The organism is Ketobacter alkanivorans, from assembly GCF_002863865.1.
GTDB classification, from domain to species: Bacteria; Pseudomonadota; Gammaproteobacteria; order Pseudomonadales; family Ketobacteraceae; genus Ketobacter; species Ketobacter alkanivorans.
Genome location: NZ_CP022684.1, coordinates 1,632,843 through 1,690,513 on the forward strand (window position 1 = coordinate 1,632,843; position 57,671 = coordinate 1,690,513).

Here is a 57,671-nt window from a genome sequence, read left to right on the forward strand (position 1 = left end):
ATGACCTTCACTGTCACGGGTAAGGATCTCGGCCAGCAAACTGCCATCATGGGGCACGCCATTCGTGTATCGCTCCCCTGCGTCCTTGAACAGAAACAGGATCTTATCTGTTACATCCAAGCGTTCTGGCGTGCCCGCCATCGGCACATCCCAGCCATCAAAATACACCGCGCCGCCAATATTGTACTGATCGATTTGGAAGGGAATCGGCTCCATAGAGCCGTCAATCATAGCTGCCATGGATAATTCAGCCACAGGCAGCCCTATTGCGCCCTTAACATCCCCGCCATCCAGCGCGATTATTTTAAATGCATCAATCTGCTTTAAGGGTGGCGTAAGGGCAAAACAGTTCGCAGCCAAAAGGCCACTGAGCACCCACAACAACGGTTTCATGAGCTTCACAGCATCACCTCAAGTATATATATTTTTGTTATTTATTTATGGTAGCGAGGTAATGCCAGAGTAAAAGCGGCAAGAAAATCTAAAATATGGCGGTTGTGTGAATCTTTTAGCCAATCCAGCTATGCAGCGATAGTAAGCGATTGAGCGAAATTGCACCCCTAAGCTGGCTGTAAGGGTATATTTTTCAGAGCAGCTATATTATAACAACCCAACAATTCGATGACCGACTATAATGTAGCGATCACGCATTGTGTTTGACTTCTTCATTCTATATTCAGATTCGGGCAGCGCTTGACCATACAGGGAGTATATCCATGAGCAACAACTATTCCGCACCCAGTGCAACGCTAGTGAACAGCAACGACTCAGGGCAAACCGTACAGGACGCAATAGAAGGCAATTATTCTGTAGAGCTGGCAGACATCCTGTCTGAAGCCTGGCAAAAAACCAAAGGGATTAAGCGCTATATTCTGGGTGCTGGTGCCACTATGTACGCCATCGTATTTGTGGTTATCTTCGCGGTTACCATGCTTACTATAATGGTATCAGGAGCCGACCCGGAATCAGCAGGCCCGGCAGCAATACTGATACAATTCATCATCCAGATTGCTATGATGGCTATTATTCTGCCGTTCTCTGCCGGCATTTTTGTTATGTGCATGAAGCAGGTTCAGGGCGAGCAACCTGCATTCAGTGATGCTTTCTCCTGTTTTGGGAAAACAGGCACGCTACTGTTAACCATGATACTTATGTACATCATGATATTTATCGGATTCCTTCTGTTTATCATCCCTGGCATATATCTGAGCATTGCCTATGTCATGGCTATCCCGCTGATAGTGGATAAGGACATGGGCCCCTGGGAAGCATTAGAGGCCTCCCGCAAAGCAATTACAAAACACTGGTTTTCGATGTTTGTGTTTTTAATTGTGCTCTCGCTGATCATGTTCGTCAGTATGCTGCCCCTGTTTATCGGAATGATTTGGAGCATCCCGATGATGTCAGTGGCCATGGCAGTGCTGTATCGTGAGATTTTTGGTATCAGTAGTTATTAGTTTGATTTAAGGCATTGTCAAAAACAGTCAAGGGGTGATCATTCGATCACCCCTTTTTAATAATGAACACCACTTTTTGGAGTATAACTATCTAACACATCCAAATAGTTGGCTCGTTCATAGCCATTGGGATTGACAGCATTCTGGTAGCTCAAACTACCTTTCAACTGCTGTATAGATTCGTATTCCTTCTCCTCCATCCATTGTGTCATGTCGCTTATAATGTGATGAATGGCATGTTCACCTTGTTGCAGCAGCACAGAGCACAGATGCACCACATCGCCACCTGCCAGCAATGCTTTCATCACATCCTCATAACGGTGAAAGCCACCCGTGGCAGCCAGGGTCATCCTGACTTGCGGACGTAACATTGCCAACCAACGTATACGCAGCAACGATTCGTTAGAGTCAGAAAGACTCAGTTGTGGGTTTATCTGCAAAGTTTCAAGATCGATATCAGGTTGATAAAACCGGTTAAACAGCGACACCCCTCTAACGCCTGCACTTTCAAGTTGTGAAACAAAATGGCCAAGGCCTGTCACCTGATTTGATAATTTAACAACGCAAGGCACTTTAATTGCTTCCACCATACGCCTAACAATGCTCAGATAAGCGTGCTCGATACTATCACTGCTATCATGTCGATCTGCGTTAATTCCATATAAATTCAGCTCAATAGCATCACACCCGGCAGACTCAAGATCTTTAGCATGCTCAATCCAGCCACTATCGGAAACTCCATTCAGGCTGGCAATCACAGGAATAGACAAAGAAGACTTGAAACGGCTTATATTCTCCAGCGCTTGATCCAACTTAGATGCATACTGATGTGATACCGGCAGAAAGCTATCGGCCTCATGGTGACCAATATCCTGCATGTCCATAAAGCGGTGCATGTGTTCTTGCTCATAAATCAGCTCCTCCTCAAAAAGTGAGGGTAAAATCAAAGCCGACGCGCCTGCATCTTCCAGACGACGCGCACTATCCAGATTGCGGGTTAAGGGGCTGGATGATGGCACCAACGGATTTTTTAACGTCAAACCACAATACGATGTCGTCAGATCCATCATTATTTTTGCTCCTTATTCCAATCAAGCGATGCGAGCTGTTGATACCGTTCAAAGCGCGTTTTGACTTCCTGACGCGCCTGGTTCAATAACGCATCCGCACGGTCAGGGCTGGTATTCCAAAGCATATTGAAACGGGTTTCACTTTTAACAAAATCTGCGTAATCGATTGAAGCTGGCTTTGAATCCAGCTTCAGCGGATTAACACCTTGTTCTGCCCTGCGCGGATCAAATCTGAATAGAGGCCAGTGGCCGGAATCCACCGCCAGATTCTGCTGCCGGTGATTATGGCTCATATCCACTCCATGAGCGATGCATGGCGCATAAGCTATGATGAGCGAAGGCCCGGGATAGGATTCTGCTTCAAGAAATGTATGTAGTGTATGTACATCTTTTGCACCATAGGCCACATGGGCAACGTACACGTTCTCATAAATCATCGCTATCCTGGCCAAATCTTTTTTAGCTGTGGCCTTACCACTGGCGGAAAACTTAGCAACCGCTCCGCGCGGCGTAGCTTTCGAAGTCTGACCACCGGTATTGGAATACACCTCTGTATCCAGTACCAGGATATTTACATCCCGGCCCGAAGCCAACACATGATCCAAGCCACCGAATCCAATATCATATGCCCAGCCATCTCCCCCTATAATCCAGACACTTTTCTTTACCAAGGCATCCAGAACCGACTCTAATTGACGAGCTGAAGGCTCATCGATTCGTGCTATCTGAGCACGTAACTGCTCGACACGTTCCCGTTGTTCATAAATGTCCGCTTCGCTTTCCTGCTTGCATGCCAAGATGCCACTCACTAAAGCTGGATCTAAACGCCCTTTCAAATTCAGCATGCAATCTTCAGCAATCAAACGCTGCTGATCATAACCTGCCCGAATCCCCAAGCCAAACTCTGCGTTATCTTCAAACAATGAGTTATTCCATGCCGGCCCTCTACCTTCTGCGTTTTTCGTCCACGGTGTTGTAGGCAAATTCCCCCCGTAAATAGAAGAGCACCCTGTGGCATTGGCCACCAGCATCCGATCACCAAACAGTTGGCTGGCCAACTTTATGTACGGCGTTTCACCACAGCCTGAGCATGCACCTGAAAACTCGAACAGTGTATCCAACAGCATAGAGCCCTTCATTGTGGACTCTTTTACCTCTGTTCGATCGATATTAGGTAACGAGAGAAAGTACTCCCAATTGAGCTTCTCTTGCTCTTTCAAAGGCCCTATCGGTGCCATATTGAGCGCTTTATGGCTTGCGTTACTCTTGTCACGAATTGGACAAATGTCCACACACAACGAACAACCAGTGCAATCCTCTGGTGCGACCTGATAACTGATATGAGTGCTTGCCTCATAATCCTTACCCAGAATCTGAACGTGCTTAAATGCCTCTGGAGCAGCTTTAAGCGCGCTTGCTGGAAACGCTTTGCTTCGGATCACTCCATGTGGACATACGAACGCACATTTACCACAGTGAGTACAGATTGACTCGTCCCACACCGGGATCTCCAAACCGATGTTACGTTTCTCTATTCTCGCCGTTCCTGTGGGATAGGTACCATCTACAGGCAACAGGCTAACGGGGATCAGATCACCCCGCCCGGCAATGATCTCTGCAGTCACATTTCTCAAAAAAGGATTGCTCTCCTGCGCACCAACCTCATGAAGCTCAATCAGAGAGCAGATCTCCTTGGGCACAATGACTTCTTGGATGGCTGCCAACGTATTATCAATGGCTTCAAAATTACGTTGCGTAATATGCCGTCCTTTGCGGCCATAGGTTTTTTCTACTGACGCTTTGATCTGTGCAATAGCATCTTCTTTTGGAAGCACTCCGGATATTGCAAAAAAGCAGGTTTGCATCACTGTATTGATCCTACGCCCCATACCGCTTTCCTGTGCCACAGCATAGGCATCAATGACATAGAACCTGATTTTCTTTTCAATAATGTTCTTCTGGGCTGAGCGTGGCAAAGACGCCCATACTTGCTGCTCTGACAATGCACTATTTAAAACAAACACTGCATTCATAGCAGCTTTCTTTAGCATGTCATACTTCTCAAGAAACACAGTTTGGTGACAACCAATATACTGCGCACTATTATCTGCAATCAGATAGGCTGAACGAATCGGCTGTTTACCAAACCGTAGGTGAGAAACGGTAACAGCGCCCGATTTTTTTGAGTCATAGACAAAGTATCCCTGAGCATGCAGGTCTGTACACTCGCCAATGATTTTGATGCTGTTCTTGTTAGCGCTGACAGTACCATCTGAGCCTAAGCCGTAAAACAAACATTCTATTGTATCTTGGTTAGCATTAACCCCTTTGCCCTCATCCCAAGGCAAACTATGATGACCAACGTCGTCATTGATGCCAACCGTGAACTGATTTTTAGGCTTGGCATTTTTTAAATTGTCAAATATCGAGCACACCATCCCTGGAGTAAACTCTTTAGAAGATAGACCAAATCGCCCGCCGACTATTTTAGGCATTGCGGCAAAAGGAAGTCTGTCATCGCATAATGCCTCCATGACTGCTGCGGCCACATCCTTGTACAATGGCTCACCCTCTGCTCCCGGCTCCTTGGTACGATCCAGTACAGCTATTGCTTTGGTTGTTATGGGTAACGCGGCCATTAAAGCCTCGCCATTAAAAGGCCGATACAAGCGCGGCTTAAGCACACCCACTTTTTCGCCGCCAGATGCCAGGTTGATCACGGTTTCGGCCACCGTTTCCGCCCCTGACCCCATGACGATAATCACCCTTTCAGCATCAGCAGCTCCCTCGTAATCAAACAACTGATATTGACGCCCAGTTAAATCCGCGAACTCGTTCATTGCCTGCTGCATTATCTGAGGGAACGCATCATAGTATGGGTTCACGGTTTCGCGAGCTTGAAAGAATACATCCGGGTTCTGCGATGTACCTCGAATTACCGGATGATCTGGGGAAAGTGCCCGCTTGCGATGCTGCTGGATTGCATCTCGATCTATCATCGCGTCAATTACTTCGTCACCAATCAAATCTATTTTGGCCACCTCATGGGAAGTGCGGAACCCATCAAAAAAATGCAACACCGGGATGCGACTACGCAAAGATACGGCCTGGGTGATCAACGCCATATCATGGGCTTCCTGCACCGAATTCGACGCGACAATGGCAAACCCTGTACCGCGCGCCGACATTACATCACTGTGATCAGCGAATATGGATAGTGCCTGCGCCGCGATCGAACGCGCGGCAATATGAAACACAGCCGGGGTCAATTCGCCCGCAATCTTGTACATATTAGGCAGCATTAACAGCAAGCCCTGGGATGCAGTAAACGTTGTGGCTAATGTCCCCGCTTGCAAGGCGCCATGTATTGCCCCTGCGGCCCCTGCTTCACTTTGCATTTCAATGATTTGCGGAACACTCCCAAATATATTGGGTTTTCCCTGGGCAGACCACGCATCAGCATGCTCACCCATTGCCGAAGCTGGTGTAATAGGATAAATCGCTATGACTTCGTTTGTTTTGTGAGCAATATAAGCAACCGCTTCGTTACCATCAATCGTCACCTTCTGCGCAGATTCCTGGGGCATTGCCACCTCTCCAATGTTCCTTGATAGAACTCTCACCACTTTTGCATGGAGCCTACAAAACGGAATTGATCTGGAACAATGGATATAGGGATTTTATGATGCTGTCTCATCAGGTACTCTTTCAAAGCAGTCCTATCGGGGTAGTTTATGCCTCCCAATTAGATAGAAGAACAAACTCAACAATAGGGAACTAACCCGACGCGCCGTATTGAAAGGGGCTCTTTTTGGTGGTGCCGTACCTGGCGCAATCACAGGCTTCTGGCAACAGCATCTTCGCGCCCCTCTTGGCAATGTCTTTTGGGCCGGCACAGAGACTTCTGATTACTGGGCAGGGTACATGGAGGGAGCTGTACGTTCAGGGCTAAGAGCCGCCAGGGAGGTGCTGGAAACCCGATAAGCGCCTGCTCCGCCCCCCCTAAGTAAGATCTATCGATCTGGTAGTAACCATGAACAACTTTAGGCTTCCACCAGGTCGAGATCGATTCCTTCTTGCTCCAATACCGATTGCAATAATGTTTCCATTATTTCTCTGGCCTCAGCAGTACGCATGTATATGTGGCGATGCAAATCTTCGCTGGCTTTGTCTTTGTTCTGACATTGAGCGCTGTATTGCTCGAACGCCACCAAACTCTTTATGAGTTCAGCCATGTGATGAGGGCACTCACAATCAATACTGGATGTGAGATTAGCCGCCTTGCTCAATGCAGTGTCGGTGAATTGTCGTGAAGGTGCCCGACGCATTGGCAGGATCTTGGCGCTCCTGTGCTGAGGATTTGCCAAGTCGCTCAGCATCGTATGCAACTCGATACGATCCAGAGGAGCCTTCAGCATTCTGACGCCCAACGTACGCAAATAACTAACATCCTGCTGGCGTGCAAAGCGATAAGATAAAACAACATTGCGTGCTGTCACTTTCTTTATACACGCACCGAGCGCTTTAGCCTCTACCGCACTAAAAGAGGGAACATCCAACATAAGCAAATCGTATTCAACACCGCTGTAGATGGATTCAAACTCTGACAACGTAGCATACCGCTCAATATCTTTAACGTTCAGGTATTGCTGAATGGTTTGTTCCAATGAAGGCAAAATTTCATTACCCACGAAGCACACCTTCAACGAAGGTTTGGCTGCCGCCACCTTTGATTCCAACTTGCCAAACTCTAACAGAGTGTCACGCAGCTCAGCGTCACTCATTCCTGCTACTGAGCTTATGGCTAATCCATTATCCACGCACGCCTTCAGCAGCTTCAAACGGTTTAGCGCCTCTTCACTGTAAACTCGGCGACCACTTTCGGTACGTTCGGTATGAACGGCACTGTGACGTTTTTCCCAGACCCGCAAATTATGTACAGACAACCCGGTTAATTTGGCAATAGCACCGATTCGATACTGTTTCATGGTTATCACTCCTCTTTAGCGCCTGCCCTGACAAAAACAACATATGGACAATATATGAATTTTATATGGACGCAGGCATATTTAGAGACATAACTGCCCACCTGTCAACAACAAAATGTAGACAACATGCAAACGCTACCTGGACAGCAATCAAGGGCAACAATTGAGGAAATCGCTATACTACTGATATAAAAGGCTTTTTTCGAAGGAAGGTCTAACAACTGTCAAATCTGTCAGACCTTTATTGATTGACGTAGCGATGACTATTCGAATGACCAGAATGCCATCGCATTGTACTTAACTGTGAAAACGCCTCGAGTTCTATTGTGGAAACTCGCCCTCTTGAGATGATAACCGTCGCGCAACATCCCCAGGTGAGCCGGTCTTACGCGCAAGCAGCTCGTATGCAACCGGCACCACAAACAATGTGAACACTGTTGCGGCAAGAGTTCCAGCCAACACCACCACCCCGATTACCATTCGAGTCTCAGAACCAGCGCCACTGGACATAATCAGCGGAATGGAGCCTGCAGCAGTGGTGATACCGGTGATCAATATAGGGCGAAATCGCACTTGCGTTGCCTCCAGTATCGCATCCTTAAACGGCATCCCCTGATCTCTCAGTTGATTGGCAAATTCCACAATCAAAATACCGTTCTTCGATGCCAGCCCAACCAGCATCATCAACCCAATTTGGGAATAGATATTCAAAGAGCCATTCGTAAGGTATAACCCCAGCAACCCACCACACATAGCCAGGGGTACCGTAAGCATGATAATGAAAGGATGCACATAGCTTTCAAACTGAGCCGCCAATACCAGATAGGTCACGATTACACCCAGGAAAAATATAAACATTATACTCTCACCTGCGAACTGGTAATCCCGTGATTGACCTTTGTAATCAATATTTACGCTCTCAGGTAGCTTTGCCCGAGCCAGATCCTCGAGGTAGGTTAAGGCGCTTCCTAGCGGAAGATCATCTGCCAAGTTTGCCTCTAACGTTATAGCACGCACCCTGTTATAACGATTTAAAGAGGTGGCCCCGGCAAACTCTTCCAGTTTTACCAAATTAGATAATGGGATCAACTGCCCTAAACGCCCTGACTTTACATAGATATTCTGCAGGCTAATAGGTGTGTTCTGATTACTTCTTTCTCCTTCCAATATCACATCATACTCTTCACCCTGATCTACATAATTAGTCACACGGCGTGAGCCCAGCATGGTCTCCAACGTACGGCCAATATCACCAACTGAAACACCCAAATCAGCTGCCCGGTTGTAGTCAATCACCACATTAAGCTGGGGCTGGGTTTCCTTATAATCCCAGTCGATGCCTAACAAACCAGGATTATTCTTATTAATTTCATTTGTCAGAATGTCGCGCCACTGAGAAAGCTGCTCATAAGTTCCGCCCCCTAGAACGAATTGCACAGGCTTTTGTGCTCGCGCACCAAACCCCTGTCGCATCACGGGAAATGCACGCACCCCAGGTAAATCCTGCAATTTCTCGCGCACTTCATTCATGATCTCAAACCCACTTCTGCGCTGCGCCCAATCACTCAATACATTGATAATGATACCTGAGTTAAAGTTCTCCAGGTTGCCAAATCCTCTAGGCGCTCTCACCAGCAAACGAGTGATCTCGCCCTGATCGACATATGGCATCATGCGGCGTTCAATTTCATCCATGTACTTTTCCATGTATTCGTAGGTGGCGCCTTCCGGGCCATTAACGATCAGGTAAAACACACCGCGATCCTCTTTCGGAGAATACTCCGACGGAATTTCTTTGAATAATAAATAACTCGCAAGGATAATTCCAACAAAAGCCACCACCACAAGCCAGGGGGCTCCCATACAGAAACGAATACTTTGACCATACCCAGCCTTTAACCAGTTAAATGCTTTATCCACAACATGGACCACCGGGCTATGATCATTCTGCTTTAGAATCTTCGATGCCAACATGGGAGAAAGAGTGAGTGCTATCAAAGTCGAGAAGCATACTGCCGCTGTCATGGTAAGGGCGAATTCAGAAAAAAGACGCCCCAGGTCACCCTGAAGAAAGGCAATTGGTACAAATACCGAAACCAAAACCAGCGTTGTTGCTATTACGGCAAAACCTACCTGTCGTACACCGCGGTAAGCAGCCAACAAAGGAGGCTCACCATAATCATGCATACGACGAACCACGTTTTCCAGCACCACAACGGCGTCATCCACCACCAGCCCGATCGCAAGCACCAGCGCCAACAACGTGAGCAAATTAACCGAAAAACCAAAGATCAATAATGCTATGAACGTAGCAATAATAGACACCGGCACCGTTACGGCAGGCACCAGCATCGCGCGCGCACTGCCAAGAAACAGATAAATCATCAGCACCACTAAACCAATCGCAATAGCCAAGGTGCTGTATACTTGAGCAACGGCATCTTCTACAAAAACAGACGAATCATAGCTTTGCTCCAGGCTCATGTTATCAGGCAGTGTGGCATTAATTCGTTCACGTTCACGCTTTGCAGCGCGTGCCACATCAATGGTGTTAGCAGTGGACTGTTTGATGATGCCTATACCTACCTGTGGTATACCATTGCCACGAAACAGAACGCGACTTTCTTCAGTGCCCTTCTCTACTCGCGCCACATCCCCCAAACGCACCAGATAGCCATTATCACCTCGCATTAAAACAAGATTGGCAAAGTCGTCGACTTTACTAAAGGTACGCTTTACCCGCACAGTTAACTGTCGAGTCTCACCTTCCACCGTTCCGGCAGGCAACTCCACGTTTTCAGCGCGCAAGGCAGCTTCCACATCATTGGCCGTTAACCCTCTTGCCGCCATCTGATTACGATCAAGCCACACTCTCATGGCATAGCGTTGCCCGCCACCTACTCGTACTCGAGCGACACCATTGAGCACTGAAAACCGATCCACCAAATAGCGATCGGCATAATCAGAAAGCTCAGGCACCGTCATCCCTTCACCCACAAGATTCAGCCAAACAATGACATCATCGTCGCCGCTTTGCTTCTGAATTTCCGGTGGATCTGCCTCCGGAGGAAGATCGTCTGAAATACCCGCCACGCGATCACGCACATCGTTAGCGGCAGAATCAATATCACGATCTATTTCAAACTCGATGGTGATACGAGAATTACCGTCACTACTCACGGATTCCACATAGCGAATCCCTTCAATACCCGCTATCCGCTCTTCAATTATCTGCGTTATTCGCGTCTCAACCACACTGGCTGCGGCACCACGATAACCGGTATCAATGGTGACCACAGGGGGATCGATTTGCGGATACTCTCGTAAAGAAAGGCGATCAAATGCAACAATGCCAAACGCAATCAGAAGCAAAGAAATCACAGATGCAAATACTGGCCGTTTAACAGACAGGTCTGAAATCAGCATTTTAGCTTCCTATTACCGGAGAACTGTCCATTAAACGAATGGGGGTGCCTTGCTCCAACTTCATGCTACCATCCAATACAACCTGATCCGTAGCACTCAGACCCTCCTTAATCTCAACACGCCCTTTTAAACGAACACCAATAACAACTGGTTGTCGCTGCGCGTATAAACCATCGCTGCCTTCACGAACCACAAACACAAAGTGCTCATGCCTCTGCTGTACCAAGGCAGATTCAGGAACAACAAACGCAGTACGTGGATCGCTCAATAATGTTACCTCCATTAACAACCCGGCCTTCAATAGCCCCTGCGGATTATCCAGAACGGCACGCACTGTGATCGAACGAGACAGCGGGTCAATCCGATTATCAACCGATTCAACTACACCCCTAAAAGTGGTGCGTCCAAATGCTCGGGAGCGCCCCTCTATAGTCATGCCAGGTTTAAGAGAGGACAAAAACAGAGAAGGTATATTAAAATCCAGTTTCATTTGAGAATCGTCCACCAGCGTAGTGATTACATCACCAGGCGACACATATGCGCCGGGGCTGATATTACGCAGCCCAACAACACCGGAAAATGGTGCACGTACCGTTCGGTTCTCCAATCGGGACTCTATCCCCGCCACCCTCGCACGGGCAACATAAAACTCACGCCGTTTCTCATCCAGCAATGATTGGGATGCATCACCTCGACTGGCTACCGATTTGATCCGATCCAACTGTGCTTGTGCTTCATTTAACGTGTACTGTGCTTCCTGCAATACTGTTTTCTCTTCGGCACTTTCCAATCTGACCAAAATGTCGCCTTTAGTCACCCGCTGACCGCTTTCAAACAACAGCGCCTCAACGCTTTCTGCAACATTGGCAGTAATAGTGACCACTTCATTGGCCTTCAGAGTACCTAAAGCCTCCAGCGGATCTGCAATCTGTTCTTGTTGTACCGTTTTAACAACAACCCCTACCGGCGATGCAGCCCACACAAAAACCGGGGTAATCATGGCCCACAAAAAGGCATATCGTACGGAACGATGTGTACGTAAAAACTGCATGGGGTTTCCCTATATTGTCTGGATCATACTCGCGAACTACTATGCCACAAAAAGATTTGCCAAGGTCATATATTGGCTGCCTGAAAATCAAAGGCCCCATAGTTTTCAGGTTTTATTCCATCTCCGACTATGGTTGACCTTAAGCTTGATTAACAAAGAGAGTCTCAATCTCTAATCAAATCGGCAAGCGAGCAATCACGACCGAATAACAAAATGACATATTACTATTTTGCCTGCACTATCTGAATGCAAGCCACTTAAGCGACTGAATCAATTAAGAAACAAACGCACCATTATTGTACACAACACCATCGCCGTGCAGAAAGCCAATATTCTATACAGGCTCTCTCGGTTCGTTTCTTGACCAATCTTGCGCACCTTACTAAACCTATTAATAACAAAAAACATTTAACCCGTCACACCACAAGCGAGGAGCACCCGAGCCAATAACTCGATCAAGGTGACAATGAAAAATCTCATCGATGCCTGTATGGCTACTTTGGTGTTCTGGACTGTGAGTTGGGGCTAATGTTTGGCGTGATTACGTCAAGGGCATGAATGCCATACCTAACCATGCTGAGCTGGGCCTGCAAAAAATCAACTCCCCCCGGAATCACACCACCCGCCCATTTTACAGACCACATCGCTTGCCCCAATACCGCAACGAAAGAAAATAGATAACTGGAAGCACAAATAGCGTCAGCAACACTGCTGTGATCATCCCACCAACCATCGGCGCGGCTATTCTACTCATCACCTCAGACCCAGTACCACCGCCAAACATAACAGGAATCAGACCCACAATGGTTGCAATGGCTGTCATCATCACAGGCCTGACCCTTAAACTGGCACCATTAATTATGGCATTACGTAGCCGGGCTTCGGGCTCGTCACCTCCATCATCTGTTACTAGCGACTGCTGATAAGATTGCTTAAGATATTGAAGCATGATGACGCCGGTTTCCGCCGCCACCCCCGCCAAAGCAATAAAACCCACTGCAGCCGCAACCGAGAAATTAAAACCCTCGAACCACATCAACAATACTCCGCCAACCATGGCCAGCGGCAAAGTAACCATAATCATAAGCACCTCAGCAACGCTGCGGAAGTTCATATACAGCAGCACTATAATAATCATCAGAGTTAAAGGAACCACGTAGGTGAGTTTCTCTTTGGCCCGCTGCATATACTCATACTGCCCAGCCCATCCAATAGAGTATCCTGCCGGCAAATCAAGTTCGGCAGCCACTGTTTCCCGTGCTCGATCGACATAAGTACCTACGTCGACGTCCTCAATATCGATAAAAACCCATCCATTGAGTCGCGCGTTCTCACTTTTTATACCCGGTGGTCCTTGCTCTATATAGACGTTTGCAACATCCGCCAGGGAAACCCGCTGACCTGATGGCGTTATGATAGGTAATAGAGATAAGCTTTCCGGGCTATCTCGGTAATCCTGCGGGTAGCGTAAATTTATGGGATAACGCTCCAACCCCTCAACCGTTTGGGAAACGTTCATGCCCCCAATAGCCGTTGCCACAACCTGTTGCACATCGACAATATTAAGCCCGTATCGCGCGGCCTTTTCCCGTTGTATATCCACTTTCAGATAACGACCGCCAGCAACCCGTTCGGAATACACCGATGCAGTACCTGGCACACCTGCAACGATGGTTTCCAATTGCTGCCCGATATCTTGAATGACGTTGAGATCCGGCCCCGCCACTTTAATACCCACTGGGGTTTTGATCCCCGTGGCCAACATATCAATTCGAGTTTTGATTGGCATAACCCAGGCATTGGTAACACCAGGCAATTTCACCAGCGAATCCAGCTCCGACTTTAATGTTTCTGGCGTAACACCAGGCCGCCACTGATCTTTCGGTTTCAGTTGAATAAAGGTCTCGATCATGGTGAGCGGTGCGGGATCGGTTGCGGTCTCAGCTCTACCTACTTTACCGAACACATTCTCCACCTCGGGTAAGGTACGGATCAGCTTGTCGGTCTGCTGCAACAGTTGGCGAGCTTTGCCTATAGAAATACCAGGATAAGTTGTGGGCATATACATCAGATCCCCTTCATCCAGTGGTGGCATAAATTCGCTGCCGATCTTATTTACTGGCAAAAGCCCCACCGCTGTAATCACTAATGCCGTCATTACCGTCGCCTTAGGGTATGTCAGCAAAATACGGATTGCCGGTCGATATAGCCAAATCATACTGGCGTTAATCGGGTTCTTTCTCTCCGCAATTACTTTACCGCGGATGAAGTAACCCATAAGAACCGGAACCAGCGTAATCGCCAAAGCGGCTGAAGCAGCCATAGCATAGGTTTTAGTAAAGGCTAGTGGTGCGAACATTCGCCCCTCCTGCGCCTCCAACGTAAACACAGGTATAAAGCTGACCGTGATTATCAACAGGCTGAAAAACAGTGCCGGCCCAACTTCGCTGGCCGAATCAGCCACCACCTTCCATCGATTTTCATTGGTGAGTGGGGTACGCTCCATATGCTTGTGCATGTTTTCAATAAGCACAATGGCTCCATCTATCATTGCCCCAATCGCAATGGCAATCCCTCCCAGGGACATAATATTGGCATTCAAACCCTGCCAATGCATGATAATAAACGCAACCAAAATTCCGATGGGCAAACTAACGATAGCGACAAGCGAGGAGCGCACATGCAGAAGAAACACAATGCAAACAAGTGCAACCATTATCAATTCCTCTGCTAATTTTTCCCACAGATTATCTACGGCTCGCTCAATAAGTGCAGACCGATCATAAACCGGTATTAACTCTACTCCCTCCGGCAATCCTTTCTTTAGCTGTTCAAGCTTCTCCTTGACGCCTTCAATGGTTTTTTGAGCATTCTCACCAAAGCGCATCACCACGACACCACCCACCGTCTCGCCCTCACCGTTAAACTCCGCGATACCTCTTCGCATCTGGGGGCCAATGGCAATATCGGCTACATCCTTTAGCAACAGGGGGGTTCCATTCTCATTTACGCCCAATGGCACATTACCCAGATCTTCCGAGCCCTGTATGTACCCTGTGGCACGCACCATGTATTCAGCCTCAGCCATTTCTACAACCGAGGCGCCCACTTCCTGATTGCCTTGCCGAATGGCAAGCTGAATATGGGACAACGGTATGCCGAAGGCCCGCAATTTATCGGGGTTAACTTTCACCTGATACTGCTTCACCATGCCCCCAATTGAGGCCACCTCAGACACGCCGGGCACGGTCTGCAGTTCGAATTTCAAAAACCAGTCTTGCAGTGTGCGCAGCTGGCTGATGTCGTGGCGGCCGCTTCTATCCACTAACGCATACAGATAGATCCAACCCACACCAGTGGCATCTGGCCCCAGTTGCGGATTGGCATTAGGTGGCAAGGTTGCAGCAACCTGACTCAGATATTCCAGAACGCGACTGCGCGCCCAGTACAGGTCTGTTTTTTCGTCAAATATCACGTATACGTAGGAATCACCAAAGAATGAATAACCTCGCACGGTTACCGCACCAGGAACAGACAACATCGCAGTGGTGAGAGGATAGGTAACTTGATCTTCGACCACCTGAGGCGCCTGCCCTGGGTAGCTGGTTTTAATAATCACCTGCACATCCGACAGGTCGGGAATGGCATCAACCGGTGTATGTTTTAAGGCATAACTCCCCATACCGACAATCATTACCGTTGCAAGCAAAACAAAAAAACGATTAATTACAGACCAACGAATAATGGCTTCAATCATGGCTCATCGCTCCGTGATCTGCACCCTTCGGCTCAATCGGCATTGCATGTATGCGGGTGATCATAAACTCACCCTCAACACTCACCTCAAACATAAAGTGGATGCGCATCCCGACTTTCAGACCAGCAAGGTCAACTCCGTCCATGACATTAAAATCCATATTGGCGGGACCTCGATTCCACTTGGGAATCGCTTCACGATCAATATTCAGGTTTCTCGAAGCTGCGTCTATCGATCTAATAACGCCCATGACTTCAGCAGAGGCATTCTGCTTAGCCTCACTTGCATAGTGCATGCGCATGAAGTCTGAAGTTTTAGATGATTCCGAATCCAATAAGAACTGCGCTGATGAAACCACATCATCACCGACCATTATGCCAGCCAGAATCTCAACATTATTTTCAGCGATACGCCCTACCTGCACATTTATCGATTTGAAGCGTCCATCGCCCAAAGCCAACACTACACGATCCACTTTCCCCGTTCTGATCAATGCCTCTCGCGGGATCAGCACCGCGCTGTCACTGGATTGAGCATGCACGGTAACCTGGGCAAACATATTGGGCTTCAACTGTCGATTTGGGTTGTCAAAGCGCATACGCAGTTTTATGGTTCGGGTCTTCTCATCCAGGGTAGGATAGACATAATCCACCTTTCCCAGCCATTCCTTGCCTGGTGTGTAATCCAACGTCATGCTCACAGGAGCGCCTACCTGGACCAACGATGCCTGCCGCTCAAACACCTCTGCCTCTACCCACACTTCATCCAGCGAGCCGATTGACATAACCGTGGTACCGGGCTGAATAAAAAAACCTTCGCGAATATTGAGGTTATCTATCACGCCATCTTGTGGTGAATATACCGTTATGGTCTGGTGAACCTTACGGGTTTTTCGCAGCTGCTGGATCGTTGTATCCGACAATTGCAACGCCCTCAGCCTATCCTGAGCCGCGCTTATTAAGCGGGTGTTGTTTCGCTCTAACGCCAACACCATTTCCTCTTGCGCGTTTACTAGAGCAGGTGAATATAAATCATAAAGCGGTTGGCCTGCCCGTACCGGGTCGCCTTCGGCTTTCAGGTATAACTTTTCCACCCAGCCTTGCACCCTGGGGTGGATATGTATCAACTTATCCTGGTTGTATTGCACGTAGCCAACAGTGTTGATCTCGGTTAATAGGGCTCCCGCTTGAGCCTTGACTGTCCGCACCCCTAAATTGTTGACCACTTCAGGCGAAATCGACACCGTACCAGGCCCGCTATCAGTGCTAGCATCAGCATAAACCGGTATCAAATCCATACCCATTGGGGACTTGCCTGGTTGATCTCGCCGGTATCCCGGATCCATCGGTGCCACCCAATACAGAGGTTCCGGTTTGGCCTGTGACACCTCTCCGGCTGGAGTTGTTGTCAGATTAGGCGCAACGACCAGGGTCAAGCCCGCGCCAATGAAGCAACCAACCAACAGCCATACACCTATTACTATTTTATTCATGATGATATCCCCCCTGCTGCGCGTGGTCGGCGCTGGCAAAATAGTAGTTTAAGTGTGCGGTAACTTTTTTCTGTTGCACAAAGATATTCAGCGCGTCAATTTGTGCATTCAGTTCCGCTATGCGTGCACGCATTACCTCGGAAAATTCGCCGCTCTCATTGGTATAGGCTGTAAGGGAGGCTTCCGCCTGCTCGTGGGCTTGGGGCAACAATGTAGTGCGATACAATTCATGCCGCTGATTAAGCCGCTGCCATTGTGCTCGCATGGATTCGAAACCCGACAACATGGATTTAAGCCGCAGCCATTTTTCGGTTTTAACCGATTCCACTTTCGAAACCGCCGCCGACACCTCGCGATCCTGGCGATTGGCAGTAAACAAGGGCACATCCAAGGTTACGCCTACTGAAAAGAAATCAGCCCGTTCACTGCCCACAGGGTCATCATCACGATACCCATAGCTCGCATTAACACCCCACTCTGGGCTGTATTTTTGTTGCGCCAGATCCACTTCCGTACGACTGACATAAATCTTTTGTTCCAGCATACGCACTGAAGGATGCGCCATGAAGATCTGCGATAATTGTTGCCAGTCACTTTTCTGTTCCTGCAACAACCACGCTGGTGCAATAACAGCAAGCTCTGGATCTTCTGTAGGCAGCGATGTAACCGACCGCTGCACGATCAATGCATCCTCTTCACTGGTCGGCCCCCCTTCAAATTGTGCGATCCATTGCCCCAATGCGGCAAAATTACTGTCACGCTGCTGCTCCAGACTAACAAGCCGATCTTCCAACCGCGTCAGTTCCAGCTGAGCACGGATCACATCCTGTTGTCGGGTATGACCCATGGCAGAGGCATAGCTGCTCTGCGTGATCTCCGACATTTGCTCAAACAGATAGTAATTACGTTTGATCAGCTCCACTGATTGCTGGGCTTGCCACGCATCCAGCCACATTGTGCTCACCTGCAGCCGAATCTGCGCCAATCGTTCAGCTCGCTCGAAGGGCATTCGCTGACTCATCAGCTGCATCTTTTTTTGCTGTAACCCACGCTGATCGCCACGGGGGAACATCTGACTAACGCCGACCTTGAATTGGGTCATCGGCTCCTGATCAAAGTCCCATGTATTTGTGGGTAGGTTAGCAAAGGCCAAGCTGACCTTGGGATCAGGCAGTGCTCCAGAAGCGACACTCATGTCCTCCATGGATCGCTGATCATGAAGGCTACCTTGCAGCCATGGATCGTAACGTTGCGCCAAGTTGATGGCCTGCTGCAAAGACAGAGGATCAGCGGGCGCGGGGGGGCTGAACAATATCGCCCCAAGACTGAATGGAACTAACACAGATTTCAAAAACGGACTGATCATAACGACCCCGAACCAAACAATGAAACACACTGCCACAACCTGTGAGGCAGACGCACTTATCCTGGGTCAGGCTTGTATTGGAGGTTTGAAATGAACCGTATGTGGCAGATGGAGATAGCAGGAAGGGAGGTATGTAGCGTGAACCGCAACGCAAGAATCGAACAATAGCACGACTGACGTCAAGGGCGCGCCTTGGGCGGAGCCACAGGACATCGGAGGGCAATAGCACTCCTGCTCACAGCAATCGTGGGCAATCGATACAGAATCAATCGCCCCATATATCATATTCTGGACTACTGGGTGCTGCTCTAGCCTGTGCGGCAGAGCGGCCTCGCTTTGGGGTACTGTGCCATAAGCCAAACCCGGCGACATTGTTGCTGCGCTATCGTTGGACGAATCATGACAGTGAGCCGCTTGTACAGAAGACGCAAACACAAATGCCCCCATGATGCATACCAGCATCAGGGTTATCTTTATCAGAAATTGGGCAGGCTTGCGGTTTGGCACGCTGGCATCCTATGAGATTGGCTCTGAAAACTGCGCCTATACCAGCAATGATAGTCCATACCACACCGGCTGGGAACCCCAAACCGGTGCGGCATGTTCATGGGTATTTATCGGCCCACGATGCTGCGAGAGATGACTTCTTTCATGATTTCGGAAGAGCCAGCGTAGATCGTCTGGATTCGCGCATCGACATAAAAGCGGGAGATAGGGTATTCGACAGTATAACCGTAGCCGCCAAACATCTGCAGACACTCGTTTACCGCGCGTAATTGCATCTCGGTGGTGGCCAGCTTGAGTACAGCCGCATCGTCGACAGTCATCTTGCCTTGTTTGAACTTGGTGATGTTTTTCTCTAACAGAGCCAGGCTCAGTTCGATGTCAGTTTTCACATCGGCCATTTTGAAACGGGTGTTCTGGAACTTAGCAATAGGCTGACCAAACGCCTTGCGCTCCTGCACATATGCAGCTGCCAGATCCAATGCGCCCTGAGCTGCACCTACCGCCTGAGTCGAACATCCCAGACGCTCACGGGGCAACTCCTCCATCAGGTAGACAAAGCCTTTGCCCTCTTCACCCAGCAGAGCATCCGCCGGCACTCGCAGATCACTGAAGAAAAGCTCAGCAGTATCACTGGAATGCTGACCAATTTTTTCGATCTTTTTACCGGTAGAGAAACCCGGTAGCGTAGTGTCCACCAGGAATAAAGATATGCCTTTGGCTCCGGCCTTGGGGTCGGTTTTGGCACAGACAATCACCATGTCGGCATGAATACCATTGGTAATAAAGACTTTAGAGCCGTTAAGCACGTACTCATCGCCATCTTTTACTGCCGTGGTACGCAACGCAGCGAGGTCACTTCCAGCGCCGGGCTCAGTCATGGCAATTGCGGTAACCACTTCGCCGGTTACCATTTTGGGTAACCATTTGTCTTTCTGGGCCTGTGTGCCGATATTGTTAACATACGGCGCGCAGATATTGGCGTGAATATTGTAACCGGTAGCAATGCCGGCATAACCCAAACGGGACATTTCCCACATAATCATCTGGGTCACTTCAAAGTCTGCACCGGCGGAACCATATTCTTCTGGCATATCCACCAACAGCAGGCCAGCCTCACCCATGGTGTTCCAAACCTCGCGTGGCATCATGTGGTTCTTTTCCCATTCTTCAAAATGGGGTTCTATTTCCTGCTGCAGGAAACGCAAAACCATGTCACGAAAGAGTTCCAGTTCTTCATTCTGTTCACTCATGAGGGGGCCTCTCACTAATCGGGTTAAATAAAGAAAAACCTGATCCGGAGCCGGATCAGGTCACGCTGCAGATTGGGCTGCATAAAGTCTAGGAGTTTGAACCAGGAACGCCAAGGGCTCAATGATGAAACATGTCAATAAATTAGCATTATCGGACTCACGCTTACCTTTAAGGTGATATTTATACTCAGTTAGGGCAATATTCCAGGATATTTTTACCTTTTTCGGACATCTACAACTTTCCATGAAAGCCCATTACACCAATCACACTGTTTCTATTTACTTTGCGCGAGCCTACCTCGAGCGGGGCCGACAACTGGGGTTGGATTGCAATGCGCTGATGGCTTATGCCAATCTCACGCCTGCGCTCATTGCAGACGACCGCGCCCGGCTTGCGCCCTACCAACTCGCCAGGCTGCTGCACAAGGTAATGGTGGACGGTGATGACGAGTTCATGGGGTTGGCGGCCGAACGCTCCCGCTTTGGCATATTCACTTTGTTATCAGAGCGCTTGATTCATTGCCAAACCCTGCGAGAGGCCCTACTGGAAACCCGTCGCTTCTACCGACTGGTCACAGGATCTGTATTGTTTGAGATTGATGAGGCTGTAGACGTCACTCGGCTCTATGTGCAGATGACTGCTCCTGAACAAGATCCGGACTTCATAATGACTGAGTTGCTAATGCTGATTTGGCACCGTTTTCCATCCTGGCTGATTGCCGAAGTCATCCCACTGAACGCCGTACACATGGCCATGCCGGTACCACAACACAACCGGGAATATCGCTTGCTGTTCCCCTGTCCGGCAGCATTCGAACAGGACGCTAATTGCCTGATAATGCCAACCTATATGATGGAACGCCCAATTCAGCGTAGCTCAGAGCAACTGCGCAAATATCTGGCCAAGGTTCCTTTGGTTTGGTTTCGCAAACTGCAATTTGTTGAGCAATTGACTGAGCGTGTGACTCACATTTTAAAACACTGTGATGACCTGCAGCGTATATCCGTGGAACATGTCGCACAGCAACTGCATATGACATCCCGCACCTTACGTCGCAAACTCACGGCAGAAGGCACCCAGTTCCAGATACTGAAAGACAACGTGCGGCGTGAACGTGCTATTTTCTGGTTGAGCCAGAAAGCCTCCATCAAGGAAGCCGCCATCAAAACCGGCTATACCGAAACCGCATCGTTTATTCGCGCATTTAAAAACTGGACGGGGATGTCGCCAGGCCAATACAAGCGCAACCTGAATGTGCGTTAACTCACCTACTCTGGCATATGGGGCGGATCAAAATCCGTAGGATCCAACGTCACAGCGCTGCTCTGCAATTGTTGCAGGCGCGCCTGCACTGCCTGCACGTGTTCCTGCTCTTCATGGGCAAAGTTTTCAGCCATAGCCCTTAACCCAGGGTCGGGGCTACGGTTAGCCACATCGGCATAGAAACTTTGTGCGCTCTGCTCCACTTCCAAAGCCAGCTGCAACACCTGCTCTGCCGTCATTAGATAGTGTACGCTGCTATAATGAAATACTTCCGGGGACTCTTCCTTTGGCCATGAGTATTCCCATGCCTGCAACGTTGGCAACGCTTTACCTGCTGCCAGTTTCACTACCTCTGCAGCATGATGTTCACTGTAACCGGCAAGCTCAGTAAGCAGATCATGCAGAGGCCGGTTATTGTGTACAGCCATTGCGTTGGCCAGTTCATAGAGCCGTTCTGCGGCTTCTTGCTCAAGGGCAACGCTGTGGGCCAGAAACACCGCTTCATCCTGGTAGAGTAATTGGCTCATAGGGCGAATCCCCTTCTAATATCGCTGCTGCCTTGCTGCTCATGTGTGACTGGCCATACTGGTCTGGGGTTACGATAAAAAACACCTTTGGCGAAACCATCATCACCATGTAGAAAATTGGCAGCGGCCACCGGATCGGCGGTGCAAACTTCCTCCAGATGAACAATATCTTTCCACTGGGCCTGTTCCGGGCAGAAGGTAACACACTGACTGAGTACCTGCACAAACGCAAAACCAGGATGCTGAACAGCATCATAAAGAATTTTCGCCAAGCCGTTAGGATCGCCAGAGTGACCGCGCGCGATAAAACTGGCTCCTGCAGCAAGTGCAATGGCACACGGTTGAAACGGCCGCACCTCCGGGCCATGAGGCGTGAGCTTGCTGTGATCCCAATGCTCTGGTGTAGTCGGGGATGCCTGACCTTTTGTCATACCGTAAACTTCGTTATCCATCACCACATAGACAATATTCACATTGCGGCGACAGGCATGAATAAAGTGATTGCCGCCAATGGAGAAACCATCGCCGTCTCCGCCCAGGGCGATAACGTTAAGTTCTGGTCGCGCCACCTTTAAGCCCGCCGCAACCGGCAAGGCTCGACCGTGTACACCATGAAACCCATAACTGTTCACATAGGCAGGCAGGCGCGAGGAACAACCAATACCGGACACCAGCACTGAACTTTCCGGCGCTTGTTCCAAAGCTGAAAAAGCCTTGGTGATGGCGTTCAGTACGCTGTAGTGCCCACACCCCGGACACCAGATGGGCTTAACATCTGATTTATAATCTTTGGCTTTAAGCACGATTCAATCCCTCAACTTGCTGCAGTATTTCCACAGGGGTAAACAGGCGTGGGCCTGGGCGGTGGTAGCTGACAAAACTCAAACCAAAGGAGCGTAAATAGCGGGCAAACTGGCCCAGATGATTTTGCTCAACAACCAACACCTGATCCACCGCGTCCATGCTCTGCTGAATAAATTCCAGGGGCAATGGAGACAGCAGGCGTACACCCACGACGTTTACTATTACCCCCTGATCTTGCAATAGCCGTTGCGCTTCCAGAGCAATAGGGTAAAGCGATCCCCAACACAGCACCAACACACGGGCGTTGGGCAAAATACTCTGCAGCCCCCACTGATCTGAATCTGCCAAGCTCTGCAGTTTGCGTTCACGCTTATCCAGCTGCAGCTCATGGTCTGCCGCCTTGGGAGAAGGAATAGCCGCCTGGCTGTGCTCCAGACCATCGGCAGTGTATGCGGTGCCCGCCTGCCCTGGTACAGCCATCGGAGAAACACCTGAATCGGTATTCAAGTAGCGAAAGTAACGCTCGCCTTGCATCTGCGATGATTCAGGCGGCTCGGCTTCAGGCGATAACAGGGCGGCCTTAAAACCGGTTGTCGGTAATGGAGCCAAAACCTGTATGGATTGCCCCAGAAACTGATCAGACAATACGATTACCAAAGTCTGCCGCTCACTGGCCACTTGCGTGGCCCAGGCCATAACGTGATGACAATCTTCTACCGAAAGGGCGCTCATCACCACATGAGGGGCATCCCCATGCAACCCGTACACTGCCAGATTAAAATCGCTTTGTTCGGCTTTGGTGGGTATACCTGTCGAAGGCCCGCCTCGCATCACGTTAAGCACCACCAGCGGGGTCTCACTGGCCACCGCCAGGCCCATAGCCTCACTCATTAGCGCAAGCCCCGGCCCGGAAGTCGCCGTCATGGCAGGCACGCCACCATAGCCAGCACCGATGGCCATATTCACCGCCGCCAGCTCGTCTTCGGCCTGCATGAGATGGCCACCGACCGATTCAATTTTTCCCGCCATCCACTCCAGCGCATCTGAGGCAGGGGTAATGGGATAAGCCGCCACAAAACGAACGCCCGCCTCAAGCGCACCCAACCCAGCTAACTGGTTGCCTGTGGCCAGCCAGCGTTCTTCACCTTGATATTGCTCAGCCATAGGAGGCTCGATAGGAATGGGCGTGGTGCCGGCCAGCTCGGCACCCGCCAACGCCACTTGCTGAGCCAGGGCGATGGTATCCTCGCTGTGCTTATGTAAGCGCTGCTCGACCGACGCTGCCACCTGAGCTGAATCGCAACCCAGCCAGGCCGCCACATAGCCAAGCAGCGCAATATTACTGTGAGTGGAGCCCATCTTCTGCGCCAGCCCGGTAAAATCCAGGCTCGCGACCGACAAACCCTCAGGTATCGAGGCCGGGCGGGCACCGGCTGCGGTATCTCCAATGACCACGGTTGAAGGCTTAAGCGGTATCTCATCAGCGAAACGTTGGAAATTCGTCCAATCCAACACCAGCAACAGGTCGATCTCGCCCCCAAAGCTGGCGAGGGGGCGGGGGCCAAAGCGAATAATTGCGGCAGACTCCCCCCCTCGTATCTGAGGCCCGAAGGTTTTACACAGAATGCCGAACAAGCCGGTACGAGCCGCAGAGCGCAGCAACATTTCACCAAGAGCTACGACGCCGGTTCCACCAGAACCGGTCATAGCGAGAGTAAGCGTCTTCATTCTCCAATCTGTTCCTTCATGCATTAAACCAAAACCAACTCTAGCACCATTGCAAGTCAAACGGCTTGCTCTGGCTCAACCCCAGGCAAATTGTAAGAAATCATAAAATTTGCCCCCGCTGCCGGGCTGTCAACTGGCCATCCCCAGGCCACACCATTAGAATGAGCGCATTATTAAGCCACACAAAGAACACAACAAAAGGTATCAGGAATGGTCATCTCCCCAAGGGTAAAAGGGTTTATCTGTACCACAGCTCACCCCGCTGGTTGCGCCGCAAACGTGCAGAAGCAGATTGATTTCGTAAAGCAGCAGGGTGAAATCAGCAATGCCCCCAAGCGCGTATTGGTGATCGGGGCTTCCACTGGATATGGCCTGGCCTCACGCATCACGGCAGCCTTTGGCGGAGGTGCCAGCACCATCGGCATCTTTTTTGAAAAACCGGCCCAGGGCAAACGCACTGCATCGGCTGGCTGGTACAACTCCGCTGCATTCCAGCAAGCCGCCGAAGCCGCCGGTCTGTATTCCAAAAACATCAATGGCGATGCGTTCTCTCACGAAATCAAGGCCAAGGCCATCGACTTGATCAAAGCTGACCTTGGACAAGTGGATCTGGTTGTTTATAGCCTGGCATCACCCCGCCGCCAACACCCTGACACGGGCATACTGCACTCATCAACCTTAAAGCCCATCGGCAAAGCGGTCACCCAAACCGGGCTGGATACCGATCGTGAGGTCATCAAGCAATTCACACTAGAGCCCGCCACGCAGGAAGACATTGACAATACCGTCACCGTGATGGGTGGCGAAGACTGGGAAATGTGGTTGAGCGCACTGAATAAGGCAGGTGTATTGGCACCGGACTGCAAGACCACCTCCTATACCTATGTTGGCGAAGAAGTTACCCGCGACATCTATTGGGATGGCACCATCGGCGCAGCCAAGAAAGATCTGGATCGTGCCGCCGACACCTTGCGACAAGACGGTTTTGATGCCCGCGTATCGGTACTGAAAGCCGTGGTCACACAGTCCAGCTCAGCCATCCCCGTGATGCCCCTGTATCTGGCACTACTGTTTCGCGTTATGAAAGAACAGGGCACACACGAAGGCTGCATTGAACAAATCTATCGTTTATTCAGTGAATGCCTGTACAACGACAGCCCCCGACGGGATGACGCTGGGCGTAACCGGGTTGATGAAAAGGAAGTCAATTCAGAGGTTCAACAACAAGTAGAAGCATTGTGGCCTCAGGTCACCACGGAAAACCTGAATGAGATAAGTGACTTCAGAGGATTTCGCACTGAGTTCATGCAACTATTTGGATTTAACGTTGATGGCGTAGACTACGAGGCAGATGTAGACGCTGAGGTTCCCGTGAACAACCTGGTGGAATAAGCGGTAATAAGGAAGACGAAAAAGCCTTCGAAGAGAGCCGCTAAACAGCGGCTCTCTTGTTAGCGGCTGTTGGCTCGCTTCCAATTATAATATACACCCTGACACTGTTTGCCGTAGCGCGCTTTGGCGTAAGCGCTAAACTCGCGCCAGCGCAACGTCAAACCAAACAGCCAACAGCTTCCATAGACACGCATTTTCTCTACCAGGGTGTAGTCAATAATACGGCGCTTATATAAATACAAACTCACGCCACCCCAAACGCCCCACCAAGTAACAGGATTCATGCCTTTGCCCCACTTCGTGGTTAGATCATCCATGACCAACACGCTCATTTTCAAATCGCGGTACTTGGGCTGCACAAAACTGAAACCCGTATCCTGAAAGCCCACCGTTTTATACATGCTCATTAAATATTTATCGGTACTTATGACAATGTAGTTGCGGCCATTCATCATGGCGTACTTATAAATGTGCTCAAACATGCCATGAAGAATATCAGTATCTCGGTAACCTTTATCCAGGCACATAGCGGCCACCTCAAAAAGCTGCTCATAAGGTGGCAATTGAGCGAAATCTGCTTCAGGCATCAGCATTTCAATTTCCATCGGTTCTACTCCACGATCACCGATTATGATCGTGGCTGTGCCGATGGCTTTGCCCTGGTGATATACAACAAGGATACGACTATAACGATCAAAGAAATATGACAGCTTCTTCAGGGGTGCATTAACATCAACCTTACGCACTGCTGCATAGTTACGTCGCCGCAGCGCCAGCACATCCTCATACTCTTGCTGGGTTTCGACAAATTTGAATTGCACCAAACCTTTGACGAAGTAAGAACGCAACCCGGAGCGCCGCAAATCTCTGGGAGTTCTTTTTAGATAATGAAAACAATACTGCGCCAGTTGTTTTTCGACAGCCTTGGTAAGCGCACCAATACTGACAAAACAGCGCTGCACATTGTCCTCATCGTAAGATACATCGGAAACGACCCCATCAATGGTTTGATCTATATCAAACACACCCAGCCGCAAAGTAATGCGCATACCACTAAACAGGATACAGCCCGCATCAATACCGGTGATAAAAAATCCATTGGCAGACAAGCTTTCTATATCGAAATAATGTTTCTGCCGATAAGAAAACGGATGTTGAAACTGCCCTCGAATTGTATTCTGACGGGACAGTTCTATAGGTGTCAGAGCGCCATGAGCACAGCCCACCTCGTGCTCAATCACTGCTGATACTTTGATTTTATCCCCATTAACCTGCCGGTCTATAATCAGCCCCTGCACGTTATAGTGCATACCCAATAGCGGGCTGACGATCAGCTTAACGACTTCACCGACTCTCAACTGCGCCTTATATTCCTCAGGCAACAGCATGGCAAAACCCAAGCTCGAAATATCCAACAGCGTTACAGGAACCCGGCGCGACCCAGCTAGCCAAGTCGCAACCACCCCATGATTTCCATTCAATTGTTGCCGAACAATACGGCGCCCTTCCCTGGATGAAAACTTAATTGGTGTTTCCATACAGGCTACGTCTTTTCAGGTTGCTTAAAAATCCATGTTCTGCAGCGGAGATAATGCTTCCCCAAAATTCAACCGCCGCAACAGTGTTTATAATGTAATCACTTTCCCATCAATTGCCAAACATTATTTGGTTAACGAAAGATACCTTTAGGTATTCAATGTAAACTGCCGTTCACATAAAGCCTTACTGCATTTTATATGTAACCGGTTCGTACAGGTGTTTATTCAATTGGTTATCCTGCGCCTTCCAAATTGAATTCAGCTGCATTCGGCGCGCTGCCCGTTGTAGATGCACCCTGATTATCTCTGTGATCGACAAACAAAAGCATAGGAACAAAGAATAGAAAATTCACGGCCAACGCCACCGCCACGGTGATTGCAGTCAACATTCCCATCGATGCATTGGGATAATAATGGGAGAAAGACATCATGCCAAAATTGGCGGATATCACTAAAGTGGTAGCCACCAGCGCAATCCCGACTGTCTTAAATGCGTAACGTGTTGCCTCTATACTGGAAAGCTGGCCTTCCTCTTTTGCTCGAGTGTACTTACTCAGGAAGTGCACGGTGTTGTCGATAACGATCCCTAAAGTCATACAGGCTACAATGCTAACGGATATACCGATCTGCCCATCGATCAATGCCCATATACCAAAGGAAATAATCGCCGGAAACAAATTAGGCAGCATACTGAGCAAACCGTATTTTACTGAGCGCAATGCCACCACTAACAACAAGGATACCACCACCAACGCCAACGCCGTGCCTACCAACATCCCCTGGCCATTCTGATAGGACAGCTCCCCCAACAGCAGATCGAAGCCCACGCCACGCACCTGCATGTAAGAAGGTAGATTATCTGCAATCCATTGATCCGCACGCCGCTCAAACGCCAGAATTTCATTAGAGCTAACGCCTCCCAGCAAGACATTCACCCGCACCGATGATTGATCCATATCTATCTGATTTTCAAGACCTAAACCAAAAGGTAGCGACATCTGGAACATCAAGGTGTACTGCGATATCAAATCCCTCTGCGCTGGTATTTGATAGAACGATGGATCACCTCCATTCATATCGCGATTTAAACGCTTGATGGTGTCTGAAAAACTTGAAACGTACTCAACTTCCGGCTGCTGACGGGCCCAATGCGCAAAGCGATCGAGCCCTTGCATGTACGCAGGCTCCATAATGCCGGAGGATTCTCCCGATGGAAAAGCAAACTGCAAACGATGGTTTCCCGTTAACTCATTTACCATAAACTCAGTAGCACGGCGCACTTCGTACGTTTCATCAAAGTACTCCATCCATACATCGTTGAACTCATTTTTTGCGCTAAGCAAAGCCAGAATGAGAAAAACTGTACTGGATACTATAAACACAGGCTTGCGATGATCTACCACAAAATCAGCAAAGCCATCCATAATACGATGGTCGTGATCGCCACCTCTGAACGTTTGTTGTGGTAATACGACAAGCATAGCGGGTAAAAACACAACACTTAGAAACCACGCTGCCATCACGCCGATTGATACCATGTTCGCCATGTCTGCAAACGGTGGCGACTCTGAACTATTCAAAAACAGAAACCCGATAGCAGTGGTGAGACTGGTTAAAAAGACGGGTTGCGTATTAATACGCAGGCTCTCATAAACGGCTTGTTGTTTGTTCGCGCCACTGCGGATTTGGTGCTGATATGAAATCAACAAGTGAATACTATCGGCCACCGCCAGGGTTAGTATAATGGCAGGTGCACCCCCCATTACCGGCGTGATCTCGACACCAAACCAAACGATGGTTCCCATTGCAATCACGATAGAAAGCATTATCACCAGCATGGTCTGAATAACCGAAACGATACTGCGCAACATGATAAACAGACAAAACAAAATCGCTACGCCACTGTAAATGGACGTTGAGCTTAGTTCGTTTTCGGTAGTGGAGCGGGAGGCACTTTTGAAAGCAACGATACCTGACAGCATGATGTCCACATTCGGGTGTTCTTTCACAATCTGATCCCGAAGATTTTCAACATACTCCATGATCATCGGTGCATCCTGACCTCGTCGGTCATCCGTAATCACCGTAACGGCAACCGAAGCCGCATGACCACTCTCAGACACAACATTTTTTACCAAATTCGGCTCTGCCAGCGCGATGCGTTTGATGTGCTGGAGCTCTTCATCGCTAAGACTGTCTACATCACCCACCAGATCCAGAACATTCAGCTCATCACCATCCACCAGGGTATGCTGGAAATTGGTCAGCGAGTCCACCCGTTGGGTTTTTGGAATTGCCCATGCGGCGTCCGTCAGTTGTTGCAGAAGTTTCAGATTATCCCGTGTGAATACGTCGCCGTTATGAGGGCGAACAATAATAATGACGTTATCATCCTTGCTAAAGCGATCCTCGAGTTCGACCAGGCTCTGCATGCCTTTATTATCATCAGCAAACAGCGCTCTGGAATCGTTGTTAAACTCCATAAAACGCATGCCGTAACCGGACATTGCCACCCAGGCCAATGTGATAAAAATGCACACCCACGGGTGATTTATGATGAATAAATGCACTTGTGCGATTGGGCCGGGCTTAACGTCCCGACCCATAAACGGATCGAACTTCATATTGCTATCTCTTTGAATTATTTTGATATTTGGCTTTTTTATAGGCAAAACAACCAGACTTGCCGGTCACTCGCAATTGCTATACGATCGTATAGTCAACTCAATCTGTCAATAGATGATGAATAATGAATCAGGACGATAAACAACCAAGCCGCCAGGAAATTCTTATCGCAGCGGCCACTCTGTTCTCGGAACAGGGGTACAACGGAACCTCATTTGCTGCAGTCGCCAAGGCCAGCAATCAAAGCAAGGCGCTGGTGCAATATCATTTCGCCAGCAAAGAAAACCTATGGAAAAGCGCAGTACGTCATCTGTGGGAGCAGCGCAACAATGCGCTTCCCCACTACCTGGATGAACAGGTTCTGGCAGAACTGGATAACGAGGCTCAGAGCCAGATGATTCGCCAGCTGTGTCGCGGCCTGATCCGCTTCACAGCCGATAACCCGCAGTGGGTAAAAATCATGTATCTGGAATCCTCAGCTCCCGGCCCCCGCCTGGACTGGATGGTAAGCGAATTCATTCAACAGGATTTCAGCTCCGGTATCGCCATGGTTGAATTAGCCCAGCAACGTCATTTGCTGCCCCCGGCGGACCCTATGAGCGTGCTCTATATTTTGGGGGGAACCGTAATTCATTACGTCAACGTCGCCCCCATCACACAGCGGGTAATGGGGTTTGACCCTTTCAGCGACGCCCAAATCGATCAATATGTAGACAACTTTATAGGCATTCTGCAACGCCCATGACCGAATAGTTCTTGCTTTTGTGCTGCTCGCCAAATTAGTATACGGCGTATACCTGATTTAACATTCATTAAGACACTACAACAAGAACAAGCGCTAGCAGAGGAGCAAACCATGACCACTCATGCACAACTGCCGCCGGGGCCAAAAGAGTTCAAATTCAAGCAAGCCATGAAAATGGGGCTGAGCATCTACGATTACCTGCAGCAATGTGGCGACGAGTTTGGCGATGCCTTTACCTTGAATCTGCCGGGTATGGAGCCCATGGTGTGGGTCAGTCGGCCCGACATGGTTAAAAGCTTTTTCAGCCTCAAGCCAGATGAAATCGATCAATCCAAACTGGCAATCCCCATCGACATAGGTGACAACCAGACCGGGTTTCTCAACAACGAGGAACACGCCCATTCACGCAAGGTGGTCATCCCTTCCTTGGTTTCTAGACGATTACACGACCGCGCCAACGTCATGCATGAAATCATCACTCAACACATTGATGCCATGAAACCCGGCGACCAGTACGATGTGCCACGGCTGATCGGCGATATGACTCTGGACATTGCCTGCTACACATTGCTTGGATTGCGCGAAGGCGAAAAGAAAGAGCGCTACAAGGAACTGATGCTGCACTGGATTCAGGCTTCCACCAATAACACCATGTTTTTGATCGGCACGCTGTATGGGCCATCCAAGTGGCGCAACCGACTGCACAAGGCCTATCTGAAGAAAACCGCCAGCGGTGACTTTGGCACAGGTAAAAAAGGCATTTTGCCATGGTCTCACTCGATTGAGCTAAAGGCACAACTGGCGGATCTGATGCGCAAGGACATTCACGAAGCCCGCCAGACCCCGGACAGTGGCCGAACTGATCTGCTCTTCACTGTCTCGAATGCACATTATGAAGACGGCGAGCTGCTGTCTGAAGAACGGGTAATTTCTGAATCCATGGGGATGCTGGTGGGCGGCCATGAGACCAGTGCAGCGACGTCCGCATGGTACATGTTGTGGCTGTTGAAAAACCCCGATGTGTACAAAAAGATGCACGACACCGTACTGGCATCCATTGCCGAAGAAGGCAAGCTCGACCCCATGAAAATTACTGAGGTGCCTTATCTGAACGCCTGCCTCTCTGAATCCCAGCGCCTGACCCCCTCGGCTGTAGGCACCATGCGCTGCCTTATTAAGGAATGCAAAATCGGCCCGCTCACAATTCCTGCCAACACCAACGTACTGGCGGCGGCCTATCTCACCCACCGCCGCAAGGACATCTGGGGCGAAGATGTATTGGAATACCGGCCGGAACGCTGGCTGGAAGGCAAACAGCCCAGCCCATTCGAATACTATCCGTTTGGTGGCGGTCGGCGCGCCTGTGTTGGCTCCAACCAGGCAAAACAGCAAATGCGAATTATCTTTGCCGAGCTGGCACGACGGGTTGAGTTTGACTCGCCCTATGCCAATAACGATGAATGGCCAGGGCAGATGCAGGTCAGCGGTCAAACCGAACCCCAGGGCGGCGTGCCCGTCACCGTTACTAAAGTGCGCCCTGCCAGCTATGGCTTACCAGAGTCTAGCCTGCAAGAGGCCAGTTGATTTTCCCGACTCTTATTCACCGGTACGGGCAATAGATCCCACTTTGCGGTTGCCGAAGCGATTTGGCAGCCGCTTTTTTATCGTGCTCACTGCCCTCCTGGCGCCCCAACCCTTGCGTCATTCCATGGCAATATCAGGTTCAGCTGGTATCATGAGCCCGACATTTACCCCTTACCCAAAGAGAGACTGACCCGATGCCGTTGATTCGCACCGCCCTCCTCAGTTGTTTGCTTGTTTTGATCAGTGCCTGCCAGAGCATGTACTACGATGCCATGGAACAGGTGGGCTACCACAAACGAGATATTCTGGTGGATCGCGTTGAAGAGGTGCAGGATGCTCAAAAAGAAGCGAAAGAGCAGTTCGCCTCCGCCCTGGAACAGTATCAAGCACTGATAAAAATTGAGGATCAGGATCTGCTGGACAAATACAATGCGCTCAACGATGAGTTTGAGGACAGCAAGGAAGCGGCCCAACAAGTGACTGACCGCATCAACGCTGTGGAAAGTGTGTCCGAAGCATTGTTTGATGAATGGCAAGATGAGCTGGCCCTCTACAGCAACGCCAACCTTAAAAAACAAAGCGCGCAAAAACTGGCAGCCACCCAGAAAAAATACAATGCACTCATCAAATCCATGCGTTTAGCGGAATCACGCATGCAACCGGTCTTAGGGGCACTGCAGGATCAAGTGCTTTATCTGAAGCACAATCTGAACGCCCGTGCGATAGACGGCCTGAAAGGTGAACTGAGCACCATTGAAACCAATGTCGCCCGCTTGATTAGCGACATGGAAAAGTCCATCGCCCAATCAGAAGCCTTTATTGCAGAGTTAAATCAAGCCGGTTAATAGCCACATAACCCGGGGTAATCTTCATGATTGCCCCGGTTTCTACCCATCTGCCCCCTGTGCATTTTCGGCCAATATACAACTTGTGACTGGCAATTACAGTAAACCTGTTGACCCTTTTTTCTGATAGAACTAGAGTACCAACAAAGACCGCAGAGTCATTTAAACCCAATATATTCATTACCAATAAAAATAAAAATGATGAAAAAATCAGCTATTACCGTATCGCTGGCAATGGCATCGAGCCTGCTGGCCACCGAGGCTTCTGCCCAATTACTGCATAACCTTTCCATTGGTAACCCCAAGGCATTGGGGATGGCCCATGCCGTCACCGCTGATCCTCCAGGCATTGATTCGATTCACTTTAATCCAGCCGGGTTGATCCGCATCAAGGGTCGCCAGGCCAACATAAAAGCCTTAATCGCCAATGTCAGCATCGACTCCAAATTCGGTGATCCGGTACTGCCCACCGATATCTTCGATTACCCTTACGATCCCAATGATGCAGATCCGAATCCCATCAGCGACAAACAGCTGTACTACAACCTGAACGTCGATTGCCAAAGCCAGTACCCCATCAGCGACCCGGCAGACGTGAGTGAAGTATCGTCCGCCCACGACCAGTGCTGGGGAGTCGACCCGGTTGCCAACACCAGCGTATCCACCGGCAACCCGGTAATGATGGTGCCCTTTATGGGCTTGCAAGAAACTCCGATTCTATTGCTGCCCATGGGTGGTATGGCTTTTGAAGGCCCCACCGGGGATTGGGCCTTTGGTTCAGCGGTGTATGTACCAGAAGGTATTGGCTACACCCGCGAGCTTGATGAGGGCGGCGCGTATCAGGGCCACCAGGTAGGCCTTACCCGCCTCACCTACTTTTCACCCACGCTGGCCTTTCGCGTCACAGACACACTGTCCGCGGGTATCGGCATGACCTTTTCCTATCATGGCCTGGGGATCAAAACCAAATTCCGCGCCGGCGGCATGACCATCGGCTATCTGCGCAGCCTGAATACCATTCCAGGAGACATTCTGCCGAATATTGAGCTGGGGCCTTATGACAACGTAGGCCTGCTCACCATGGAAATGGAAGACCTGTTTTCGGTGGGCTTTAGTTTCGGCATGCTATGGGAAGCCAATGACTGGCTCACACTCGGCTTCAAATATCAGAGCGAGCAAGTGTCAGAGCTGGAAGGCGACTACAGCATGGAATACAGCGAAACCTTCGTGCACACCATGGAAGGACTGCAAGGCGGCCTGGATGCACTGCTGCCTATATTGGATGGTGCCCGTGTAGCCGCCGTGCCGGTACAAAAGGGTACGGTTAAATCCGAATACATTGTGCCTCAGAACGTGGCCTTCGGTGCTTCACTACAGGTTCTACCCAGACTGAAAGTAAACCTGGACGCCAAGTGGATTGAATACAGCCGCTGGGATGAACTGACGTTTACCTTCAGCCAAAACAATGATTTCCTGATATTGGCCAGCGTGATCAACAAGTTGGCGGGGATGAACTATGCTGACCCTGACGAATTGCGTATTCCACGCAAATATGAGGATGTTTGGTCCTGGGCTCTTGGTGCAGAATATCAGTTCAACGATAACATTGTATTACGAGCCGGATACGAGCCACGCACCTCGGCCATTCCGGAAGACCGAACCGACTTGCTGTTCCCCATAGGTGACGCGGATCTGTTCACTGCAGGGATCGGCTGGCAGTATGACAACATCACGCGGTTTGATGCAGCGTTTGGTTACATGCATTCCAAAACCAAAACCGATGCCTGTCAGTCTCGTAATGCCAATAGCTGCGTCGAAGGGGATGTGGTGTACAACCCGTATTTCGCAACACCGTTCGAGAACGAGGTTAACGCTTATCTGGTGGCGCTGTCGGTGGATCGCAAGTTTTGATTATAGACTTCCCCCAATAAAAAAGGCCGCTTAACATAGCGGCCTTTTTACGACTGATAGCTTCTGTTTATGTACTTTGCGACTACAGCACTATCAACGAATCAAACCATCATCAATCAGCTGCTGGAAATGATCCACGAATGTTTGCTCCAATGGATGGTACTGAAGCCCCAGCCGGGCCTTACTGCGGCTGTTATCAAACTTCAGCGGATGACCCGCATTCTGCTCGATAAAGCGCGGCTTGGCGCTGGGATCCATTACCCGACCAAACCACTTCACGATGAACTTCGGCAGCTCGAAAAGCGGAAACTTATAACGATTACCAAACTTTTGTTTCAGAATACTGGCCACCTCCAGCATGGAAGGCTCACCATTGGAAACAATGTGACGCCCTTCTGCATCCGAGCGAAAAGCGGCTTCCACATGGGCACGAGCCACATCACGCACATCCACCCAACCCAGGCGCATATTCGGCACACCGGGCCACAACTTGCCGTTACCCAAGCTGCGCAGGGTATCAATACTGGTGGAATGACTGTATTTGGTTAATGCCGGGCCACCCACCATGCTGGGATTAATGGTCACCAAGCGCCAGCGAGACTGGGCATCGTGAATTTTCCATGCCTCCTTTTCTGCCAGAAACTTGGAGTAGGAATAAGGCTGGTGATCCAGGCTGCTGGAGAAGTTCCAATCCTCTTCGTTGAAAATACCGCGGGGGTTCTTTTTAAGATCCGCATTATCGCCAAACACGGCCGCAACGCTGCTGGTCAGCACTACCCTCTTAACGCTGTCTGTGCGATTGGCGGCCTCCAGTACATTACGCGTCCCCTCCACCGCCGGTTTAATTAACGCCTGTTCCGCATCTTTGAAGCCCCGCACTACAAAAGGCGAAGCCGTATGCATGACAACTTCACAACCCTGAATAGCTTCATCGAAGCTACCCTCATCCAATAGATCAGCCTTAAATAACTTAAGAGTTCCTTTGGGTGCGGATTCGGCAATCTTATTCAGCGGCCCAACGGATTTTTCATTCTGTAAGTCACGCACTGTTCCGTGGACCGTACAGCCCTCTTCCAATAGATATTTGATAATCCAGTTGGCAATGTAACCTGACGCACCCGTCACCAGTATGGGTTTGGTCTTATCGATGATCTGTTCCATGTTTAATCCGTTGCTTGAGCGGTAAAACCCGAACCCTAAGCCAATTCAGCAGGCAAAACAATAGCCATAAAGCCAAACACTGCGGCTCTTCATACACCGACCAAATAGTCAATTATGGTTGATCATGTGGTCGGTGGGAGATAAACTCCCCATTAATATGAATACGGGATAATAATGATGCTGGAATTTATTCGTGAATACGTGGGCCCCTATTATCTGATCGTAAAGTTCGTGCATGTGTTTGCGGTCATGGCCTGGTCCTGGAGTACGGCTGTTGCCTACACCTCTTATCTAAAACCGGCGTATATCCGATGGCGCAGGAAACCTTCGGATTCGGCACTGAAACAACAGAGAAATGCAGCATTCGAACAATTCGATCGGGGGGCAATCATAGAACACACTGCGTTCCCGGTGCTGCTGGTCAGTGGCGGATTACTGTTTATGTTGGGTGGATGGAATCTGGACTTCAACTGGCTACTGTTTAAACTGGGTATCGTAGCATTTGTCTTCGTTCCCATTGAGATTTTCGATTACTGGTTATCGCATTTCGGTGGTAACAAGCGCTACATCAAGCGCACGGGAACAGACGAAAAATACGAGCGATATATTCAGCATCATTGGACGTTTTTCCGTATTACCACACCACTGATCACGATATTCATGCCCATGGTGATTTTTCTCGCAATCGTTAAACCTGCCTTTATTTAGCTTCAAATACAGGCCCGGGAGGCCGCTCCAATATAGCCCGCAAAGCCTTGGCCTGCTCACCACCTATGCGGCGGGCCAGCTCTTGCTCCAGTTCATACAACGCCTTCGCCGCCTGCCGACCTTTCTCCATGCCGGCTTCGGTGGGTAGAATTCGCCGGCTGCGTTTATCTTCACTGTCCACCACCAGCGCCAGCAATCCCCGCTCTACCAATTCGTTGACCGTTTTGTTCACTGCCTGTTTGCTTACGCCTATATGACGGGCAATGTCCACTGCCGTATTGCGGCCTTCAGCCAAATTCACAAACACCGCCGACTGGGCCTTGCTGAAAGCTTTTTCACCATCAGCAGCCAATGCTTGCTGCAGGCTGTTATCGAACCATTCATAATAATTCAACAGCAGTTGCATTAAATTGGTGGGATACCCCAGATCAAACTGCTCGGATACTTTTTGTTTAGACATAAACGGTGTCCACAGAATTTGCGTCAGTATACACTGGTGACCAGCCACCTTACACTTTGAGCCCCACTCCACGTGACCGAGGTTACACTGTGCGCCGCACCAGCAAATTGATTTTGGCACTGTACACTGTATCAGCGTTGATGCACCTTTATGTAGGATTACGCCTCATACCTGCGCTTTCTTATGTGGAAAGCGGGCGCTGGACTCTGGTGCTTTTACTGATCCTGTCGACCGTTCTCATCCCTCTTGCCATGATTCAAAGCCGCAAGGATCATTCCCTGCTGAATACTCTGATCATCTGGTGCGGTTTGGTTTTTATGGGCTTTCTGTCCAGCCTGTTTGTCTTCACCCTGGTAAGGGATGGGTTAATTGTATCGCTTTGGGTGGCGCAATGGAGCACCGGCCATTCACTGCTTAGCGATCAATGGTTGAATATCAGCGCGTTGACTGTGGTCATTGGCAGCCTGCTGCTAAGTGCTGTTGGGTTCGCCAACATCTGGTTCGGGCCACGGGTGGTGAAAGTAGACATTCCCATCAGCGATCTACCTGAAGGGCTAAGCGATTTCAACATCGTGCAATTGAGCGATGTTCATATCGGCCCTACCATTAAACGCCGTTTTCTGAATAAGGTAGTGCAGCGTGTCAATCGCCTGCAAACCGATGCGGTGGTGATTACCGGTGACTTGGTAGACGGTAGAGTCAAACGTCTTGGAATGGAGGCGACACCCCTGGCAGAGCTGCAGTCCCGTTACGGCTCGTTTTTCGTAACCGGTAATCACGAATACTATTCCGGTGCCACTGAGTGGATTGATCTACTACAGCAACTGGGTATACGGGTGCTGATGAACGAGCACGAGTTAATTCATCACAACGAGGAACAGGTTGTGATGGCAGGGATCACCGATTACTCAGCCCATCAATTTGATGAAACTCATCGCAGCAATCCTCAGCAGGCTTTGCGTAATGCACCCAAAGATGCAGGCCTGAAAATACTGCTGGCCCACCAGCCGCGATCCTTGTTTCAGGCGCGGGAATGCGGCGCCCAGGTACAACTTTCCGGCCACACCCACGGTGGCCAGTTCTGGCCGTGGAATCACTTTGTGCCATTGCAACAGCCATTCACCAGCGGCCTGCACTGGTTTGAAACCATGTGGATTTATGTCAGCCGAGGCACCGGCTACTGGGGGCCACCGAAACGATTTGGCGCACCCTCTGAAATAACCCTGATTAGCTTCAGCAAGGCTGATTTGCCGGAATGAACGATCTGTCTAAATGAACAAGCACCCAAGTCGCAGCCCGGGCCACGCCCCAAGCTATCTACATATTCTGCAATTAACCTGGCCTATCATTCTGGCCAACAGCGCCACGCCCCTGCTCGGCCTGGCGGACACCGCCATTATCGGCCATACCGCCAGCCCCCAGCACCTGGGCGCCATTGCCCTGGGCGCACTGTTGTTCAATTTTGTTTATTGGGGCTTCGGCTTCTTACGCATGAGCACCACCGGCTTTGTGGCTCAGGCTGCGGGCCGCGATGATAATCAAGCCATTGTGGAAACCACATTGCGCGCTCTACTGATGGGCGTTTTGATCGGCCTGGGACTGATGTTGTTGCAGTGGCCTCTGCTGCACACTGCCCTGACACTGTTCGGTGCCAGCGACACGGTGGAATACATAGCAGCACATTACTTTTCTATTCGCATCTGGGGCGCACCGGCCACCTTAGGCACCTACGCTTTGATGGGGTATTTGATTGGCCGGGGCCTAAGCCGAACGCTGCTGGTGGTGCAACTGATTCTGAACGGGCTCAATATCACCTTGGATTATCTGTTTGCCGGTTATTGGGATATGGGGGCTCGTGGCATTGCATTGGGCACAGCCCTGTCGGAATGGATCACATTTGTTATTGCACTGCTGCTGGTGTATCGACATCAACTAAGTGCTGCCCGCACCCATCTCAACCTGCGCTGGCGTCAACTTGTAGTACGAGAAAAACTGATACCGGTACTGAAAGCAAACGGCAACCTGATGATTCGCACCTTGTTTTTGTTATTAGGCTTTGCTGTATTCACCGACCAAAGCGCCCGGTTTGGCGACATTACCCTGGCAGCCAATCATATACTGCTCCAGTTTATCTCCTTCAGCGCATTTTTTCTGGATGGCTTTGCCTTTGCAAGCGAATCCCTGGCGGGGCGGGCTCTTGGCAAAGGTCAACGAGAGAGTTTCTTGATCACGATCAAGCGTTCGACACTCCTGGCCGCCGCAACCGCTCTATTATTGGCGGCATTCATTCTGGCATTCGGTGACAGCCTTCTGGCCTTACTTACAGACCTCCCGGACGTACAGCGCGCGGCATCCTCATATCTCGCCTGGTGCGCACTGTATGTGGCCGTATCGTTTGCTGCGTTTCAGTTAGACGGCTTGTTCATCGGCACTACCACCACCGCTGCGCTGCGCAATGCATCCGTGCTCTCCACCTGTAGTTTCCTTCTACTTTGCTATTGGTTAACAGCCCATTACGGTAACACCGGCCTGTGGGCTGCCTTTATCGGCTTTATTCTCTTGCGCGCGGTGTTTCTGGGAGCCGCCTTCGGCTCCATTACCCGCAGACTAGACCAAACACATCCTTAAAACGCTTACTGTGCCAGTTCGGTTTCTGCCTCCATGTCAGACTCAGTTTCCGGCGCCATGGCAGACTGCAGCAACGCATCAATCGGCACAGGGCTGCCATTTAATAGCAATATGCCATCCGCCAGCCTTACCTGCATGACGAGCTTGCCGTCCTGCGGCATCAACAACCCTTGCTGCACAAAAGGCATCAAAGAATCAGCAAGCGGGCTTTGCAATATAGACTGTTCGTCCAGTTCCACATCCAGATCCCCTTTGAAAGCCTGTAAATACTGCATCGGATCTTCTACTTGCGAAAGGGGTGTCGTTCCAGGCAAACCAACAAAACTTAACGCCATCTCTGCACTGTGCCCTGTACCCAGAGCCTGCACATCAAGCCGCTGCGAAAAACCCAAGCCCGGCTGCAGTAACTCTTGCATTATCTGCTCCATTTTGGCTTCCAGTTCAGGGGGCAGCTCCGGCTCACCCGCTTCATCCAATGGCAACTGTCCGGCCTGGCTCAGCTCCTGAAGCTGCAGAGAAAAGTCAGACCAGGCTTCCAACCCCGCAGGAGACAGCCCAGTAAATTCCAGATGCCAGCGGCCAGAGGTGATCGGCAGCGGAGATTCCACGCTGTCGACCTCAATCGTCTGAAAGTAATCCAACTTACCCTGATTCAACTGGGTTCCACTATTAAGGTTCAAGCCCTGTATTACGGTGGATACCTCCTTCCCCGTGATAGACACACTGGGGAAACTAAACACGGTCTCACCGACCATAGTGTAGGGATTTTTGCCCTGATAACTCATCGACCCAGACGACTCAGCCACATCCATAACGTATCCCGTGGTCAGAACACTGCTGGCATTCACCCGCATAGAACCATCGAATTTGGTAAGATTGGCATCGGTAATGAGGCTGGCATTGATACCACCAAAGCGAATGTGATCGTCGCCATGATCCGCTTCATATGCTGCAATGGTGATTTCGGTGTGCGCAGACTGATCCAAATTGATCAAAGTACGAACAGTCAGCGGAGCGGCCTGCATCCACTCAGACAAAGCCTGCTCAACCCCGGCAACATCTGACCCCGACAAAGAAAGGGAACCGTAACCCAACCCAAACCTCAGCCCCAAATCTGTCAGCAGCACTGGGCCATGATAAAAATCAGAGCGCACCAGAATGTTTATCGGCTCGCTGGTATATTCCGCGGCCCCCAGCCATTGCTCCAGATCCAACTCCACCCGGGTCACCGCACTTGAGCGAAACCATCCCCTGTCGTAGGATTCACTGAACAGCATCACCCCCGGCTGTTTCGGCATTGCGCCAATGCGCTGCAAATAAGCCTCTTTCAACTTAATACCAGAGACCATTGGAAAGCTCAGCAACACCCCAATCGTGATAACCACCACGTAAACCGCTAATTTCTTCATTCAAGAACCTTTAATCTTTATATTTCTGATAGTTACGATTAACCGCATAACAATAATAGCGAAGCCTGAAACAATTTGCCGGATTCTGCATCAAACTGTCGAATGGCGCTCATTTACAAGATACATAATAAGGACTTTCATGAACCCGAGACCAGCCCGGATACTGTTTCTTTGCACCCATAACCGCTGCCGCAGCATCCTGGCAGAAGCACTGACCCGTCATCAAGGCGCCAATTACCTGATCGCGGCCAGCGCTGGCAGCAGCCCAGAGGGTCAGGTTCATCCAGACACCCTGACCAACCTGCGGCAACGGGGTGTGAACATTGATGGCCTACACAGCAAATCCTGGCATGAGATGGCCGAGTTCGCTCCTGACTACGCCGTAGCGGTTTGCCAACAAGCGGCTGGAGAAGCTTGTCCAACCTGGATGAACAACGTTCCCATGGTGCATTGGGGCCTGCCCGATCCATCCAAAATCACTCAATCTGCCACCGAACGGCAACAGGCCTTTACGGATGTTATGGATACCATCGAGAAGAAAATAGCGATCTGGGTGGGATTGTTGCAAGCAGACAGCAGCGGATTGCGCTTTCGCGAAGCAATGGACAGTCAGCTGGCGCGACGCAGCACCCAATCGCGAAACTGAGATACCGGCATGGGCTTGGCCAGATGGAAGCCTTGTACCCGATCACAACCCAAGCGGGTTACACTGGTCAGGGTGTCCTGGTCTTCCACGCCTTCTGCGACAGTCTGTATCTGCAACGCCCGCGCCAGCTTCACGGTGTTTTCCACGATTCGATAATCGCTGTCGTTACGCCCCATCTGGCTTATAAAACTGCGGTCTATTTTAAGCTCATGTATCGGTAACCGGCTCAGATAAGCCAACGACGAATAGCCAGTTCCGTAATCATCCAGTGCGATACTGCAACCCGTCGAGGCCAGCTGGTTCAGGTTTTCTATCACCGTTTCAAAATTATCACTGGTGGTGGTTTCAGTAACCTCGAACACCACCTCTGACAGGTTAATCATATATTTATCGGCCATAGCGGTGACAAATGAAATCAGTTTCGCTTCCATCAGGTTCTGAATTGAAAGGTTAATACTCAACGTAAGGATATGCCCGTTCTCATTAAAACTGCGCAATACGGTAAACGATTCCTCGATAACAAACCGGGTCAGCTCAGGCATCAACCCGGCCTCTTCGGCCACCTCGATAAACTCAACAGGGGACACCACACCAAACTTCTCGCTATTCCAACGCAACAGCACTTCCGCTCCGCACAAACGATTGGATCGACAGTCAAACTGCGGTTGCAGATACAACTCCAGATCTCGGGCAGAAATCGCATTGATCAGCTCACCTACAATGGCCAAACGACGCCGACCGTATGCATCAATATCGGAACTGTAGATAGTGACATCCTCCGGCGTGCGGGAACAATAGTCCCTGGCGGCACTGGCATGCTGCACCAGCAGATCCGCTCTGTCGCCGTGTCTGGGATAGGTGGCGATACCGCAAAATGCTTTCAGTCGGGTCGACATACCCCCTACATCAAAGGCTGTTTCGCGCAAGTGCATCAGGTGATCGACAAAGTCATGTACCGATCGATAGCCCTCTCCCATTTTCACTAAAAAAGCCAAGCTACCAAATTCAGTGACTGAAACAAAAAAGCGCTGCGATGTTTCAACGGCTATGGACTGGATGTCCCCGCATAATTCGCTGTTAACGCGAATCGCCACTTTGGAAAACAAATCCTCCGCAAGACGACGCCCCATCGATGAAGATATTTCCTTGAATTGAGGAAATGAAAACAGCACTAAAGCAAAGGAATCGCACCCCGATCGGTGATCGATCAACTCACCCAATCGGTTTAACAGAAAAGCATCATTCGGAAACTTGGTAATGGGATCATGCAGGGCCTGTTCCAGCGCCTGCTCCTGCACCTGCACGGTGGCATACTGGGCCGCTTTCATCTTCTCCATGGCGATCAGCTTGTGACGGCGCTCTTCTTTAATTCTATGGGCCAGGGCAAACGAAAACAAAAGCGCCTCCAACATGGAGCCCCCCTGAAAAGCATGATTGGTTAACCGCGAAGGCGCAACCCAGCCAAAAATATTGGCCAGATACAGGCTTGTCCCCAACACAAAAGCCGCTGTGGCAAACACAAAATAACGGGCAATCTCTACGCCGGAAAACAATGATCCGACGCCTGCAACCAACACCAGCACCATGGAGATCACACCCACACAGCCTGCCAGGAATGCCCCCGACTCTGGTGCATACATCACATAACCTGCAACCAGCAAATTGCCCACACACATGGCTTTCATTGCCAAACGCAACCATGGCTTGAGGCAGTCGTTGCTCAAAAAACTGAGGGAGAAACACAGCAGCCAGAACAGGGCCAAACAGGCCGAAACCGGCAGCACGTAGCCGGTAAGCTCGGGGTTAGCCCACAAATAACGCGCCCCTAGCCCGGATATAGCAAGCATCAGCATCACCAATGACACCAACGTCATCACATAATAACCATAGGTCTTGTCGCCCATGGAGATAAACAAAAAACTGTTATACAGCAAGAGCGCTACTATCACGCCAAAATACAGCCCCCACAGCAACGCTTCCATGTTCTGCCGGGCAACCAGGTATTCTACAGTCCAGAGTTCCACCGGCATTTGCAGCGAGGTTGTGGATTCAATGCGTAATAGAAAATCCACCTTTCCGGACAATTCATCAGGAATAGGGAAATTAATATTATTGGAGCGGAACGTTTTGGGATCCTGGCGTATCTCACGCAGGTTACTGCGCCACAACAGCTTCCGAGATTGCTCGGAAAACGCAAACACTTCGACATCCTGCAACAATGGATAAGGAATAACCAAATGCCAGCGATTCGACTGATACGTTGTTAAATCCAGGCTCAGTTTCAACCAGACGGCGTAATCCACAAAACCGAAGTTGAGTACTTCACCGCCGGTATTTCGCACCCACTCCGACTGCGCCAACGCATCACTCGGCAGCAATTCCTTACCATCATCAATAACATAGCTAAGAAATGCATTTAGATTGTAGTAGTCGTAATTGGGCTCATCTGCCTGTGATGTCGCTGCATACAACGAAAAACTGGCTAGAAAAAAACCAGCAAGCAGCAAACTCCCGAATCGGCAAGGCCTTTTCCAAGTCCTCGTCGAAAAGTTGAATCCGTTCAATATTCTACACTCTCGTTTTGACGAATCGAAAATCTAGGCCAGACTTTCCATGTACTCAATCATTATAGATGGATCTTAGAAATGAGCACGCTACACGGAGAGTATCGTCGCCACGAGCGCACGACTATCAAAACCCCTGTATCCGTTAACCTTGATGATAACGGCCTCAGCAGCAGCACCAGAGATGTCTCAGAAAGCGGCTTATCCATAGCCAAACCTGCAGAGCTGCAACTAAAACCAGGGCAAACGGTGAATGTAACCTTCGACCGTTTAGCCAATTTCTCTGTACCTGCAACCATTATCCGAGTGTCAGACAACCAGATCGGCCTAGCGCTGGATCACATTCGCTTTTCTGAACAGGACATCAGCGGAATCATCCAAACCGCCCCTTGGTATCAACGCACCAAAGTGGCCATTAAGCGGGGCTTCTGGAAAAACACAAGACGTATGGCGGTGCTGCTTACCAACACCATTTTGCGCAAAGCCTTATTGCGACTGATTAAACCATCTTATATCTTCGCCGTTTACGGTAACGAAAAAGATGTAGGAACCTATTACACACCGTTCATGAGCAAACTGATTCCTCCGTTGATGATCGGCAGTGTCATCCGCAATCGCAACCGCACAGGGATTATGGTGGCATCCAAGTTCTACGAGCACGAACTGGCTGACGATTCCGCCAAGGTGAAAACCTATCTGCAGCAATTGCAGGAGGAGTTCCCGCACATCAATACCATCGCACTTGTTGGCAGGTTGCCCAACTTTGTGATGAAGGCAGGTCAGGAGATCGAACCGCCATATGTGGATGGCTCCATGGGCACCCGTTACATGATTTGGGATATCGGCAGGCAAATGCAAATGCGCCCCCAATACAAACATGAGAACGTAATAACCGTGCTGGGTGGCGCTGGGCGCATTGGCAATCTGGTGTGTGAAGACTTAACCCGAGTCTACCGCACAGTTATCGCCTTTGACCCCCGCTACACCAAGCAGGAAGAAGTGTACACACCCATTGGAAAAATCATTCGCAGCGGTGACCCCGCCATCTTGGATAACTGCAAATTGTTCATAGGCCTGACCCACCATGGCGATGCCATCAGGGATCTGAAAGCACACCTGCCTGCGGGTTCTTTGGTGGCAGACGACACCCACCCCTGTATCAGCATGGAAGCTCGCCAAGAGCTTCAGGTTATGGGGGTTGACGTGGAAAAGATCGTGCTATTTCACGAGGAGTTTTCCATGTGGCCAAGAATGCCGGGCTGGAACAACCGAGCCATACCAGGCTGCCTGGTGGAAGCATTGGTACTGCTGGAACAAGAGGATGCCGACGTGAAGGATTTCGACAGTTTCTGTAAAACGGCTCAGCAGATCGGCTTCCAGGGTCAGTTGATCCCACCTCTGGATGAATAATCAATAACCGTCGAGTTGTTACGCCAAAAGCCATATACTGAACCCCTCACTCACACCTCGAAGGGCAGTATATGGCCTCCAAAAACACGCTTTCCGACCCAAAAAACCAAATTGTAATCCGTAATGCCACCACCGCAGATGCCAGCGCTATCTGCGATCTGAGCAGCCGGGTGTATGCCAGCACTGGCATGTACGGTTACTCGGAAGGTGCCGTTACCGGCCAGATCAACCATTTCCCCCAAGGGCAATTTGTCATCGTAATTGGTGACAAAATCGTAGGCTACTGTGCAACCTTTCGCATCGGAGAAGATCTGGCGCTGAAGAAACATAACTGGACAGAAATCACCGGTAATGGCTATGCCTCTCGTCATGATCCGGATGGAGACTGGCTGTATGGCATGGAGGTGGCTATTGATCCCGAGTATCGGGGGTATCGACTGGGCCAACGGCTATACAATGAACGCAAAAAGCTGTGCCAAAGCCTGGGGTTGAAAGGCATCGTATTTGGTGGTCGCTTGCCCTCACTATCCAATCGGCTGAAGCGTTTTGGCAGCGTGGAAGAGTACGTTGAGCAGGTCATTCAGAAGAAGCAACGGGATCAAGTGCTCTCATTCCAGCTGCACAATGGCTTTGAAGTGATCGGCATCATTCCTCACTATCTTGATGCGGATGTGCAGTCCATGGGCTACGCCGTTCATCTGATGTGGCGCAACCCCATGGTGGCCGTAGAAGAACCCACCACCAACAAGAAAAAGTATGGCGGTCGAGTTCCCGATTCCGTTCGCATTGGCTCGGTTCAATACATGCAGCGGCGAGTACACACGTTCGATGAGTTTCTGTCGATCGTTGAGTATTTTGTAGATGTGGTGGCGGACTATAAGGGCGACTTTGTGGTGTTCCCTGAACTGTTTGCCCTGCAACTGTTATCCATAGAGGATCAGGCGCTGTCACCCATGGAATCCATGGAAGCACTGACCAAGTACACCCCGGCATTCAAAGAAGCATTACGCGACATGTCGATCCGCTACAATATCAACATCATCGGCGGCTCCCACCCCACCATCATGCCCAACGGTCGAGTGGAAAACATCGCTTATATCTTCCTGCGGGATGGCACCATTCACGAACAACCCAAGATTCACCCCACACCGAATGAGGTTTACTGGTGGAATATTGAGGGCGGCAACACACTGAAAGCCATCGAAACGGATTGCGGCCCCATCGGCGTGCTGATCTGCTACGACTCTGAGTTTCCTGAACTGGCTCGCCATCTGACCGATCAGGGTATCTCCATCCTGTTCGTGCCATTTTGTACCGACGAACGCCAAAGCTATCTGCGGGTGCGTTACTGCTGCCAGGCTCGCGCGGTAGAAAACCAGATCTACGTGGTGATGTCCGGTAACGTGGGCAACTTGCCCAAAGTGAACAACATGGACATTCAGTATGCCCAAAGCTGTATTCTAACCCCCTGCGATTTTCCCTTCGCCCGGGATGGTATCGCTGCCGACACCACCCCCAACGTAGAGATGATTGCATTCGCGGACTTGCGCCCTGAAACATTGATGATGGCGCGTAACAACGGCACCGTTAAAAATCTACAGGATCGTCGCCACGACCTTTACAGTTTGAACTGGCGGGGCAAGTAAACAGAACCCTGGCTACTTTTCCACGAAAGCCCGCTCAATCACATAGTGACCCTGGTCACCGTGGCGGGCTTCGTGGAAACCTCGCTCCTCCAGAATCCTGCAGGTATCTTTCAACATGCTGGGGCTGCCACACAACATGAAACGATCGTGATCCGGGTGCATGTCCGGCAACCCCACATCGCTGAATAACTTACCACTGGCCATCAAGTCGGTAAGCCGCCCCTGATTACGGAATGCTTCACGGGTAACCGTTGGGTAATAAATCAGTTTGTCACGAATCACATCACCAAAATACTCATTGCTGATTAGCTCTTGGGTGATGTAATCCTCATACGCCAGATCCTCAACATGACGCACACCGTGAGTCAGAATGATTTTGTCATAGGCTTCATACACTTCGGGATCTTTAATAATGCTCATAAACGGCGCCAACCCCGTACCGGTGCTGAGCAGATACAGGTTACGGCCAGGAATCAAATGATCCACAATCAAAGTGCCTGTGGGCTTGGTGCTGACAAACACTTCATCCCCGACTTGTAGATGCTGTAACTTGGAGGTCAACGGGCCATCCTGCACCTTGATGCTGAAAAACTCCAACTCAGATTCGTAGTTCGCACTCACAATACTGTAAGCACGCATCAGCGGACGCCCTTCATTCTGCAGACCTATCATGGTGAAGTGGCCGTTCTTGAATCGAAAACCTGGATCTCGGCTGGTGGTAAAACTGAACAGCGTATCATTCCAGTGATGGACACTGGTGACACGTTCGGTAATTAGATTAGCCATAGCACTACTCCGCTGATAGATATATGTCGCCACTATAGACCTTCACCCTAATATCGGTAAAATGGGTATAATTGATATTATTAATCGAATTTACCGATATGAAATACACCCTTAGGCAGCTACAGGTTTTTTTGGCCACCGCCCATTTCCAGAATATTTCCAAAGCTGCCAACAGCTTAGCCATGTCCCAATCCGCTGCCAGCAGCGCGCTATCTGAAATGGAGTCCCAGTTCGATATCCAGCTGTTCGACCGGGTCGGCAAGCGCCTGCAGCTGAACTCGCTCGGCCATGCTTTACGCGGGCAAGCGGAGGCATTGCTGCGACAGGCAGAGGATCTGGAGCTGGCCCTGCAACAACACTCGGCCGTTGGCCACTTGAAAGTAGGGGCCACCCTTACCATTGGTAACTATCTGGCAATACACATCATGAGCCGTTTTTTGCAGGAATTGCCCGGCGCACAGGTGGAACTGGATGTTGCCAACACGGCAGCCATAGCCGCCAAAGTAAAAAACTTCGAGCTGGATGTTGGTTTAATTGAAGGTGAGATTTCAGATCCAGAATTGGACATCATACCTTGGATGGAAGATGAGCTGGTGGTGTTTTGCGCCCCGGATCATCCATTGGCTACCAAGAAAAAGCTGTCGGAAAAAGACATCCTGAATGCCCAGTGGATTTTACGAGAACAAGGCTCGGGCACCCGGCAGGCTTTTGATTGGGCTATGCATGGTATCTTGCCTGAACTGACAATATTGCTGGAATTACAGCATACGGAAGCCATAAAAAGAGCCGTAGAGGCACGCCTGGGTATCGGTTGTCTATCCAGAGTAGCTCTGAAAGAAGCGTTCTCCCGAGGCAGCCTGATCCCGCTGCTGATACCAAACCGAAACCTGAAAAGGCAATTCTATTTTATATTGCACAAACAGAAATATCGCGACAGCAGCATAGACCAATGGTTAACGCTTTGTCAGTCATTATACCACTGACATCAAGACTGGCCTTTATCCTTTAATTGCCGTTTGTGTTCGTACATTCTCTCATCTGCACAATTAATCCAGCTATTGGCATCAGCGATAGGGTCATCGCCCAGCGTGACGATACCACAGGAAATTGAAACCACCACACCGGGATATTCCTCAACTTTTATATCCTCCAAAGCAGCGTTTAGTTTGCGCAGAAACCCGGCTGTGTCGTCGGAATTCGTTTCTCGCAACAACAAAAGAAACTCATCCCCTGCGTAGCGATAAAAGGTATCGGTTTCACGTATATTTTCGCGCACACACGCCGCAAATCTCGACAACACCTGATCGCCAGCTTCATGCCCGTAATTGTCGTTAACATCTTTGAAATCATTCAAATCAATAAACACTAAAGAGGCAAAGGTGGCATAACGTTTATGTAACGCAATACATTCTTCCAAATCGGCAATGGAATAAGGGCGACGGATCGCCATCGTCAATGGATCAAACTTGGCTAACTGCTCCAACTGGCGATTACTGCTTTTCAAACGCTCCTTCGCCAGGTGCTCCTCAGTGACATCCCTTGCCAAACCCACCAGGCATAGCAACTCCCCGTTAGCACCCCGTACCGGTGCGCCTTCATCATGAATATAGCGAATAGAGCCATCCCGGCCCAAGATCCTGTACGCTACTTTCCATATGCCCTTGCGATGATTTTCGATCTCGGCTATTACCTTGGGCCGATCCTCGGGCAATATGCCCTCGATAAAACTTTGAGGGCTCTGCTTAAGGCTCTCGATGCTGCGCCCCCAGATCTCTTCATATCGATTGCTGACAAACATTACCGAGTCAATTCCTGGGGTAGCCATCCACACCACGCCTTGAACATGATTTGCAATGCTCCTGAACTTGGCCTCCGATGCCAATAACTCCTCCTCATATTTACGGCGGTAAGACACATCTTCGAGGATCGAAATCAGGTATTCTGGCTGGTTATTCACATTACGATACAGAGCTAACGTATTAATTACCCAGACATCCGCGCCAGTACTGCTTTTATAGCACTTTTCAAGCCGCACATGGGTGGTAGCGCTATCAATGAGGCGATCGATAGCCATTTGATTTGCTGCTCTCTCTTCTACCGGTGTAACATCATTAATAGAGAGTTGCTCTAGATCCGAAACTTGATATTCAAGCAGGCTTGCGAATTGACGATTCACTTTAATGAAGCGGCCCTCCAGGCTGATCTGGGCAATGCCAACCGGAGCCAATTGAAAGGTCATCCGAAATGTCTGCTCGATTTCTTCGGCGTGACGCTGCATATCTTCTACTTTTGACACATCCAAAAGATGTACAACAGCAAATTGCTCCTGATCCAATCGGTACAAACCAATTTGCACTTCGACTCTTTTTAATTCGCCTTTTTCTGTAGTGAGTTCCACAGGGTTTCGCATGGTGCGCTCACCGCCACTGTGAAAAAAAAGGGTACGATAGTGAGCGTGCTGCACACGCAGGGAGTCAGGTATAAAATCCTCGATGGTGCGACCAATCAGGGTGTCTTTATCACATTCAAAAAGCTTTCCTGCACCGTGATTCGCAACCACAATCTCACCAGCCTCGGTTACCACCAAAATCGGGTTTGGTGACGCATCCAGCAATTTCTGCCGGGATGAAATCTTTTGCAACCCTGCCAGCTCATTGCGAACATTGACCACGAGCAACCAACAGATTGCACAGGCGGCAATGGTAATCATCAGGCTCAGCGCAACCACTACGTACAAATCGTGATTATGCCCTTGCTCTCGCTCCAACTGGTCACGCAGCAGATTCGCCGATTGCACCTGATATTGACCAATTAAATCTCTTATCGCCTTAGAGGCCAGCGTATCATCAACTTTTACCTGCTGATCAATTTCCTGCACGCTCAGGCCTTGGTTGCGCAGCCGACGGGCCAACTCAAGGTTCAGTTCATAATGCGTCACTGCCTGTTCAATCAACTTAATAGAAGACTCCAGGCTCTGCTTCCGATAATACACATGGCTATTATCAAGCTGCTGCTCCAGCTGGCGGAGGTTGTGCTGTGCCGCCTGGTAGTATTTATCATCACCACGCAGTATGTAATTTTTGAAGTTATGAATTAAACCGGTGTAACCGAGCTGATGTATGATGAGGGAGATATTAGCTTGCGTATCCAGAGACTGACGCAGCTGGATGGAGAGCTGCTCGCGCTTTGTGTCCATTGTGCGAGCAAAAGATACCAACGCGAAAATAGCCACACTGAACACAGCTATAATGATGAAGACACTAGACTTGGATTTCACCGCCACCTCATCCTTGATATAAAAGCGCGGACCTGATTTCGGATTGCCCTCAGGCAATGCGTAGAACGGCTACTGAACCATCAGTAGCACCTTAACGTTACTTAGATTGCTGGCGGTCTGTAACGCCTTCACATCCACATAGCCGATCATATTAGGATTGGATGCAACGAATTCCAGAACTTCGCTGTCACCCGACACGGCAAAAGGTGGCTGACCGCGCCCAGTAAATATCAGCCGTGACCAATAGGAGTTCAACTGTGGCAACGTTTTCTTAACCACCTTGGTATAGAACTCAAGCCGCACGCCTTCGCCCTCCAATTGATCCAGTGGGATCACCTTGGTGCCATTGGGCAGCTGCCGGCTCTTACCCAGAAAGATACTGGCAACATCCTCGACGCTGACCTGACTGATTTCGTTGCTACTATTAACCACGATCGCCAGCTCCCCGCTGGCGGATGACGCGGACTGTATCCCCAAAAAAAACAAACTCCATAACCACAGCACCCTGTGCGCTTTCATCCTATATTCCTCATCCCAATGCCTGTTGTTTCTGATCCATGCGTTTGTTCGCCGGGCGCGCTTCTACTGCATACCTACTAATAAAAGTACATATCTGTTCTTTCTTCAATTTTTTCTTGTACTTATCTTCACTTTACCTTGTTTTTTTCCGTCAATCTGGGGCCTACCTCGCCATTGTGCACAATCACACAATTGCGCCCGGAGCGTTTGGCCGTATACAGTCCAACGTCTGCCCTCTCGATAATGTCTTCTATAGACTCGGAATCATCCACCAATGTTGAAACACCGATGCTCACGCTGAAACTGAGCTGCTGTTCGTTCAATTCAAACACCTCATCCATCCAACGCTTACGGATTCTTTCTGCCACCACATAACCTCCCTGCTCAGCAGAGAATACCAGCAAAGCACAAAATTCCTCTCCACCCACTCGCCCCATCAAGTCTTCTTCGCGCAACAAGGACTGCACGATATCCGCATACCGGCGTAGTACGCTGTCTCCGAATTGATGTCCATAGTTATCATTCACTGACTTAAAGTTATCAATATCCATCATCAATATGGCAAATGGCTGACTATACCGCACCGCGCGACGCATCTCCTTGTGGGCGGATTCAAAGAAACTGCGACGGTTATAGATACCGGTGAGCGGATCCGTTGTGGCTAGGCGTTCCAGCTCCTGCTGAATACGCTTGCGATCGGTAATGTCCATAACGGAGATGAACACCGACTCCACGCCACCAAACTCAAGCCGGCTCCCGGTCAGTGATGCCCAAAACGTATGGGAGCTGCGCCCTTTCATCACCATTTCTGTTTCGAATACGTGATTCTCGCTGACCACAGCATCGATAAACTGGCTGCGAGAGAGGCCCTCTGACCAAAACTCCCGCGATTTTAGTTCATCGCTGGAGATATTGGGGTCTATGCCAAACAACTGGTAGGCACTTCGGTTCGCATACAGCACAGGGTATTCTTCGGCCACTTCCAGAATCAGGATCGGATAAGGGGCTGCATCCAATATAGAACGCATGCGTTCTTCACTGCGCTGCAAAGCAAGCTCTGCCAGTTTCCGATCGGTAATGTCCTGCACGGTTCCGGTTTCATGTACCGGCCCGCTGCCGTCGCCCAGAAACACCTGACCTGCCAGCCGAATGTATTTTTCCTGCCCACTACGGTTTGCGACTCTATGGTCACACTGATAATTGCCACCCTGAAAATAGGCGGTGGCAATCACTTCAGTCACCCGGTCAATATCGTCCTGGTGGATCAGAGTCTCATAATGCTTCAGTGCTTCGTCATTGGCATCAATGCCCAGCACCGACAATGCCTCTTTGGACCAAAATGTTTCCCCGGTTTCAAAGTCGCGAGTCCAACTGCCAATGCGGGCAATGCGCTGCGCGTTTCGCAACCGGGCATGGGAGCGCTCAAGCTCTTCTTCCTTGTCCTGCAGGCGCTGCTGGTATTGGGTTCGTTGCACCCACAGCGCCACCAGAAACGTTGCCAATAACGCAAATACAACCCAAGGCCAGTCGCTGCTGCTGAAACCGCCCGACCCACCTTGTTCATAAAGTATCTCTATAGTCTCCGCCAGCACGGGGCCTGAGAAAACCAACAGACACAACCACCCAGCAGCCGCTAACAAGCTGAAACTTTTGTTGTTTTTGGTTATCTTATGGGCTAGATAATCGATCTTGTCGAGCTTCACTGCCTTGGGGACTCCTGATCCATTTTCAGGCACATAAAGTCAGTATAGCTAACACTGCCAATACAACCCTGAAACTGTCTAATTTGATTAAGTCCACAACAGGCAAAGGGTTAAAAAATACAATCGGTTGCAAAACTGGCATGCTGCCTGCGTGCCCAGTTTCAACTACACTTGCAGCAAATCACACAGGCCACTTAATTTAATGAATCTGTTTCTGCCTCTCTTGCTTGCTCTCTCGATCCTGCTGACGGCTGCTTCCAGCCATGCCAATGAAGCAGAACCCGACGAGCCGGCTCCGGCACCCGTGGAACCCCACAGCGCTTCAGACGCCAGCCTGAAAAGCGATTCAGCCGAGCCGGGCATGGCAGAACCCATTACTCTGCTAAACAACACCATTGCACCGGGCACCTTTCGTACCTTGCATTGGTCGCCTGGTTTGTCGATGACCAGCTTGAATACACCGGTGCCGGTATTGGTGGCCCATGGCGCAGCACCCGGCCCCACCATGTGCATGACCGCGGCTTTGCACGGTGATGAGTTGAACGGTATTGAAATCGTGCGCAGGGTTTTGCACCAAATCGAGCCAGATGATCTCAAAGGCACCATTATTGGTATGCCCATTGTTAACCTGGATGGATTTCGTCGCGCTTCCCGCTACATGAGCGACCGCCGGGATCTGAATCGCTACTTTCCGGGCAACCCTATTGGCAGTTATGCATCACGGGTGGCACATTCGCTGTTTCACAAGGTGATTCTGCACTGCGATTATCTGGTGGACATTCACACCGGCTCGTTTCTGCGTACCAACTTGCCGCAGTTACGGGGCGATCTCAAGAATCCTATGATCCTGGAATTCAGCCGCCATTTTGGTGGCATGGGTGTACTCCATCACCGGGGGGGCTCGGGAACATTACGGCGGGCCGCTGCGGATTCAGGCATCCCTGCCATCACCATGGAAACCGGCGGCCCTCATTCTCTGGATCAGGAATCCGTTTCTCACGGTGTGAAGGGGATGAAAAACGTACTGCATAATCTGGGAATGTATAAAACGGTGCGCCTGTGGTTAATACCACAACCGGTGTTTTACCAGTCCACCTGGGTACGCTCCAATCAGGGCGGTATTATGCTGTCGAAGGTCGTACTGGATGAGAAAGTGAAAAAAGGCCAGTTGCTGGGTCGCGTTATCGACCCTATCACCAATACCAGCAGTGATATTATTTCACCCCTGGACGGCATCGTGTTGGGTAAGGCTCTGGATCAGGTCGTTAGCCCAGGTTTTGCAACCTTCCACATTGGCATCATCGCCACCGAAGAGCAGCTGGCCAAACCGATTCCAGCGGAAGTGAAAGCCCCTGAGCTGGAATCCGATGAGGGGGAGCCTATTACATCCCCCCCTCTTGCACCGGGTGAATCCGGTGAGCTGGTTGAACCATTTCAAGACATGGAAAGCTGAGCTTTACTTGCTCAGCAAGAAGTTTACCACTTCAAACAGATCTTCAGGCGAACCCGCCATACTGACGCTGGTTTGATACTGACCGTTCACCACGACAGCCGGAACCCCCCTGATCTGGTTAGCCGCGAAAATACGGCCGGCGGTATTGGCATTCGTCTCTACCTGCGGATCGTTCCAGGCTTTGTTGAACACTTCTGGGGTAACACCCAACCCGGTCAACAGCGTCTGTGCATCTTCACGACTGGTGATGGTTTTATTTTGCTTGTGTAGATATTCAAACACCGCTGGTACCGCTTTTTCCTCGATGCCCAGGGCCTCAATCACGTAATACAGTTTGCCCAGCACGGCGAATTTCTGGTTCCAGGTGGCCGGTACACGGCTGAATGACACCGCCTCGGGTTTGGATTTCACCCAGGCTTCCACCTTGGGTTCAAGCTCATAGCAATGGGGGCAACCGAAGCTGAAAAACTCCACCACGGTCTTGGGCTGAGGCTGCCCGCCTTCCACTTTCTGATAATGAACTCCCTCCACATAGCGTTCCAAACTGAAGGCCCAACCCGAGCTGCTGACCAGGGCCAGCAGTAAAACCACACAGCATTGTTTCATCGCTTTCATCACACAACCCGCTTATTGATTGATTAATAGAATAATTATTACGTTCAGGCTGGCAAGCATAACAGCTTGGCACCACAACCCCAAAACGATGATATTGACACTAATTTAGCGAAAAAATTGACCGAAAGCAGGCTACGGGGGCACAGAACACACCTATACTTAGAAAGGTTTAATGAAGGTAGCTTATGTTCAGTATTAGAAAGCAGATGGGCAAATTCACCGCCCGGGTTTTTAACAACCGAGCCAACATCAAGGAAGATCTGACGCTCGCGGCCAGACACGCCTGGACGCTGCCCTTTCTGGCTACCCCCTGGAACGCCGAATCGCTGACCCAGTCAGAGCTGCATCCCGGCAGCTACAACAACGTGGGCGACGTGATCAACCTGAGCCTGCAGACCATGGTCCCCATGGAGCGTCGCACCTATAGCCCTGGCACCATTGCCTGCTATCCGGAGCATTACGCGTCCACCGCAGGGCGGGAGAAGTGGTTTTTTATCAACGGTATTTGCACCTCACCGCCTATTGCCATTCTAAACGGTCTGGAACTGGCCAAGGCCTTCCACCGCCCCATACACCTGATTCACACACCAACCTATGGCGTGGTGCGGGATTTATGGGATTCGATCACCGCCCGCACCTTGCGCAAAGACGGCAAGCTGTCCAGACCCGCTTACGACGTGGTGAAAGAGGCTTTGGTTCATCACGATAAAGTCGTCATCATTGGTCACTCTCAAGGCACCATTATCAGCAGTTACATTGCGCGTAAACTGCTGAAAGACAAGCGCTACCGGCATCATGCCCCAAAGCTGGAAATATATTGCGTGGCGGGCGTGGCGGACAGCTGTCGTATTGACCCAGAACTGAGCGAGCACTTCGGCCGTGGCGTGCCCTATGTTGAGCACTTCGCCAATGGTAAGGATTTCTTCTGCCGAATTGGTGTGTTGGCCCACCTGGAACACACCGCAGGGGCGGTATTCACCATACCGGATCGTACCGGTCATTTGCTCAACGATCATTATTTACCGGGTATCTGGCGGGGCGAGTACTGCGATCAACGCTCCCGCCTCTTCAAATACATTGATGGCAACTCGCCCAGCTCTACCGATTATGTGGCCCACGACCTCAATATTGCTCCGTCGCACCCCAGCGTGATGCCCGAGCCAATCATGAAAGCGGCTAATCACTAGCCATAAAGGCCTCTATTTCGGCTGCCTTGGCAATACCGTCGTGATACCCCAGCGCGATCAGTTCCTGGCAAAATCTGCGTTCAAACAACAGATAGCTCAGAATACTGGAGCCCGAGCTGCGAGTGGCTCCGATGCCATGCAAAAACATGCGAATACTCACCGGCAGCACATG

The 57,671-nt window shown here is 50.1% G+C and carries 42 protein-coding genes (2 of these 42 cut by a window edge); 17 read left to right on the forward strand and 25 right to left on the reverse strand.

Going from position 1 to position 57,671, the window contains the following annotated elements:
- On the reverse strand, positions 1-402 hold the beginning of the coding sequence (locus tag Kalk_RS07030; protein ID WP_158643353.1) for a hypothetical protein. 891 nt of this gene lie to the left of the window's left edge; the window shows 402 of its 1,293 coding nt (coding positions 1-402); its start codon is at positions 400-402; the stop codon falls past the left edge of the window.
- Between the two features lie 314 nt (positions 403-716).
- On the opposite strand from Kalk_RS07030, the gene Kalk_RS07035 reads away from it, so the two are divergent.
- Positions 717-1,457, forward strand: coding sequence for a DUF2189 domain-containing protein (locus Kalk_RS07035; protein ID WP_101893513.1), 741 nt, complete (start codon positions 717-719; stop codon positions 1,455-1,457).
- A gap of 56 nt (positions 1,458-1,513) precedes the next feature.
- Here the strand turns inward: Kalk_RS07035 and Kalk_RS07040 are convergent, their stop codons facing one another.
- Both Kalk_RS07040 and nifJ read right to left on the reverse strand, forming a co-directional pair.
- Positions 1,514-2,527, reverse strand: coding sequence for a dihydroorotate dehydrogenase-like protein (locus Kalk_RS07040; RefSeq protein WP_101893514.1), 1,014 nt, complete (start codon positions 2,525-2,527; stop codon positions 1,514-1,516).
- On the reverse strand, positions 2,527-6,114 hold the full coding sequence (gene nifJ / locus Kalk_RS07045) for a pyruvate:ferredoxin (flavodoxin) oxidoreductase (protein ID WP_101893515.1): 3,588 nt from the start codon (positions 6,112-6,114) through the stop codon (positions 2,527-2,529). The genes Kalk_RS07040 and nifJ overlap by 1 nt, the downstream gene beginning before the upstream one ends.
- Positions 6,115-6,322: 208 nt before the next feature.
- Here nifJ and Kalk_RS07050 point away from each other — a divergent pair, with 208 nt between their 5' ends.
- Positions 6,323-6,511, forward strand: coding sequence for an FAD-dependent oxidoreductase (locus Kalk_RS07050; RefSeq protein WP_101893516.1), 189 nt, complete (start codon positions 6,323-6,325; stop codon positions 6,509-6,511).
- Between the two features lie 59 nt (positions 6,512-6,570).
- Here Kalk_RS07050 and Kalk_RS07055 read toward each other — a convergent pair whose 3' ends face one another.
- The 7 genes from Kalk_RS07055 to Kalk_RS07085 all read right to left on the reverse strand — a co-directional run bounded on the left by Kalk_RS07055 (position 6,571) and on the right by Kalk_RS07085 (position 20,364).
- Complete coding sequence (locus Kalk_RS07055; RefSeq protein ID WP_101893517.1) at positions 6,571-7,515, reverse strand: MerR family transcriptional regulator; 945 nt, start codon at positions 7,513-7,515, stop codon at positions 6,571-6,573.
- 321 nt (positions 7,516-7,836) lie between these two features.
- Entirely contained in the window at positions 7,837-10,941 is a 3,105-nt protein-coding gene (locus Kalk_RS07060; protein WP_101893518.1) for an efflux RND transporter permease subunit, read from the reverse strand.
- A gap of 1 nt (position 10,942) precedes the next feature.
- A complete protein-coding gene (locus Kalk_RS07065) occupies positions 10,943-11,992 on the reverse strand; it encodes an efflux RND transporter periplasmic adaptor subunit (protein WP_101893519.1) in 1,050 nt (349 codons plus the stop codon).
- A gap of 631 nt (positions 11,993-12,623) precedes the next feature.
- Positions 12,624-15,749 (reverse strand): efflux RND transporter permease subunit, encoded by a 3,126-nt coding sequence (locus tag Kalk_RS07070; protein ID WP_101893520.1) that lies wholly within the window; start codon positions 15,747-15,749, stop codon positions 12,624-12,626.
- Positions 15,742-17,241, reverse strand: a complete 1,500-nt coding sequence (locus Kalk_RS07075) for an efflux RND transporter periplasmic adaptor subunit (RefSeq protein ID WP_101893521.1) — start codon at positions 17,239-17,241, stop codon at positions 15,742-15,744. The genes Kalk_RS07070 and Kalk_RS07075 overlap by 8 nt, the downstream gene beginning before the upstream one ends.
- Positions 17,234-18,607, reverse strand: coding sequence for a TolC family protein (locus Kalk_RS07080; RefSeq protein WP_199768024.1), 1,374 nt, complete (start codon positions 18,605-18,607; stop codon positions 17,234-17,236). Before Kalk_RS07080 ends, Kalk_RS07075 begins: the two co-directional genes overlap by 8 nt.
- Before the next feature lie 614 nt (positions 18,608-19,221).
- Positions 19,222-20,364, reverse strand: coding sequence for an acyl-CoA dehydrogenase family protein (locus tag Kalk_RS07085; RefSeq protein ID WP_101893522.1), 1,143 nt, complete (start codon positions 20,362-20,364; stop codon positions 19,222-19,224).
- 244 nt (positions 20,365-20,608) lie between these two features.
- On the opposite strand from Kalk_RS07085, the gene Kalk_RS07090 reads away from it, so the two are divergent.
- Positions 20,609-21,628 (forward strand): AraC family transcriptional regulator, encoded by a 1,020-nt coding sequence (locus Kalk_RS07090; RefSeq protein ID WP_101893523.1) that lies wholly within the window; start codon positions 20,609-20,611, stop codon positions 21,626-21,628.
- 5 nt (positions 21,629-21,633) lie between these two features.
- On the opposite strand, the gene Kalk_RS07095 is transcribed toward Kalk_RS07090, so the two are convergent.
- Genes Kalk_RS07095 through Kalk_RS07105 form a run of 3 tightly spaced genes read right to left on the reverse strand, consistent with a single transcriptional unit; the run spans position 21,634 to position 24,687 of the window.
- The gene (locus Kalk_RS07095; protein WP_101893524.1) at positions 21,634-22,155 is read right to left on the reverse strand and encodes a ferritin-like domain-containing protein; all 522 of its coding nucleotides are present in this window, start codon (positions 22,153-22,155) and stop codon (positions 21,634-21,636) included.
- A complete protein-coding gene (locus Kalk_RS07100) occupies positions 22,152-22,958 on the reverse strand; it encodes a 2-oxoacid:ferredoxin oxidoreductase subunit beta (RefSeq protein ID WP_199768025.1) in 807 nt (268 codons plus the stop codon). The genes Kalk_RS07095 and Kalk_RS07100 overlap by 4 nt, the downstream gene beginning before the upstream one ends.
- The gene (locus tag Kalk_RS07105; RefSeq protein WP_158643354.1) at positions 22,951-24,687 is read right to left on the reverse strand and encodes a 2-oxoacid:acceptor oxidoreductase subunit alpha; all 1,737 of its coding nucleotides are present in this window, start codon (positions 24,685-24,687) and stop codon (positions 22,951-22,953) included. The genes Kalk_RS07100 and Kalk_RS07105 overlap by 8 nt, the downstream gene beginning before the upstream one ends.
- 210 nt (positions 24,688-24,897) lie before the next feature.
- Between Kalk_RS07105 and fabV the strand changes: the two genes are divergently transcribed.
- Entirely contained in the window at positions 24,898-26,079 is a 1,182-nt protein-coding gene (fabV, locus tag Kalk_RS07110) for an enoyl-ACP reductase FabV (RefSeq protein ID WP_101893527.1), read from the forward strand.
- Between the two features lie 59 nt (positions 26,080-26,138).
- Here fabV and Kalk_RS07115 read toward each other — a convergent pair whose 3' ends face one another.
- Both Kalk_RS07115 and Kalk_RS07120 read right to left on the reverse strand, forming a co-directional pair.
- Positions 26,139-27,617 (reverse strand): N-acyl amino acid synthase FeeM domain-containing protein, encoded by a 1,479-nt coding sequence (locus tag Kalk_RS07115; protein WP_101893528.1) that lies wholly within the window; start codon positions 27,615-27,617, stop codon positions 26,139-26,141.
- 233 nt (positions 27,618-27,850) lie between these two features.
- Positions 27,851-30,241: an efflux RND transporter permease subunit gene (locus Kalk_RS07120; protein ID WP_101893529.1), complete on the reverse strand. Its 2,391-nt coding sequence runs from the start codon at positions 30,239-30,241 to the stop codon at positions 27,851-27,853.
- Positions 30,242-30,366: 125 nt separating this feature from the next.
- Here Kalk_RS07120 and Kalk_RS07125 point away from each other — a divergent pair, with 125 nt between their 5' ends.
- The 4 genes from Kalk_RS07125 (at position 30,367) to Kalk_RS07140 (ending at position 35,327) form a co-directional block, all read left to right on the forward strand.
- The gene (locus Kalk_RS07125) at positions 30,367-30,987 is read left to right on the forward strand and encodes a TetR/AcrR family transcriptional regulator (protein WP_101893530.1); all 621 of its coding nucleotides are present in this window, start codon (positions 30,367-30,369) and stop codon (positions 30,985-30,987) included.
- 111 nt (positions 30,988-31,098) lie between these two features.
- Positions 31,099-32,571, forward strand: a complete 1,473-nt coding sequence (locus Kalk_RS07130) for a cytochrome P450 (protein ID WP_101893531.1) — start codon at positions 31,099-31,101, stop codon at positions 32,569-32,571.
- Positions 32,572-32,765: 194 nt separating this feature from the next.
- Entirely contained in the window at positions 32,766-33,416 is a 651-nt protein-coding gene (locus Kalk_RS07135) for a DUF2959 domain-containing protein (RefSeq protein WP_101893532.1), read from the forward strand.
- 198 nt (positions 33,417-33,614) lie between these two features.
- The gene (locus tag Kalk_RS07140; protein ID WP_158643355.1) at positions 33,615-35,327 is read left to right on the forward strand and encodes an OmpP1/FadL family transporter; all 1,713 of its coding nucleotides are present in this window, start codon (positions 33,615-33,617) and stop codon (positions 35,325-35,327) included.
- A 93-nt stretch (positions 35,328-35,420) separates the two neighbouring features.
- Here the strand turns inward: Kalk_RS07140 and Kalk_RS07145 are convergent, their stop codons facing one another.
- Positions 35,421-36,488: an SDR family oxidoreductase gene (locus tag Kalk_RS07145; protein ID WP_101893534.1), complete on the reverse strand. Its 1,068-nt coding sequence runs from the start codon at positions 36,486-36,488 to the stop codon at positions 35,421-35,423.
- A gap of 174 nt (positions 36,489-36,662) precedes the next feature.
- Here Kalk_RS07145 and Kalk_RS07150 point away from each other — a divergent pair, with 174 nt between their 5' ends.
- Positions 36,663-37,196 carry a hypothetical protein gene (locus Kalk_RS07150; RefSeq protein WP_101893535.1) on the forward strand — a complete coding sequence of 178 codons (534 nt, stop codon included), beginning with the start codon at positions 36,663-36,665 and terminating at the stop codon, positions 37,194-37,196.
- Here the strand turns inward: Kalk_RS07150 and Kalk_RS07155 are convergent.
- Positions 37,189-37,656: a MarR family winged helix-turn-helix transcriptional regulator gene (locus Kalk_RS07155; protein ID WP_101893536.1), complete on the reverse strand. Its 468-nt coding sequence runs from the start codon at positions 37,654-37,656 to the stop codon at positions 37,189-37,191. The two genes, Kalk_RS07150 and Kalk_RS07155, sit on opposite strands and share 8 nt — an antisense overlap.
- Positions 37,657-37,745: 89 nt before the next feature.
- Between Kalk_RS07155 and Kalk_RS07160 the strand changes: the two genes are divergently transcribed.
- Both Kalk_RS07160 and Kalk_RS07165 read left to right on the forward strand, forming a co-directional pair.
- On the forward strand, positions 37,746-38,915 hold the full coding sequence (locus tag Kalk_RS07160) for a metallophosphoesterase (RefSeq protein ID WP_199768026.1): 1,170 nt from the start codon (positions 37,746-37,748) through the stop codon (positions 38,913-38,915).
- Positions 38,916-38,928: 13 nt separating this feature from the next.
- Positions 38,929-40,284, forward strand: a complete 1,356-nt coding sequence (locus tag Kalk_RS07165) for an MATE family efflux transporter (RefSeq protein WP_101893537.1) — start codon at positions 38,929-38,931, stop codon at positions 40,282-40,284.
- Positions 40,285-40,289: 5 nt separating this feature from the next.
- Here the strand turns inward: Kalk_RS07165 and Kalk_RS07170 are convergent, their stop codons facing one another.
- Positions 40,290-41,693 (reverse strand): DUF945 family protein, encoded by a 1,404-nt coding sequence (locus Kalk_RS07170; RefSeq protein ID WP_101893538.1) that lies wholly within the window; start codon positions 41,691-41,693, stop codon positions 40,290-40,292.
- Positions 41,694-41,832: 139 nt separating this feature from the next.
- On the opposite strand from Kalk_RS07170, the gene Kalk_RS07175 reads away from it, so the two are divergent.
- Positions 41,833-42,339: an arsenate reductase ArsC gene (locus tag Kalk_RS07175; protein WP_101893539.1), complete on the forward strand. Its 507-nt coding sequence runs from the start codon at positions 41,833-41,835 to the stop codon at positions 42,337-42,339.
- On the opposite strand, the gene Kalk_RS07180 is transcribed toward Kalk_RS07175, so the two are convergent.
- Entirely contained in the window at positions 42,303-44,846 is a 2,544-nt protein-coding gene (locus Kalk_RS07180; protein ID WP_158643356.1) for an EAL domain-containing protein, read from the reverse strand. The two genes, Kalk_RS07175 and Kalk_RS07180, sit on opposite strands and share 37 nt — an antisense overlap.
- A gap of 138 nt (positions 44,847-44,984) precedes the next feature.
- Between Kalk_RS07180 and Kalk_RS07185 the strand changes: the two genes are divergently transcribed.
- Positions 44,985-46,313, forward strand: coding sequence for a PilZ domain-containing protein (locus tag Kalk_RS07185; protein WP_101893541.1), 1,329 nt, complete (start codon positions 44,985-44,987; stop codon positions 46,311-46,313).
- A 71-nt stretch (positions 46,314-46,384) separates the two neighbouring features.
- Complete coding sequence (locus tag Kalk_RS07190; protein WP_101893542.1) at positions 46,385-47,959, forward strand: bifunctional GNAT family N-acetyltransferase/carbon-nitrogen hydrolase family protein; 1,575 nt, start codon at positions 46,385-46,387, stop codon at positions 47,957-47,959.
- 12 nt (positions 47,960-47,971) lie between these two features.
- Here Kalk_RS07190 and Kalk_RS07195 read toward each other — a convergent pair whose 3' ends face one another.
- Positions 47,972-48,745: a ferredoxin--NADP reductase gene (locus Kalk_RS07195; protein ID WP_101893543.1), complete on the reverse strand. Its 774-nt coding sequence runs from the start codon at positions 48,743-48,745 to the stop codon at positions 47,972-47,974.
- Positions 48,746-48,843: 98 nt separating this feature from the next.
- Here Kalk_RS07195 and Kalk_RS07200 point away from each other — a divergent pair, with 98 nt between their 5' ends.
- Positions 48,844-49,728 (forward strand): LysR family transcriptional regulator, encoded by an 885-nt coding sequence (locus tag Kalk_RS07200; protein WP_101893544.1) that lies wholly within the window; start codon positions 48,844-48,846, stop codon positions 49,726-49,728.
- A gap of 2 nt (positions 49,729-49,730) precedes the next feature.
- Here Kalk_RS07200 and Kalk_RS07205 read toward each other — a convergent pair whose 3' ends face one another.
- The 3 genes from Kalk_RS07205 to Kalk_RS07215 all read right to left on the reverse strand — a co-directional run bounded on the left by Kalk_RS07205 (position 49,731) and on the right by Kalk_RS07215 (position 54,244).
- Complete coding sequence (locus Kalk_RS07205) at positions 49,731-52,022, reverse strand: sensor domain-containing diguanylate cyclase (protein WP_158643357.1); 2,292 nt, start codon at positions 52,020-52,022, stop codon at positions 49,731-49,733.
- A gap of 69 nt (positions 52,023-52,091) precedes the next feature.
- Positions 52,092-52,541 carry a type 2 periplasmic-binding domain-containing protein gene (locus Kalk_RS07210; protein ID WP_101893546.1) on the reverse strand — a complete coding sequence of 150 codons (450 nt, stop codon included), beginning with the start codon at positions 52,539-52,541 and terminating at the stop codon, positions 52,092-52,094.
- 128 nt (positions 52,542-52,669) lie between these two features.
- The gene (locus Kalk_RS07215) at positions 52,670-54,244 is read right to left on the reverse strand and encodes a sensor domain-containing diguanylate cyclase (protein ID WP_158643358.1); all 1,575 of its coding nucleotides are present in this window, start codon (positions 54,242-54,244) and stop codon (positions 52,670-52,672) included.
- Between the two features lie 202 nt (positions 54,245-54,446).
- Between Kalk_RS07215 and Kalk_RS07220 the strand changes: the two genes are divergently transcribed.
- Complete coding sequence (locus tag Kalk_RS07220; RefSeq protein ID WP_101893548.1) at positions 54,447-55,697, forward strand: succinylglutamate desuccinylase/aspartoacylase family protein; 1,251 nt, start codon at positions 54,447-54,449, stop codon at positions 55,695-55,697.
- 3 nt (positions 55,698-55,700) lie between these two features.
- On the opposite strand, the gene Kalk_RS07225 is transcribed toward Kalk_RS07220, so the two are convergent.
- Positions 55,701-56,312, reverse strand: coding sequence for a thiol:disulfide interchange protein DsbA/DsbL (locus tag Kalk_RS07225; protein ID WP_101893549.1), 612 nt, complete (start codon positions 56,310-56,312; stop codon positions 55,701-55,703).
- Between the two features lie 185 nt (positions 56,313-56,497).
- Between Kalk_RS07225 and Kalk_RS07230 the strand changes: the two genes are divergently transcribed.
- Positions 56,498-57,499 carry a hypothetical protein gene (locus Kalk_RS07230; RefSeq protein WP_158643359.1) on the forward strand — a complete coding sequence of 334 codons (1,002 nt, stop codon included), beginning with the start codon at positions 56,498-56,500 and terminating at the stop codon, positions 57,497-57,499.
- Here Kalk_RS07230 and Kalk_RS07235 read toward each other — a convergent pair.
- On the reverse strand, positions 57,489-57,671 hold the end of the coding sequence (locus Kalk_RS07235; RefSeq protein ID WP_101893551.1) for a patatin-like phospholipase family protein. 969 nt of this gene lie beyond the right edge of the window; only the last 183 of its 1,152 coding nucleotides appear in the window; its start codon lies off the right edge, out of view — the gene reads right to left on this strand; its stop codon occupies positions 57,489-57,491. The two genes, Kalk_RS07230 and Kalk_RS07235, sit on opposite strands and share 11 nt — an antisense overlap.

What these genes read in the sequence shown, in the direction of transcription:
- Kalk_RS07035 (WP_101893513.1), top strand. Translation starts at nt 717, where the DNA reads ATGAGCAACAACTATTCCGCACCCAGTGCAACGCTAGTGAACAGCAAC.
- Kalk_RS07040 (WP_101893514.1), bottom strand. Translation starts at nt 2,527, where the DNA reads ATGATGGATCTGACGACATCGTATTGTGGTTTGACGTTAAAAAATCCG.
- nifJ (WP_101893515.1), bottom strand. Translation starts at nt 6,114, where the DNA reads ATGCCCCAGGAATCTGCGCAGAAGGTGACGATTGATGGTAACGAAGCG.
- Kalk_RS07055 (WP_101893517.1), bottom strand. Translation starts at nt 7,515, where the DNA reads ATGAAACAGTATCGAATCGGTGCTATTGCCAAATTAACCGGGTTGTCT.
- Kalk_RS07060 (WP_101893518.1), bottom strand. Translation starts at nt 10,941, where the DNA reads ATGCTGATTTCAGACCTGTCTGTTAAACGGCCAGTATTTGCATCTGTG.
- Kalk_RS07065 (WP_101893519.1), bottom strand. Translation starts at nt 11,992, where the DNA reads ATGCAGTTTTTACGTACACATCGTTCCGTACGATATGCCTTTTTGTGG.
- Kalk_RS07070 (WP_101893520.1), bottom strand. Translation starts at nt 15,749, where the DNA reads ATGATTGAAGCCATTATTCGTTGGTCTGTAATTAATCGTTTTTTTGTT.
- Kalk_RS07075 (WP_101893521.1), bottom strand. Translation starts at nt 17,241, where the DNA reads ATGAATAAAATAGTAATAGGTGTATGGCTGTTGGTTGGTTGCTTCATT.
- Kalk_RS07080 (WP_199768024.1), bottom strand. Translation starts at nt 18,607, where the DNA reads ATGATCAGTCCGTTTTTGAAATCTGTGTTAGTTCCATTCAGTCTTGGG.
- Kalk_RS07085 (WP_101893522.1), bottom strand. Translation starts at nt 20,364, where the DNA reads ATGAGTGAACAGAATGAAGAACTGGAACTCTTTCGTGACATGGTTTTG.
- Kalk_RS07090 (WP_101893523.1), top strand. Translation starts at nt 20,609, where the DNA reads ATGAAAGCCCATTACACCAATCACACTGTTTCTATTTACTTTGCGCGA.
- Kalk_RS07095 (WP_101893524.1), bottom strand. Translation starts at nt 22,155, where the DNA reads ATGAGCCAATTACTCTACCAGGATGAAGCGGTGTTTCTGGCCCACAGC.
- Kalk_RS07105 (WP_158643354.1), bottom strand. Translation starts at nt 24,687, where the DNA reads ATGAAGACGCTTACTCTCGCTATGACCGGTTCTGGTGGAACCGGCGTC.
- fabV (WP_101893527.1), top strand. Translation starts at nt 24,898, where the DNA reads ATGGTCATCTCCCCAAGGGTAAAAGGGTTTATCTGTACCACAGCTCAC.
- Kalk_RS07115 (WP_101893528.1), bottom strand. Translation starts at nt 27,617, where the DNA reads ATGGAAACACCAATTAAGTTTTCATCCAGGGAAGGGCGCCGTATTGTT.
- Kalk_RS07120 (WP_101893529.1), bottom strand. Translation starts at nt 30,241, where the DNA reads ATGAAGTTCGATCCGTTTATGGGTCGGGACGTTAAGCCCGGCCCAATC.
- Kalk_RS07125 (WP_101893530.1), top strand. Translation starts at nt 30,367, where the DNA reads ATGAATCAGGACGATAAACAACCAAGCCGCCAGGAAATTCTTATCGCA.
- Kalk_RS07130 (WP_101893531.1), top strand. Translation starts at nt 31,099, where the DNA reads ATGACCACTCATGCACAACTGCCGCCGGGGCCAAAAGAGTTCAAATTC.
- Kalk_RS07135 (WP_101893532.1), top strand. Translation starts at nt 32,766, where the DNA reads ATGCCGTTGATTCGCACCGCCCTCCTCAGTTGTTTGCTTGTTTTGATC.
- Kalk_RS07140 (WP_158643355.1), top strand. Translation starts at nt 33,615, where the DNA reads ATGATGAAAAAATCAGCTATTACCGTATCGCTGGCAATGGCATCGAGC.
- Kalk_RS07145 (WP_101893534.1), bottom strand. Translation starts at nt 36,488, where the DNA reads ATGGAACAGATCATCGATAAGACCAAACCCATACTGGTGACGGGTGCG.
- Kalk_RS07150 (WP_101893535.1), top strand. Translation starts at nt 36,663, where the DNA reads ATGATGCTGGAATTTATTCGTGAATACGTGGGCCCCTATTATCTGATC.
- Kalk_RS07155 (WP_101893536.1), bottom strand. Translation starts at nt 37,656, where the DNA reads ATGTCTAAACAAAAAGTATCCGAGCAGTTTGATCTGGGGTATCCCACC.
- Kalk_RS07165 (WP_101893537.1), top strand. Translation starts at nt 38,929, where the DNA reads ATGAACAAGCACCCAAGTCGCAGCCCGGGCCACGCCCCAAGCTATCTA.
- Kalk_RS07170 (WP_101893538.1), bottom strand. Translation starts at nt 41,693, where the DNA reads ATGAAGAAATTAGCGGTTTACGTGGTGGTTATCACGATTGGGGTGTTG.
- Kalk_RS07175 (WP_101893539.1), top strand. Translation starts at nt 41,833, where the DNA reads ATGAACCCGAGACCAGCCCGGATACTGTTTCTTTGCACCCATAACCGC.
- Kalk_RS07185 (WP_101893541.1), top strand. Translation starts at nt 44,985, where the DNA reads ATGAGCACGCTACACGGAGAGTATCGTCGCCACGAGCGCACGACTATC.
- Kalk_RS07190 (WP_101893542.1), top strand. Translation starts at nt 46,385, where the DNA reads ATGGCCTCCAAAAACACGCTTTCCGACCCAAAAAACCAAATTGTAATC.
- Kalk_RS07195 (WP_101893543.1), bottom strand. Translation starts at nt 48,745, where the DNA reads ATGGCTAATCTAATTACCGAACGTGTCACCAGTGTCCATCACTGGAAT.
- Kalk_RS07200 (WP_101893544.1), top strand. Translation starts at nt 48,844, where the DNA reads ATGAAATACACCCTTAGGCAGCTACAGGTTTTTTTGGCCACCGCCCAT.
- Kalk_RS07210 (WP_101893546.1), bottom strand. Translation starts at nt 52,541, where the DNA reads ATGAAAGCGCACAGGGTGCTGTGGTTATGGAGTTTGTTTTTTTTGGGG.
- Kalk_RS07220 (WP_101893548.1), top strand. Translation starts at nt 54,447, where the DNA reads ATGAATCTGTTTCTGCCTCTCTTGCTTGCTCTCTCGATCCTGCTGACG.
- Kalk_RS07225 (WP_101893549.1), bottom strand. Translation starts at nt 56,312, where the DNA reads ATGAAAGCGATGAAACAATGCTGTGTGGTTTTACTGCTGGCCCTGGTC.
- Kalk_RS07230 (WP_158643359.1), top strand. Translation starts at nt 56,498, where the DNA reads ATGTTCAGTATTAGAAAGCAGATGGGCAAATTCACCGCCCGGGTTTTT.